58 protein-coding genes, 1 other RNA gene, 1 pseudogene, 1 riboswitch and 1 other annotated feature (1 of these 62 cut by a window edge) are annotated in these 56,479 nt (G+C 48.3%); of the genes and pseudogenes, 23 read left to right on the forward strand and 37 right to left on the reverse strand.

What is annotated here, in order from left to right:
• The first annotated feature begins 376 nt into the window (after positions 1-376).
• The 5 genes from I2B62_RS10525 to I2B62_RS10545 all read left to right on the forward strand — a co-directional run bounded on the left by I2B62_RS10525 (position 377) and on the right by I2B62_RS10545 (position 4,895).
• A complete protein-coding gene (locus I2B62_RS10525; RefSeq protein WP_195268946.1) occupies positions 377-1,012 on the forward strand; it encodes a flavodoxin family protein in 636 nt (211 codons plus the stop codon).
• 122 nt (positions 1,013-1,134) lie between these two features.
• Complete coding sequence (gene rnr, locus I2B62_RS10530) at positions 1,135-3,288, forward strand: ribonuclease R (protein WP_195268962.1); 2,154 nt, start codon at positions 1,135-1,137, stop codon at positions 3,286-3,288.
• An 89-nt stretch (positions 3,289-3,377) separates the two neighbouring features.
• Complete coding sequence (gene smpB / locus I2B62_RS10535; protein WP_038350622.1) at positions 3,378-3,836, forward strand: SsrA-binding protein SmpB; 459 nt, start codon at positions 3,378-3,380, stop codon at positions 3,834-3,836.
• A 19-nt stretch (positions 3,837-3,855) separates the two neighbouring features.
• Positions 3,856-4,252: a transfer-messenger RNA gene (gene ssrA / locus I2B62_RS10540) on the forward strand.
• Positions 4,253-4,433: 181 nt separating this feature from the next.
• Positions 4,434-4,895, forward strand: a complete 462-nt coding sequence (locus I2B62_RS10545) for a hypothetical protein (protein ID WP_195268965.1) — start codon at positions 4,434-4,436, stop codon at positions 4,893-4,895.
• A gap of 71 nt (positions 4,896-4,966) precedes the next feature.
• On the opposite strand, the gene I2B62_RS10550 is transcribed toward I2B62_RS10545, so the two are convergent.
• The 11 genes from I2B62_RS10550 to I2B62_RS10600 all read right to left on the reverse strand — a co-directional run bounded on the left by I2B62_RS10550 (position 4,967) and on the right by I2B62_RS10600 (position 15,283).
• Complete coding sequence (locus tag I2B62_RS10550) at positions 4,967-5,503, reverse strand: EutP/PduV family microcompartment system protein (RefSeq protein ID WP_195268967.1); 537 nt, start codon at positions 5,501-5,503, stop codon at positions 4,967-4,969.
• 15 nt (positions 5,504-5,518) lie between these two features.
• Positions 5,519-5,899 (reverse strand): BMC domain-containing protein, encoded by a 381-nt coding sequence (locus I2B62_RS10555; protein WP_013381240.1) that lies wholly within the window; start codon positions 5,897-5,899, stop codon positions 5,519-5,521.
• Positions 5,900-6,060: 161 nt separating this feature from the next.
• Positions 6,061-6,840, reverse strand: a complete 780-nt coding sequence (gene lgt / locus I2B62_RS10560; protein ID WP_195268973.1) for a prolipoprotein diacylglyceryl transferase — start codon at positions 6,838-6,840, stop codon at positions 6,061-6,063.
• A 23-nt stretch (positions 6,841-6,863) separates the two neighbouring features.
• Positions 6,864-7,523 carry a phosphate propanoyltransferase gene (locus I2B62_RS10565; protein ID WP_195268975.1) on the reverse strand — a complete coding sequence of 220 codons (660 nt, stop codon included), beginning with the start codon at positions 7,521-7,523 and terminating at the stop codon, positions 6,864-6,866.
• Between the two features lie 132 nt (positions 7,524-7,655).
• Positions 7,656-9,359 (reverse strand): DNA repair protein RecN, encoded by a 1,704-nt coding sequence (gene recN, locus I2B62_RS10570; RefSeq protein ID WP_195268977.1) that lies wholly within the window; start codon positions 9,357-9,359, stop codon positions 7,656-7,658.
• A 50-nt stretch (positions 9,360-9,409) separates the two neighbouring features.
• Complete coding sequence (locus tag I2B62_RS10575; RefSeq protein WP_195268978.1) at positions 9,410-9,862, reverse strand: arginine repressor; 453 nt, start codon at positions 9,860-9,862, stop codon at positions 9,410-9,412.
• A gap of 5 nt (positions 9,863-9,867) precedes the next feature.
• Complete coding sequence (locus I2B62_RS10580) at positions 9,868-10,764, reverse strand: NAD(+)/NADH kinase (RefSeq protein ID WP_195268980.1); 897 nt, start codon at positions 10,762-10,764, stop codon at positions 9,868-9,870.
• Positions 10,754-11,605 carry a TlyA family RNA methyltransferase gene (locus I2B62_RS10585; RefSeq protein WP_195268982.1) on the reverse strand — a complete coding sequence of 284 codons (852 nt, stop codon included), beginning with the start codon at positions 11,603-11,605 and terminating at the stop codon, positions 10,754-10,756. Before I2B62_RS10585 ends, I2B62_RS10580 begins: the two co-directional genes overlap by 11 nt.
• A gap of 70 nt (positions 11,606-11,675) precedes the next feature.
• Positions 11,676-12,257: a hypothetical protein gene (locus I2B62_RS10590; RefSeq protein WP_195268984.1), complete on the reverse strand. Its 582-nt coding sequence runs from the start codon at positions 12,255-12,257 to the stop codon at positions 11,676-11,678.
• Between the two features lie 814 nt (positions 12,258-13,071).
• Positions 13,072-14,613, reverse strand: coding sequence for an MDR family MFS transporter (locus I2B62_RS10595; protein ID WP_195268986.1), 1,542 nt, complete (start codon positions 14,611-14,613; stop codon positions 13,072-13,074).
• A gap of 154 nt (positions 14,614-14,767) precedes the next feature.
• A complete protein-coding gene (locus tag I2B62_RS10600) occupies positions 14,768-15,283 on the reverse strand; it encodes a PadR family transcriptional regulator (protein WP_195268987.1) in 516 nt (171 codons plus the stop codon).
• Between the two features lie 174 nt (positions 15,284-15,457).
• Between I2B62_RS10600 and I2B62_RS10605 the strand changes: the two genes are divergently transcribed.
• A complete protein-coding gene (locus I2B62_RS10605) occupies positions 15,458-15,673 on the forward strand; it encodes a nucleic acid-binding protein (protein WP_195268988.1) in 216 nt (71 codons plus the stop codon).
• Between the two features lie 68 nt (positions 15,674-15,741).
• On the opposite strand, the gene I2B62_RS10610 is transcribed toward I2B62_RS10605, so the two are convergent.
• Positions 15,742-16,227, reverse strand: a complete 486-nt coding sequence (locus I2B62_RS10610; protein ID WP_347707814.1) for a helix-turn-helix transcriptional regulator — start codon at positions 16,225-16,227, stop codon at positions 15,742-15,744.
• Between the two features lie 214 nt (positions 16,228-16,441).
• Between I2B62_RS10610 and I2B62_RS10615 the strand changes: the two genes are divergently transcribed.
• A complete protein-coding gene (locus I2B62_RS10615) occupies positions 16,442-16,798 on the forward strand; it encodes a helix-turn-helix transcriptional regulator (RefSeq protein ID WP_195268989.1) in 357 nt (118 codons plus the stop codon).
• Positions 16,799-16,828: 30 nt separating this feature from the next.
• On the opposite strand, the gene I2B62_RS10620 is transcribed toward I2B62_RS10615, so the two are convergent.
• Positions 16,829-17,341 carry a GNAT family N-acetyltransferase gene (locus I2B62_RS10620; RefSeq protein ID WP_195268990.1) on the reverse strand — a complete coding sequence of 171 codons (513 nt, stop codon included), beginning with the start codon at positions 17,339-17,341 and terminating at the stop codon, positions 16,829-16,831.
• Positions 17,338-17,898 carry a GNAT family N-acetyltransferase gene (locus tag I2B62_RS10625; RefSeq protein ID WP_195268991.1) on the reverse strand — a complete coding sequence of 187 codons (561 nt, stop codon included), beginning with the start codon at positions 17,896-17,898 and terminating at the stop codon, positions 17,338-17,340. The genes I2B62_RS10620 and I2B62_RS10625 overlap by 4 nt, the downstream gene beginning before the upstream one ends.
• Positions 17,899-18,097: 199 nt before the next feature.
• Between I2B62_RS10625 and I2B62_RS10630 the strand changes: the two genes are divergently transcribed.
• Both I2B62_RS10630 and I2B62_RS10635 read left to right on the forward strand, forming a co-directional pair.
• Complete coding sequence (locus tag I2B62_RS10630) at positions 18,098-18,757, forward strand: TetR/AcrR family transcriptional regulator (protein ID WP_195268992.1); 660 nt, start codon at positions 18,098-18,100, stop codon at positions 18,755-18,757.
• A gap of 130 nt (positions 18,758-18,887) precedes the next feature.
• Entirely contained in the window at positions 18,888-20,144 is a 1,257-nt protein-coding gene (locus I2B62_RS10635; protein WP_195268994.1) for an MFS transporter, read from the forward strand.
• A gap of 60 nt (positions 20,145-20,204) precedes the next feature.
• Here the strand turns inward: I2B62_RS10635 and I2B62_RS10640 are convergent, their stop codons facing one another.
• The 4 genes from I2B62_RS10640 to I2B62_RS20655 all read right to left on the reverse strand — a co-directional run bounded on the left by I2B62_RS10640 (position 20,205) and on the right by I2B62_RS20655 (position 24,906).
• A complete protein-coding gene (locus I2B62_RS10640) occupies positions 20,205-21,071 on the reverse strand; it encodes a PhzF family phenazine biosynthesis protein (RefSeq protein ID WP_195268995.1) in 867 nt (288 codons plus the stop codon).
• A 19-nt stretch (positions 21,072-21,090) separates the two neighbouring features.
• On the reverse strand, positions 21,091-21,882 hold the full coding sequence (locus tag I2B62_RS10645) for a helix-turn-helix transcriptional regulator (RefSeq protein WP_195268997.1): 792 nt from the start codon (positions 21,880-21,882) through the stop codon (positions 21,091-21,093).
• A 192-nt stretch (positions 21,883-22,074) separates the two neighbouring features.
• Entirely contained in the window at positions 22,075-24,726 is a 2,652-nt protein-coding gene (mgtA, locus tag I2B62_RS10650; RefSeq protein WP_195268999.1) for a magnesium-translocating P-type ATPase, read from the reverse strand.
• A gap of 51 nt (positions 24,727-24,777) precedes the next feature.
• Entirely contained in the window at positions 24,778-24,906 is a 129-nt protein-coding gene (locus I2B62_RS20655) for a hypothetical protein (protein ID WP_279354787.1), read from the reverse strand.
• Between the two features lie 101 nt (positions 24,907-25,007).
• A riboswitch (M-box (ykoK) riboswitch) is annotated at positions 25,008-25,166 on the reverse strand.
• 215 nt (positions 25,167-25,381) lie between these two features.
• On the opposite strand from I2B62_RS20655, the pseudogene msrB reads away from it, so the two are divergent.
• The 3 genes and pseudogenes from msrB to I2B62_RS10665 form a co-directional block, all read left to right on the forward strand.
• A pseudogene (gene msrB / locus I2B62_RS10655) lies at positions 25,382-25,810 on the forward strand (peptide-methionine (R)-S-oxide reductase MsrB); the annotation flags it as partial.
• An 81-nt stretch (positions 25,811-25,891) separates the two neighbouring features.
• On the forward strand, positions 25,892-27,886 hold the full coding sequence (locus I2B62_RS10660) for an alpha-amylase family glycosyl hydrolase (protein ID WP_195269008.1): 1,995 nt from the start codon (positions 25,892-25,894) through the stop codon (positions 27,884-27,886).
• Positions 27,887-27,978: 92 nt separating this feature from the next.
• Complete coding sequence (locus tag I2B62_RS10665; RefSeq protein WP_195269010.1) at positions 27,979-28,224, forward strand: hypothetical protein; 246 nt, start codon at positions 27,979-27,981, stop codon at positions 28,222-28,224.
• Positions 28,225-28,233: 9 nt separating this feature from the next.
• Here I2B62_RS10665 and I2B62_RS10670 read toward each other — a convergent pair whose 3' ends face one another.
• The 5 genes from I2B62_RS10670 to I2B62_RS10690 form a co-directional block, all read right to left on the reverse strand.
• Positions 28,234-29,295, reverse strand: a complete 1,062-nt coding sequence (locus tag I2B62_RS10670; protein WP_207735996.1) for an alcohol dehydrogenase — start codon at positions 29,293-29,295, stop codon at positions 28,234-28,236.
• A gap of 12 nt (positions 29,296-29,307) precedes the next feature.
• A complete protein-coding gene (locus I2B62_RS10675; protein WP_195269012.1) occupies positions 29,308-29,925 on the reverse strand; it encodes a transglutaminase family protein in 618 nt (205 codons plus the stop codon).
• 77 nt (positions 29,926-30,002) lie between these two features.
• Positions 30,003-30,836: a DNA-formamidopyrimidine glycosylase family protein gene (locus I2B62_RS10680; protein ID WP_195269014.1), complete on the reverse strand. Its 834-nt coding sequence runs from the start codon at positions 30,834-30,836 to the stop codon at positions 30,003-30,005.
• 135 nt (positions 30,837-30,971) lie between these two features.
• Positions 30,972-31,883, reverse strand: coding sequence for a DUF2268 domain-containing protein (locus tag I2B62_RS10685; RefSeq protein ID WP_195269016.1), 912 nt, complete (start codon positions 31,881-31,883; stop codon positions 30,972-30,974).
• Positions 31,884-31,948: 65 nt separating this feature from the next.
• Complete coding sequence (locus tag I2B62_RS10690) at positions 31,949-32,455, reverse strand: YcxB family protein (protein ID WP_195269018.1); 507 nt, start codon at positions 32,453-32,455, stop codon at positions 31,949-31,951.
• 147 nt (positions 32,456-32,602) lie between these two features.
• Between I2B62_RS10690 and I2B62_RS10695 the strand changes: the two genes are divergently transcribed.
• Positions 32,603-33,097, forward strand: coding sequence for a hypothetical protein (locus I2B62_RS10695; RefSeq protein WP_195269019.1), 495 nt, complete (start codon positions 32,603-32,605; stop codon positions 33,095-33,097).
• 46 nt (positions 33,098-33,143) lie between these two features.
• On the opposite strand, the gene I2B62_RS10700 is transcribed toward I2B62_RS10695, so the two are convergent.
• From I2B62_RS10700 to I2B62_RS10730, 7 genes are all read right to left on the reverse strand, one after another.
• Entirely contained in the window at positions 33,144-33,941 is a 798-nt protein-coding gene (locus I2B62_RS10700; RefSeq protein ID WP_195269020.1) for an ABC transporter permease, read from the reverse strand.
• 87 nt (positions 33,942-34,028) lie between these two features.
• The gene (locus I2B62_RS10705; protein WP_195269022.1) at positions 34,029-34,823 is read right to left on the reverse strand and encodes an ABC transporter permease; all 795 of its coding nucleotides are present in this window, start codon (positions 34,821-34,823) and stop codon (positions 34,029-34,031) included.
• A complete protein-coding gene (locus I2B62_RS10710) occupies positions 34,816-35,739 on the reverse strand; it encodes an ABC transporter ATP-binding protein (protein ID WP_195269024.1) in 924 nt (307 codons plus the stop codon). The genes I2B62_RS10705 and I2B62_RS10710 overlap by 8 nt, the downstream gene beginning before the upstream one ends.
• 132 nt (positions 35,740-35,871) lie before the next feature.
• Entirely contained in the window at positions 35,872-36,798 is a 927-nt protein-coding gene (locus I2B62_RS10715) for a HAMP domain-containing sensor histidine kinase (protein ID WP_195269025.1), read from the reverse strand.
• 1 nt (position 36,799) lies between these two features.
• Positions 36,800-37,531, reverse strand: a complete 732-nt coding sequence (locus I2B62_RS10720; protein WP_243259492.1) for a response regulator transcription factor — start codon at positions 37,529-37,531, stop codon at positions 36,800-36,802.
• A gap of 72 nt (positions 37,532-37,603) precedes the next feature.
• Complete coding sequence (locus tag I2B62_RS10725) at positions 37,604-39,004, reverse strand: MATE family efflux transporter (RefSeq protein WP_243259494.1); 1,401 nt, start codon at positions 39,002-39,004, stop codon at positions 37,604-37,606.
• Between the two features lie 121 nt (positions 39,005-39,125).
• Positions 39,126-40,010 carry a radical SAM protein gene (locus I2B62_RS10730; protein ID WP_195269028.1) on the reverse strand — a complete coding sequence of 295 codons (885 nt, stop codon included), beginning with the start codon at positions 40,008-40,010 and terminating at the stop codon, positions 39,126-39,128.
• A gap of 132 nt (positions 40,011-40,142) precedes the next feature.
• Between I2B62_RS10730 and I2B62_RS10735 the strand changes: the two genes are divergently transcribed.
• The 4 genes from I2B62_RS10735 to I2B62_RS10750 all read left to right on the forward strand — a co-directional run bounded on the left by I2B62_RS10735 (position 40,143) and on the right by I2B62_RS10750 (position 45,062).
• Positions 40,143-40,832, forward strand: coding sequence for a response regulator transcription factor (locus tag I2B62_RS10735; protein ID WP_195269029.1), 690 nt, complete (start codon positions 40,143-40,145; stop codon positions 40,830-40,832).
• 1 nt (position 40,833) lies between these two features.
• Positions 40,834-41,763 (forward strand): HAMP domain-containing sensor histidine kinase, encoded by a 930-nt coding sequence (locus I2B62_RS10740; protein ID WP_195269030.1) that lies wholly within the window; start codon positions 40,834-40,836, stop codon positions 41,761-41,763.
• Positions 41,764-41,881: 118 nt separating this feature from the next.
• Entirely contained in the window at positions 41,882-42,562 is a 681-nt protein-coding gene (locus I2B62_RS10745; protein WP_195269031.1) for an ABC transporter ATP-binding protein, read from the forward strand.
• Positions 42,555-45,062 (forward strand): ABC transporter permease, encoded by a 2,508-nt coding sequence (locus tag I2B62_RS10750; RefSeq protein WP_195269032.1) that lies wholly within the window; start codon positions 42,555-42,557, stop codon positions 45,060-45,062. Before I2B62_RS10745 ends, I2B62_RS10750 begins: the two co-directional genes overlap by 8 nt.
• 29 nt (positions 45,063-45,091) lie before the next feature.
• Here the strand turns inward: I2B62_RS10750 and I2B62_RS10755 are convergent, their stop codons facing one another.
• The 4 genes from I2B62_RS10755 to I2B62_RS10770 all read right to left on the reverse strand — a co-directional run bounded on the left by I2B62_RS10755 (position 45,092) and on the right by I2B62_RS10770 (position 49,903).
• The gene (locus I2B62_RS10755; RefSeq protein WP_195269041.1) at positions 45,092-46,474 is read right to left on the reverse strand and encodes a DASS family sodium-coupled anion symporter; all 1,383 of its coding nucleotides are present in this window, start codon (positions 46,472-46,474) and stop codon (positions 45,092-45,094) included.
• A 105-nt stretch (positions 46,475-46,579) separates the two neighbouring features.
• Positions 46,580-47,206: a cobalamin-dependent protein gene (locus I2B62_RS10760; protein WP_195269047.1), complete on the reverse strand. Its 627-nt coding sequence runs from the start codon at positions 47,204-47,206 to the stop codon at positions 46,580-46,582.
• Between the two features lie 15 nt (positions 47,207-47,221).
• Positions 47,222-48,595, reverse strand: a complete 1,374-nt coding sequence (locus I2B62_RS10765; protein WP_195269048.1) for a uroporphyrinogen decarboxylase family protein — start codon at positions 48,593-48,595, stop codon at positions 47,222-47,224.
• Between the two features lie 33 nt (positions 48,596-48,628).
• Entirely contained in the window at positions 48,629-49,903 is a 1,275-nt protein-coding gene (locus I2B62_RS10770) for an MFS transporter (RefSeq protein WP_195269049.1), read from the reverse strand.
• 449 nt (positions 49,904-50,352) lie between these two features.
• Here I2B62_RS10770 and I2B62_RS10775 point away from each other — a divergent pair, with 449 nt between their 5' ends.
• Complete coding sequence (locus tag I2B62_RS10775; RefSeq protein ID WP_195269050.1) at positions 50,353-51,024, forward strand: TetR/AcrR family transcriptional regulator; 672 nt, start codon at positions 50,353-50,355, stop codon at positions 51,022-51,024.
• A gap of 46 nt (positions 51,025-51,070) precedes the next feature.
• On the opposite strand, the gene I2B62_RS10780 is transcribed toward I2B62_RS10775, so the two are convergent.
• On the reverse strand, positions 51,071-52,450 hold the full coding sequence (locus tag I2B62_RS10780; RefSeq protein ID WP_195269052.1) for a TrpB-like pyridoxal phosphate-dependent enzyme: 1,380 nt from the start codon (positions 52,448-52,450) through the stop codon (positions 51,071-51,073).
• Between the two features lie 60 nt (positions 52,451-52,510).
• Positions 52,511-52,764 (reverse strand) — a binding site (T-box leader).
• Between the two features lie 122 nt (positions 52,765-52,886).
• Between I2B62_RS10780 and I2B62_RS10785 the strand changes: the two genes are divergently transcribed.
• A complete protein-coding gene (locus I2B62_RS10785) occupies positions 52,887-53,225 on the forward strand; it encodes a cupin domain-containing protein (protein WP_195269053.1) in 339 nt (112 codons plus the stop codon).
• Positions 53,226-53,270: 45 nt separating this feature from the next.
• Here I2B62_RS10785 and I2B62_RS10790 read toward each other — a convergent pair whose 3' ends face one another.
• Positions 53,271-54,065, reverse strand: coding sequence for a MerR family transcriptional regulator (locus I2B62_RS10790; RefSeq protein WP_195269055.1), 795 nt, complete (start codon positions 54,063-54,065; stop codon positions 53,271-53,273).
• Positions 54,066-54,213: 148 nt separating this feature from the next.
• Between I2B62_RS10790 and I2B62_RS10795 the strand changes: the two genes are divergently transcribed.
• The 4 genes from I2B62_RS10795 to I2B62_RS10810 are packed head-to-tail and all read left to right on the forward strand — an operon-like array spanning position 54,214 to position 56,193.
• Positions 54,214-55,041: a helix-turn-helix transcriptional regulator gene (locus I2B62_RS10795; protein ID WP_195269057.1), complete on the forward strand. Its 828-nt coding sequence runs from the start codon at positions 54,214-54,216 to the stop codon at positions 55,039-55,041.
• A 31-nt stretch (positions 55,042-55,072) separates the two neighbouring features.
• Entirely contained in the window at positions 55,073-55,321 is a 249-nt protein-coding gene (locus I2B62_RS10800) for a helix-hairpin-helix domain-containing protein (RefSeq protein ID WP_195269059.1), read from the forward strand.
• 22 nt (positions 55,322-55,343) lie between these two features.
• Complete coding sequence (locus tag I2B62_RS10805; RefSeq protein WP_195269060.1) at positions 55,344-55,832, forward strand: VOC family protein; 489 nt, start codon at positions 55,344-55,346, stop codon at positions 55,830-55,832.
• Positions 55,825-56,193 (forward strand): MmcQ/YjbR family DNA-binding protein, encoded by a 369-nt coding sequence (locus I2B62_RS10810; protein WP_195269063.1) that lies wholly within the window; start codon positions 55,825-55,827, stop codon positions 56,191-56,193. The genes I2B62_RS10805 and I2B62_RS10810 overlap by 8 nt, the downstream gene beginning before the upstream one ends.
• Before the next feature lie 42 nt (positions 56,194-56,235).
• Here I2B62_RS10810 and I2B62_RS10815 read toward each other — a convergent pair whose 3' ends face one another.
• Positions 56,236-56,479: the 3' portion of a hypothetical protein gene (locus I2B62_RS10815; protein WP_195269065.1), read on the reverse strand. It continues 5 nt past the right edge of the window; 244 of the gene's 249 nt are visible here — the last part of the coding sequence; its start codon lies off the right edge, out of view; its stop codon occupies positions 56,236-56,238.

Genomic DNA, 56,479 nt, shown 5'->3' on the forward strand with positions numbered 1-56,479 from the left:
GCGTTTTTTATCCTTTGCTGATTTGCATCAGCTGGAATTTCAGGTTTTATGGTACTATTCTCTTTTCTATGACCCTTACAGCCTTTCGCTGTAATCGTTGTTCCCTCTCGCAAGAGAACTTCTATATTTTAGCATCTTGTTTTTTCTATGTCAAGCTCTTTTTGAACTTTTTTAAAAAACTTTTATGCTAAGTGGTGATTTCTCACTCACTTGCTGTCTCACTTGCGACAGCTTCATTATTATACGACGATGCTTTAGGAATGTCAATACCTTTTGTAAACTTTTTTCGCGTTTTTTTATCATTGTTTTTAAGCGGTTTCTCTGCTATATTGTTTCTTAAAGAATACCTAATATATAAGGGAGAGGGAGTATTGTTATGAAAGTTCTATCAGTTGTTGGTTCTCCTCGCAGGGACGGAAACACCGCCCAGGTCGTCGAGTACCTCACAAATAATCTGGAGGGTGGCGAGAAGGAGCTCGTTTATCTGAGCGACTATAAGCTGCACCCCTGTTTGGGCTGTATGCGCTGTGTCCATACAAACCGCTGTGTACAGGAGGACGGCTGGGACTCTATTCAGACCAGTCTCATGGAGGCTGATGTCCTGATTCTTGGGTTTCCCACCTACTACGCGTTTTCTCTGGGCTTTAACGCCATGACCCATGTTTTTCTGGAGCGCTGGTTTGCTCTGCGTCACCTGGGCGTAAAGCTTAAACTCAAAAAAATTGTCTGTGTGGTGTCCTCTGGCACCAGCCCTGAGGTCGCTCAGAACGGCCTGACTGACTTTTTCGTGAACTACCATCATCTGACAGCTCCGGAATTTCTAAATATTCAAACGCCCATCGCCTGTATGACCTGCGGTGTGGGCGACGTCTGTGAAATGAGCGGTCTGGCGTTGATGGCCCAGGACGGCATTATTTACACGCCAGATATGAAGCCCGATTTATCCAAGCAGCCCGAGGTTTTTGAAAAGGCCGCCCAGATCGCTGCGTCCATTTCTGCGTTAAAGGATTGACCCTCTAACCGCTGTTTTCTTCTGAGAGCAGCGGTTTATTTTATGTAATTGATTGAGTTTAAGACTTTACTCTGTTAGAATGAACCTATAAAGGTTATATATTATACAGAAAATGAGGCATTATGAAAACAAAAGACTTAAAAAAGATGGTGAAGTCCGTAATCGAAAGCTCCAGATACAGGCCGATGCGCTTTAAGGATCTGGCATACCTTTTGGATCTTCACAATAAAAAAGATAAACAGATGCTGAACAACCTGCTGATCGAGATGGTGCGGAAGGGCAAAATCGCCTGCGACCATCAGGAGCGCTATGTCAACATCAAAGACGAAAAAAGAATTACCGGAATCCTTCAGGGACACTCCAGAGGCTTTGGTTTTGTGACCCCGGACGATGAGAGCATAGATCAGGATATTTTTATTGCCCCTAGCTCCTTGAACGGCGCCCTGGACATGGACCGGGTGGAGGTGCGCCTCCTCACAGCTGCCAAAGACCGCCGGGCAGAGGGAGAAATTATCAAAGTGCTCGAACGTGGGCGCAACAAACTGGTGGGCCGTTTCGAGCAGCACAAAAATTTTGGTTTTGTCATCCCAGACAACGATAAGCTGAATAAAGATATCTTTATTCCCGAACGCTATATGTACGGTGCCCACACCAATGACAAGGTTGTTGTGAGCGTAACGGTCTGGCCAGACGGCGGCCAAAATCCTGAGGGCCGTATCGTGGAGGTTCTCGGAAGCGCTGACGACCCGAGGATTGACGTTCTGTCCATTTTCAGAGAATTTGACGTGCCCATGGAATTTTCCGAGGAGACTCTCCGGGACGCCAATATGCTGAGTGATACAATCACACCCGAAATGTTAAAAAACCGCGTTGACCTGAGAGGCGAGACGATCTTTACCATTGACGGTGACGACGCCAAGGATTTTGATGACGCCGTCTCTCTGAATATGAATGAAAAGGGCCATTATGTGCTGGGCGTTCACATCGCAGATGTCAGCCACTATATCACCGAGCGGGGCGCCATTGACCAGGAGGCCTACGAGCGCGGCACCAGCATTTATGCCATCGACCAGGTAATCCCGATGCTCCCCTTCAATCTTTCTAACAACGTATGCAGCCTCAAACCAGACGTGGATCGTCTGACCATGAGCTGTATCATGGAAATTGATGCCAAGGGCAATATCCTGAGCTACGATATTTTCAAATCTGTAATTCACTCGGCTGCCCGCATGACCTATCGCCAGGTAAACCGGCTGTTGGACGGTGTCCATGATGAGGGCACAGCAGCCCTCGAGCCATTTGAGAGCATCCTCTTTCAAATGGAGGAGTTGATGTCCATTCTTTATAATGAACGCCGGATTCAGCGGGGCGCGGTTGACTTTGATTTTCCAGAGCCCAAAATCACGCTGGACAAAAAGGGTTATCCCTGTGAGATTGTTGCCCTGGAACGCGGAATCTCCGAACGAATCATCGAGGAATTTATGCTGGCCGCCAACGAAACAGTCGCTGCCCATATCGAAAAAACCGGCCTGCCTTTTATCTTCCGCAACCATCCGGAGCCCGATCCCGAAAAACTTACAGCCTTCCGAACCTTTATCGGCCGCTTTGGCTTCATCCTTGGCGAGGCGGACACCCCAGTGACGGGGAAAGATTTTCAGAAACTACAAAAAGATATTGAAGATTCCTCCGAGGAAAATGTCATTACCCGTCTGATGCTGCGGACCATGCAGCAGGCCCTCTACGAAGGCAGCTGTAAGGGGCACTATGCCTTGGGCGCCAACTATTATACCCACTTCACCTCACCCATCCGCCGTTATCCTGATCTGGCTGTCCATCGAACCCTGTCCAGGGTCATGGACCACGCGCTCAACCCCAAGGAGATAAAATACCTGAAGGGCCATATTGATGAAATGGCTAAGCATTGCTCCGAACGGGAACGCCGGGCAGACGATATTGAGCGTGAGGTGGACAAGATTAAAATGGTCGAGTATATGTCAAGGCATATCGGCGAAACCTTCTCTGCCCAGATCAGCGGTGTGACCTCTTTTGGCTTTTTTGTCGAGCTGCCCAACACCATTGAGGGCCTGGTTCGTCTCCAGAGCCTTAAGGACGATTACTACTATTACGATGAGGAAATGCACCAGCAGGTAGGCGAACGCTTTGGCAAAATCTACAAACTGGGGCAGGACGTCACCGTCAAGCTTACTCACGCCGACATCAACAACCGACAGATTGATTTTGAAATTGCCCAGATTCCAAAGCAGGGACGTTCATAAGCCGTCCCTGTCCCAAAAATTTACTCCTTGATTAATCGCTTTGATTCTGGTATAATAAAATACTATCTGAAAGAAAGGAAATGGGTGCTATGGCCGATTCAGTCAAAGTCATTGCCAAGAACAAAAAAGCCCGGCACGATTACTTCATCGAAGAAACCTATGAATGTGGAATCGTCCTTGCCGGAACCGAGGTCAAATCCCTCCGCCAGGGCAAGGCCAGCCTGAAGGAAAGCCATGCCGACATCAAAGACGGCGAAGTTTATGTTTATCAAATGAACATTACCCCTTACGAGCACGGGAATATCTACAACAAAGACCCCATGCGCCCGAGAAAGCTGCTCCTACATAAGCAGCAGATCCGCAAGCTTATTGGGCTTAAGCAGCGCGAGGGCTATACCCTGGTGCCTCTGTCCCTGTATTTTAAAAACGGACGGGTTAAGCTTGAGCTGGCACTGGCAAAGGGTAAAAAACTCTATGATAAACGGCACACCATCGCAGAGCGGGACGCTAACCGGCGTATCCAAAAAAATCTGCGTCACAGCGTTTAGCTTTCGGAGATACTAAAATGGGGACGTAAAGGTTTCGACGGGGATGTTGAAGCTTGAGTAGCGAGCCGATGCGCTGATCATCGTTAAAAGTGGCACTTAAATATAAACGCAAAAGAAAACAGAAGTTACGGTATGGCTTTAGCTGCTTAATTGCAGTCTAAACCCGTATTAAGACTTACCGCAGCATAATAATTGCTGCACGCTCCTCCATTTAACCTGTGATTTGGAGATCAGCGTTCATAACAGCAGGGAACCGTTTGAGGAAGTGTCTCGGTCCGCAAACGCATAAGAGGCTAGTTCTGCAGAACCTTTGTCATTGGAGATCCTGCAGGGCGAATGTTAATCAATGACTGCGCTCGGAGAAACTCCTGTGAATGCATTTTCGGACGTGGGTTCGACTCCCACCGTCTCCACCAAATTTATCACTGATTACCTGAATCAATATCTGACAGGCCCTGGATTTTTCCCGCCTGTTTTTTATTGCCGGAAGTTTCATCTTTTTATTTCCGCTTTATTTTTTCTTGTAATCATATCATTTTATGCTATAATAATATCGTTTGAATTTAAGAAATTATTGTTAATCAAGGGAAGGTAACCATGGGAAAATATTACGAAAAAAAAACACTCATTGAGCAATTACAAAAGAAAGCCGTTGAATTAGGGCGTATACCGGTTCCTGAGGATATGGTCGACCCGCCAGCGAAGGCCTATCTTAGCTTTTTCAAGAAATGGGAAAAAGCACTCAAAGCTGCTGGCGTTGGTACTTCAGACATTAATCCGGCGCTCGGCAGAAAGGAATCTCCTGTCGTTTCAAAACCTGTCGAAGCAGTTGCCAATGATCCTGAATCCATCGAAGAAACTGCTTCTCAGGGCCGCCGACGCTACTCCAAGAGTATCATCACCCAGATGCTTTTAGATGAGTTCAAACGCCTCGGCAAAAAGCCAACCCGTAAGGAAATAGATGCCAACAAAAATCTTCCGACTGTGTCCACCTGCCTCAACTATTTTGGCACGACCAGGATCGGTGACGTGTGGGATGAAATTTTAAAAGAGCTTTAAAAAGACGGCGTGCCCGATGAGCACGCCGTCTTTTTTATATAAAATCCCTCCTGGGTATATGCAGAAGTTTTTTAAATAAACTCAAAATCTTTCTGACCAAATTCCTGGATCTCGTATTTTGTGGATTTTACATTTCTTTCCTGCTCTGCCTCTGCTTGGTTTTCCCAAGGCAACACGTCTCCCGGCTCCTTCAAATATTCTAAAAGCTGCCAGATTCCTTCTCCAGTATAGGAACTTACCGGAAAGATCGGGTCTGCGCCGGTCAGCTTCAGCCATTCAATGGCCTGTTCCGTATTGGCGCAGGGATGGTCGATCTGAGTCACAATTCCAATTACCGGTCTGTTCGCCACAGGCGCCACATTGGGTGGATACAGAGAATAAGGCTCAGTTGCATTGATTAAAAGAGCCACTACATCAGCCTCATAGGAATAAAGAGCCAATGCCCTTGCCAGTGTATTGGTTTCAGCGTATTCGCCAGGTGTATCAATAATTACATCAAAATGATTAACATACTGCGTTTTTTCATATTGAATGGTATCTCCCTTTAACGCCTGACGCAACGTGGTTTTTCCGCATTCACTTCTGCCAACCAAAATCATCTTTTTCATAAAGTCGCCTTCATTCTATGTTGTTGTAATCTCGCAGATGGTAAAGCCCAATGTCCCCTGAAGGTAGCTTAAAATTGCGTTAACCGCTGATTTAACATCCGAAATACGGCCGGTAAAAATCAAAGTGCCACTGAAACGGTCAATAAAGCCCATATCAATCGGAGCAGTTTTGATGGCCATATCCCCAGCGATAACGGCTATTTCCGCAGGTGTCATGCTCAAAATACCAATCGCCGCCTTGTTATAGTCCACGCTTGGGTTTAAGCCCAGCTTCTGGTAAACGATCGGGTCTGGACCAGCGATTATATGTGCCAGTGTAACCTGTTTACCAGGTACGGTTTCCTGTATGATACGAAGCTTACCTTCGTTTGATCCCAGTATATTGTTCACATCCATTGAAGTCCCTCCTAAAAATCCCCATAACTTTTCATTCTTTTATTGTATTACTATGTATTGTAACATTTAATCTTTAAGCAAAACATGGAAATACTTGTTTGATAAAGCTATTTTTTGTATTTCAACCAAAAAACACCCCGTTTCAGGGGTGTTTTAAAGTCTTATTTGCCACCATTCAGATGCTCGCCGCCAAATTTTCTTCTCAGGAAAAGGATTCCGCCAAACCCAACGATCACAAGTGCCAGGCTGATAAGCTGGGCAACACGTATGTTCATAAACATCAGGCTGTCCGTCCGTAATCCCTCAATAAAGAAGCGACCTACGGAATACAGGCCAAGATATAAAAACAGCAGTTCGCCGTCGACTTTTTTAAATTTCTTTTCATAAAAGAACAGAAATCCAAAAACGAGCAAGTCCCAGATGGATTCATACAAAAAAGTGGGATGAACACGAATCATCCCCAGAATCGGGTCGTTCACCGTAATCGCCCAAGGCAGATCTGTTATGGTACCATGGGCCTCCTGGTTAAGGTAATTGCCCCAGCGGCCTATGGCTTGTCCCAGTGGCAGCGCTGGAATCACTGTGTCGGCCAGAACAAAAAAATTAATCTTCTTTACTCGACACAGTATTATTCCGACAATGATACCGGCAATAATACCGCCGTGTATAGCCAGACCACCAGAACGTGTCATAATGATCTCATTAAGATGCTGAGAATAGTAATCCCATTCAAAAATAACGTAATAAAGCCGCGCGCCCACAATGATGGACGGAACCAGAAACAGAAAAAAGTCCATGATGTCATCGCTCTTGATTCCGTATTTTTTGCCACGTCTGACCGCGATCATCATCCCGATGACCAAGGCCGCAGCAATGAGGATTCCGTACCATTTCACCTCAATATTGAAAATCGTAAACGCTGTAGGGTTCGGTGTTGGCATGGTTTTCCTCCAATTCTTTTAATTTATTCTTTTTCCGGCAGGTCTCCAACCATCGGAAGCGGGCTTCCGTCATCACAGATGGTCAGGTAATCAATCGTAGCGGTTTCCGGATCTACGATACAGGCCAGTTGCCCATTGCGGGCACCAGCTGCGTTGCCTTCTTCAATATCAATGTGCATTTCCATTTTATGTTTATCCCCAACACGTACCAGCACATTATTGAAAACCAGGCCTCGGGGTCCCTTCAGGCGGACAGATACAATATCGCCATCCTTTAGGTTGTAGTTTGCACCTTCCTCGGTGGATAAATGGATGTGCCTTTCAGCGACAATCATACCCTTTTCCTTAACTACTTTACCCTTCGGTCCGATAATGGTAAAGCCCGGTGTTCCCTCCAGGTCACCAGATAAACGGATCGGAACTTGATGAATCCCGAGTTTAACACCGTCTGCGATGTTTAATTCCAGCTGTGTTTCCGGGCGAACCGGACCTAAAACACGTACTCCTGCCAGTGTGTTCTTTGGTCCTACAATATCCACCTTTTCGACCGCTGCAAACTGTCCAGGCTGAACCAGAAATTTTTTCGGTGTCAGCTCGTAGCCTTCACCAAATAAAGCTTCTAAATCCTCCTGGGACAAATGAATGTGTTTGTTTGATAATCCCAATGGTACTCTGCGTTCCATAAATACTAATCTCCTTTTCATTAACCATTAATTTTTAAGTTTCTCTACCTTGCTTTATTCTACCTAAAAATTATTCACTTGTTAATGCACTATTTTGTTCATTTTGCGCATTTCACATTTTGAGGACTGCTACTATTTTGTCTTTTTTAGTTTTTTGGTCATTTCGAGCATTTCGGCAGCATGGTCAAGCGTCGTTTGAGTCACCTCTGCGCCGCTGAGCATCCGGGCCAGCTCGTTCTGGCGTTCCCGCTCTCCCAGCGGTCCAAAATTCACCTCAACGCTGTCATCATCCGATTTCTTCTCGACCAGAAAATGCTTATCTGCCATGGAGGCAATCTGCGGCAGATGGGTGATGCAAATAATCTGATGCGTCTTGCTGAGCTCAAAAACTTTCTCAGCTACCGCCTGAGCTGTGCGCCCGCTGATCCCTGTATCAATCTCGTCAAAAATCATGGTCTGAATTCGGTCGCGGTCACCAAAAATACTCTTGATACTGAGCATAATACGAGAAATTTCCCCGCCAGACGCAATCTTGCGCAGCGGCTTGGGTGGTACCCCAGGATTGACCGAGATCAAAAATTCTACCTGATCCTGCCCTTTTGGTGAAATGAGCTTTTTCTCCTGGGTGATCTGTACCTGCACCACTGTTTTTTCCATAGCCAGATCCTTCAGCTCACGTTCAAGCGCTTCCTTAAACACCTGACCAGAATTTTTCCGCATTTCGTGCAGTTCATTTGCCTGGCTTTCATAATCCCGTAATATTTTTTTATACTGCTTCTGAAATTTCTCGATCTGTTCATCCCGATTCATGAGGTCTGAAAGCCGTTCTTCCAAAAGCGCACCATATTCCAAAATTTCTCTGATCGAGCTTCCATATTTCCGCTTGAGTCCGGTGATTACCCCCAGACGTTTTTCAACCTCATCCAAATTGTCCATGTCAAAGTCAATACCGTCAATATAACTTCTTATTTCAAAGGACAAGTTTTCAAGCTCCTGATAGGCTGATTCTACCACAGCTTCGTAGGCCTTGAAACCAGTGTCAATTTCTGAAATATCTCGTATACGGTCTCCCAGCTCGGTCAGCAGCGCCAGAAGAGCGGTCTGGTAAGCATTTTCGTCTCCGTTCAAGACCTGATAGGCTTCATTTGCACTTCTGAAAAGCTGCTCGCTGTTGACGAGAATCTTTTTGTCACTCTCCAGACTTTCTTCCTCACCGTCGATCAGATTGGCTGCCCGGATCTCCTTGAGCTCATACAAGAACATTTCCTTCTGGCGTTCCATTTCCCGCTCGTCCTTTTCAAGACCGCGGATTTTCTGGCTGAGCTCCTTGAGTCTCGCGGCGTCGCCTGCCACCACACTCAGAAGCTCACTGGCCGGATCACCACCAAAATCATCTAAAAGATGGCGGTGGTTTTCCCGCTGAAACAACGACTGATGCTCGTGCTGCCCATGAATATCAATCAAATTATCGCCGATGGCTCGGAGCTGGGTCACGGTAATAATAATCCCATCTGCCCGGCACACGTTTTTCCCTTTTGTGTCAATCTCACGGGTCAATATGAGTCGCCCGTCCTCTGGCTCGATACCAAATTCGGTCAGCTTGGCAGCTACTGCCTGGTTTCCGTCAATGTCAAACAAACCCTGCACCACCATTTTATCCGCGCCATGGCGAATATTAGACTTATTGCCCCGCTGCCCTAAAAGCAGCGTAAGCGCGTCGATAACAATGGATTTACCGGCCCCGGTTTCACCTGTGATCACGTTGAGCCCCGGGTCCAGGTCAATATTCAAGGACTCAATCAGGGCATAATTTTTTATGACGATATTTAACAGCATAAAAACCTCTCCTGTGTTTTAATCTGGACCGCTATTCTTGCGGGCCGCCTTCAGGGCTTCATCAATTTTTTAAAACGGCTTACGATTTCGTTGACGTCATTCTGCTCCCGAACCGCAACAAAAATAGTGTCGTCGCCGGCGACGGTACCAACCACCTCATTCCACTCCATGGAATCAATAGCCAAGGCTGCTGCTTGAGCCATAGCGGGCAGCGTATGGATCACCACTAAAAAGGTTGCTGTATCTACCGTCAGAACGGATTCTCTAAAAACTGCGACCACCCGCTCATCATATATGGTGCCCATATCCTTTAAGGAAGAATAATACTGGCGGCCGTCCTGCCCCATAACCTTAATAAGCTTGAGCTCTTTAATATCCCTCGAAATTGTGGCCTGGGTCACCTTGTAACCACTCTGCTTTAAGTGCTCTGCCAGCTCCTCCTGGGTTTCAATCTGATTGTTTTCAATAATTTCAATAATTTTGGTCTGTCTTGCCACTTTCACGGCAGCTACCTCCTGTCTTTATTGCTGATATTGCTGAGCACATCATCAGAAAGCTTTTTCCTCAGACGGTCGTAAAAGTTCACATTATTGAGCCGGACCAGGTTCGCCGTATAGGGTGCTTTCTTCACCACCACTTCGTCCCTTGCGCTGAGAGGGATAATACTCTGTCCATCAAAACTCACAATAATATCCCGCTCCCGTTCATCAAAACGGATGGTGATATTTTCCTCTGCGGCAATCACATAGGCTCGGTCATGCAGCCGGTGCGGACAAATCGGGTTTACAATCATCACATCGGTCCCCGGCGCCACTACTGGTCCGCCTGCAGCCAGCGAATAGGCCGTCGAACCTGTAGGACTGGCGATGATGAGCCCGTCTGCTCTGAAAAAGTCAATCATGTTTTCCCCCGCTTTTCCCGCATAAGCCTTAATATCCATCATGCGAAACCCGGTATTTTTTACCAAAACGTCGTTGAGAGCCAGAAATGTCTCTTTCTCACCATTCTGCCTGTTAATGCAGGAAGACAGCATCATGCGCTTTTCGAGAAAAAACGCACCGTCACAGAGTGCCTCCAACAAATGCTCATAGTTAGAAGCTTCTCCTTCTGTCAAAAAACCTAATTTCCCAAGATTAATGCCAAAAAGAGGCATGTCATAAACGCAGGAGGCTCTGGCGACAGACAGCAGAGTACCGTCTCCGCCCAGCACTACAATGCAATCTGGCTTTCTGTAAAACTCGTCCTTGGGATAAACGTGCACCCCTGGGTCTCCGTCTGGCTCCATTTGATTATTGAGCAAAGCGACCTGTATTGCCCGCCCTCTCAGATAACGGATACACTTAGCGGCCATTTCCACACTGTCACTTTTATCACAGTTAAGATAGATGCCGACTTCATTCATCATTACTTTCCCCGTCCTTTTTGCTGTACGCGCTGTGGGCCAAATCGACCACCTGCTCAATTATTTTATTTCGGTTCTCGGGCTCTGCGACCGCATCCTCTGGCAGCTTCTCAACAAAGCAGAGAAATTCAATATTTCCCTTTGGCCCCTGTATCGGTGAATAATCCAGGCCTAAAACCCTGAAATGCTTCTCTGTGATCTGAGAAAGGGTTTTGTCCAGTACATCACGATGGGTCTTTTTATCCCGGACAACGCCGTTCTTACCCACCTTGTCACGTCCTGCCTCAAACTGAGGCTTTATAAGCCAGATGCCTTTTCCGCCGTCCTTTAAAAACAAACGAATCGTATCCAGAAGCTTGGTGATCGAAATAAAGGAAACATCCATGACTGTTCCATCCACAACTTCCGGGATTGCCTCCTTTTCAAGATTTCTGAAATTGGTCCGCTCCATGGATACCACCCGATCATCTCCCCGGAGCCGCCAGTCAAGCTGCCCATACCCCACATCGACCGAGTATACCTTCGCCGCCCCGTTTTGTAACAAGCAGTCTGTGAAACCACCGGTCGACGCACCAATATCAAGGAAAATACCATCCTGCACCGGAAAAGCAAAGACCTTAAGCCCTTTTTCAAGCTTCAGCCCGCCCCGGCTCACATAAGGGATAGGATTGCCCTTGACCTCGATGGCAGATGGGTTTAAATCCACAGCCAACTGATCTCCCGCTTTATCCTTGACCTGACCATTCACCATGACCAACCCGGCCATAATGGCTTTTTTAGCCTTCTCCCGGGAATCAAAAAAGCCATGATCAACGAGATATTTATCAAATCGTTCTTTTTTCATACGTTCTACTTTCTATTTATAAAGTATTGCCGGTCCTTCCGGCGAAATAAACTGGGCAAAGCCCGGGCTGTTATTCACAGCCCTTGAATAAAATCTTAACGGTCGCCACAGGTACCGAAAAGCCATGAATAATGGAAGTACTGTTCTTCATTGCCAGATCCTTCCCGAGGGCTTTGCCGCCAACCGTCAGGCATGCGATACAGCCGCTCATTATCAGGCTTAAAACAGCCGCATTAAAAAGCGGATAAAACAGCAGCAGCTGCGCAGCAATGCTGACGCCTGTGGCGCCACTGACAATCCCACAGATATCGCCGATGACATCGTTGCAGACATTGGACACCCTCGGGGCATTCTTGACCAGCGAAACTGCAGTCTTCGCACCCTTTAATTTCTTAGCGGCCATGGCGTTAAAGGGCTCAATATTAACTGCGGTCACAGCCACACCCACAATATCTGCCAGAATACCAAAGGCAATAATGGCAAATAAAATAAGAAAAGAAACCAAGAGACCCGTATGGGCTAAAAGCATATCCGAAATATACGTGACCAGCATGGTCGAAAAGAAAGTGCCAATGGACACTCCAATCACCCAGCGTCGATGCTTGCGCTCTTTTAATTCTTTTTTAGACAGATTTTTCTTGTTTGTTTTCATCAATTCTCCAGTTTAAACTAAAAAGAAAGGAATTATGCGACGCATAATTCCTTCACATTCATTCATAGGGTGGTAGCATAATGAGTAAACTTTGCGACATAGGTTCAGTAGGATTTCCCAAAACATGACTAAGACGTCGCCGTCAAAGCGGTTTCCCTTTACATGTAGTCTGCAGCGTCACCGGATGCAGGACTGAATTACCACTAAGTGTGCACTATAATCCCCACTATACCTCTTGCGAGCAGTCTAGGAGTTTTCCTCGACAACACCCATTGATCCTTAGCCTCTTTTGCAGATTAGGTTTCGAACGCAATATTTTATACTCTCCGGGCCCTGGAAATTATAAAACTGTCAGCCCATCCACCTAAGCCACTCAAGGCAGGCTACGCTGTTTCAGTACTCCATTCCACTACAGAATGAAACACATTCACAGGTTTTCCCTATCATTAGACAGGTCTCCACGGAAGCAGGGTCAGAAGCCCACATGCCATTGCAGGTTGCCCCATCTTCCTTAACCCCCAGTGAACACCCCCAACTGGGCGTCAAAAGCATTCACAAGGGACTTCATCGATATGCCCTTCGACGGATTTTTAGGCCCGCCCTGGTGATCAACAGTGCCGACTAGAATACTGCACCACCTGTATAAGATTATATCACCTTCCTTTCCTTATCACAAGTGAAAAACTGTATAAATATGTAAAGATTAAACAATATTTAAGCTGCTTTTCCCAAAAATCGTGAATATTAAGTGAATATGCCCGGGGCCGGCTGCGTTCTCATAAGTGCTTACTTCTTTTTCCCTGCTGCTGTTACTTTACTGCCTTGCTTTCCAGAGCAGCGGCGCTTCTTTCATAAAGCATGAAGCTACAATTCCCAGCGCAGCCACAGCGATACAAATCATAAAAACGTAGTCTACCGACAACGCAATAACCGCTTTGCCTTGTTCCAGCAGTCCGTTAAATCCATCGATAAGGGATGCTGGTATGCCTGAACGAATCTGACGGACTGCGTCAGCGTTGATGAGAATCTGAGGATTTTTAATCAATGCGCTGATCTGATCTGGAAGACTGCCTGAGCTCAGATTGGCCATTCCATTTGCCAGACTCTCATTCATGACCGCGCCGCAGAGCGAAGACCCCACTGTCCCTCCTATATTCCTGAAAAACAAGACCGATGAGGTCACCGTCCCAATCTGCGGAGGCGGGCAAGCGTTCTGAGCATTGACATTTGCGATAGGCATGCTCATACCAATGCCGAACCCCAGAATGGACATATAAATAACCACCAATGCGTAAGGCGTACCCGAACCAATACGCGAAAGCAGCAGTGTGCCCAGCAGAAGAATCGAAAAAGAAACGATGGACAGTTTTGGTGCTTTTCCGTATTTTGAGATCATTCTGCCAGTCAAATTGCTGGCAATCAACAGGGCTAACATCATGGGAATAGTGGTGATGCCCGTTGCCGTTGCCGAAATTCCTACCACACCCTGGGCATAGTAAGGGAGATAGACAATGGCTGCGAGCATGACAAATTGAGTTAGGAAAGCCGTCGCGAAAGAAAAACTAATGGCGCGATTTGTCAAAAAAGCAGGTGGTATAATCGGATTTGCCGCCTTTTTTTCATAAAAACCAAATCCAGTCAATACTATAACAGAGAACAGAAAACTCAGATTCATCGGGATTGAAAACCAACCGATTTCTTTACCTGCCAGGCTCAAAACCAGGAGTAGCGGTATCACGCCGACAGCCAATAATAGTATCCCGGGAAGATCAAGGCTGTTCCGGCTGCACTTAACACTTGGAAGCGCAATACCAATCAATACCGCTGCAACAATTCCAATAGGCAGGTTCATATAAAAAATCCACCGCCAACCCAGCTGATCCGCAAAAATCCCTCCGGCTAAAGGTCCTATAACACTGGCCAGTCCATACATAGAGGAAACCATTCCCATATATTTGCCGCGTTTTTGAGGCGGGAATACGTCCGCTACCACGGTAAATACACTGGCGGCAATTAAGCCCCCGCCAATACCCTGAAGCCCTCTGAATACAATGAGCTGAAGAATATCCTGGGAGATTCCGCAAAGCATTGAAAACAGACTGAATGCGATAATACCCCCCATGAACAGTGGCTTATGTCCGTAAATATCTGCTACGCCGCCGCACACCAGCGTAGCTATGGTTGAGCAGAGCATATAAGCCGTAAAAGGCCATGCGTAATATGACAGTCCTCCCAAATCTTCAATAATCGGCTTCATCGCCGTGCTGACAACCGTAGAGTCAAGAGCTGCCAATAAAATGCTGACCATCACACCGATCAAAATCAGTGTGGTTGATATTTTTTCTGTATTTTTCATTGAATTTATAACCTTTCTTCAATCTAATTAATACTAGTCTTAACGATACTATTCTGGCAAAAGAAAAGCCGAAGTCTCGGCAGGTTTATCTCTTTTATACTACTATCAAATATACTATGCATCTGAAAATAAACGGATAAGCGGGTAACGCCGATTATCCGTAATAGTTTGCTTTAAACTCTTTAATCCAGTCACAAAACAGCATGTACATTCTCCGGTTTAAATCAATAACTGAGGTTCCCTGGTACACCAGGGGCGCCTTGGCAACCGTCTCCAACCGGTGCGCTTTATCGGAAAAAGTTTGGTATAAACGGTCCAGCATGGCTTTCCCAGTCGCTTCATCAAGCTTTTCAATATTTGCGATAAAAGCCGTAAAAGGCAGATAGACCGTTTCAGGCTTATCTATGCATTTTTCCATCAATTCGAAAAAGTAGGCCTTTCCCTTTTCGTTTATGGTGTAAATGGTCTTTTGCGGCATTTCTCCTTCCTTCACGACCTCTCCGTCAATGTATCCCCGTGCACAGAGTGTCACAAGGTTACGGTAAATGGAAGGCGTACTGATTTTAGTCCACCGTTTAATGTAGCGACTGTCCATCACCTTTTGCATTTCGTAAGCGTTCATGGGTTGTTCCATCAATACACCCAGAATCAATAAATTAACCGTCGACATATTTTCTCCTTCAGCAACTAGTATAGTTGAGACTAGTATCATTGTAGAACTTTTTTTCACAAATGTCAAGCGTCTTTTCAAATCGCTGCCTTTTACAAACATATTTAAATAGCTTCACCAATTTCATACAATATGTTATAATAAGACTATGAAATGTAATTGGAGGTGTATCAGATGCGAATTTGTCCACATTGTCAATACGAAATGAGTGAAAGCTTTGACATTAAAATTGGCAGCTCAGGAGACGGCTTAAAAGTTACAAAAGAGGGTATATTTGGCGAAACGATTGGAAAGCCAAAGGTTGCGGTCTGTCCAAAGTGTGGCGAAGTCTCAATTTATTTAGATGAATCTGATTTGGCCAGTATTGCACCTCAAAAAGCAGATTACTGACATAAAAAAAGCAAATAAAGACCCACGTTTCAGGCTCCTTATTTGCTTTTATTATCGTTTTACGCTGTCTACTTTTTCGTTTTATGACTCAGAAGAAAGATCAGAATCACTTCCTCAGCATAGCGGGTTATCTCGTTTGGGCATTGCGCCAGCATATTTAATAAATCGGATCCTCTGTCGCCAACCTCCTGTCCATACAAAATGGAATTAGCGGACATTTTAAGCACCTGAGAAAAGCGGTTCAGACTCTTAAGCGAAAATCCTTTTGTCCCCAATTCGATGTCTGTCAAAAATGTGGTGGAAACCCCTATCTTTCGGGCCAGATCTTCACGGCTCATTCTTAGAAGCATGCGCTGCTTCCGGATTCTCAAACCAATGGCTTTATGGTCAAGCTCTTTCATCTTGGGCTCCTTTCTTACCTTAGAAGCTGTCTCATTGGGATTCGAGGTCGCCTTCAGTTCTGTTACCACCGATAGAATTTCCTTTTGAAATTCAGGTGTGGCCTGACTTAAATGCTCGAGAATTTCCTCAACAACTGCATTTTCTTTACTCACTGGAATCTCCTCCATTCATCAGGTCTAAGTATATGTATTTTATATTCTTTTTCGTTTATTAAATTCATTTTATATTAATTTACGCTGAATGTCAACTAAGTATTTAAAACAGCGATAACGGTGGACTTAATATCTCCCAATTCCCTGATTGACAGGGGGTCTTAAGTATGGTAAATTTAAAAAACAAACAAATACGATAAAAGGGGGTTGACTATTGAGTATCGGAAAACGGTTGAAAGAAGCACGCAAAGCAAAAGGATTTTCTCAGGACAAACTGGCTGAAGCAATAGGCACCTCACGTACGGTTATTACAGATATTGAGCACGACAAAACAGAGCATCCTCGTGTCTCCTATGTTGATACCATCTGTAAAACGCTGGAAATCAGCAAAGACTGGCTGCTTCGGGAGGAAGGGCCAATGGCTTATCCGCTTCCCGAGTGGAACGCCAACGAAATTTTAACACAGATTCACGAAATTCTGATGGAACTGGGACCTGAAGAACAGGTCTATGTTCTGGACATGATAAAAACCTACGAAAAGCATCGGCTGGCTTTTAATAAAGAATCTTAAACGCTGGCCTCTCCCCAGGAGGGGAGTTTTTTATTTTCTTACAGCCGAATAAAGCAAATGAGGCATATTTATTCCGTAATAATATTTAATCATTTTTCCTTTCAATAGCATTCCATTCCGTTTCGCGACAGCCTCTGAAGCGCTGTTCGTGTCCCGAATGATCGAATAAACCTGCTCAGCCCCCAAAACCTCAAAGGCATATTTTTTACAGGCCACGGCTGCTTCGGTCGCATATCCTCTATGCCAAAAGGCCTTTTTAAGCAGATAGCCAATCTCCAAAACTTCGTTATTACCCACCTGTTGCCAGGTCAGACCACATTGTCCGATCATTTTTCCGCTTTCCTTAAGCACCACCGCCCACAATCCAAAACCATTTTCACGGTAGCGTCTTTTTTGATTCTCCAACCACTGTCTTACTTCCACCTCATCAAAAGCATGCTCATAAGCCTCCATTACGACAGGATCCTGAAGTATCTCACAGAGATCCTTAAAATCTTCATCGTCCATTTTCCTAAGCGCTAATCGCTCCGTTTCTAAAATCATCTTTTTTCCATCTCCTCATTTAACAAGATCATATGAATATGGTCTTCCCATCTGCCGTTAATCTTTAGATACCTGGGCGATAAACCCTCGTTTCTGAAATGAAGTTTTTCTGCCACCCGCAGAGACGCTTTATTTCTAGGGATGATGTTCGCTTCAATCCGGTGGAGCCCCAATGGGCCAAAGGCAAGCTCTATCCCCTTTCCCAAAGCTTCTGTCATAAGTCCCTGCCCTTGTCTTTTTTCATCCAGCCGATAGCCCAGAAAGCATGAGCAGAATGGCCCCATAACGATATTATTAAAAGAAAAGGTACCGATAATTTCGGTTTCATTTTCAGTCATCAACCAATACCTCAAGCCTTGTCCCTGTAAAAAAATTTCCAGATCCTTCTCCAGAGCTTTGCGTTGGTAAGCCTCCGTATAAAACGCCGAGTCGTGTACTGGGTCCCAGGTCTCCAAAAAGGCTGCGTTACGTATGAAATATTCGGTTACCAGCTCTGACAGCGCTGCCTCTGAACGCCTGAGCACTAACCTGTCCGTAAAAAGCTTTTTCTCAATCATGTGTGATCCTCCAATCCCTGAACAGGGCTATAATATTACCACCTTTTCGTGAAAAAGAAAAGCCCTTTTTGCCAATTTTCGCACTGTTTAAATCCACTGCCAATGACAAGGCTTAATTTTTGCATATCCACTTGACAATAAAAAAACACCGTGGTATTATTTATACATACCAACCGAATGTATCTAAAAGGAAGTACTTATGGCTAGAAACAAGCACCCCGAGGTAACGATTAACCGTATTCTGGATACCTCCTGGGAATTATTTATGGAAAAAGGCTACGAAGCCACTACCATTCAGGATATTGTCAACGCCCTTGGCGACCTGAGCAAGGGCGCGATCTATCACCATTTCAAAAGCAAAGAGGAAATTCTTGACGCTGTCACTGACAGATTTTATAAGGAACAAGGCCTTATGGATGTTCTGACTCAGAACCCGACGAATAAAACTGGGTTGGATCGCCTGCGGCAGTGTATGATTCTGTCACTGGAAAGCCCCTTTAACCACGCTGTTTATCATATGGTCCCCGACCTGCTAAAAAACGCGCGGATGCTGGTCATGCAGGTTAAAACTTCAATGGAGGACACCGCTCCTGCCATTCAGGTTTTGATCGAACAGGGCGTCGCGGACGGCTCAATCCATACCAAATACCCTAAGGAGCTGGCAGAAACTCTGATTTTGCTGTCAAACCTCTGGATTACCCCTGCTCTGTTTACCAAAACACGGGAAGAGTTTTATGAAAAAATCAAATTTCTGGATGTGCTTCTCTGTTCTCAGGGATTAGAGCTTATTAATGACGCTGTTCAAAAGGCCATTGACATATTTGCCGATGCGGTCTATTCAGAAAAACCAAATCACTGATCAACGCATACCCATTGCCTGGTTAATGCACTGGGTATGCGGCATTGATGCCGCTCCTTAAACGGAGCCATTTTTTAAAATTTATTACATACCGTCGGTCGGTATTAAATTTATTTTGGAGGTTATTCCCTTGAATACCAATACAAAACTTTTTAACCGGGATTTTACCCTGGTGGTTATCGGACAGATTATTTCGCTGTTCGGGAATGCAATTCTGCGCTTTGCCCTGCCGCTCTATTTACTTAACCTTACAGGCTCATCGGCTGTCTTTGGTTCTATCATGGCCATATCAATGATTCCGATGGCTCTACTGTCCCCCATTGGCGGCATTATCGCTGACCGGGTTAACCGCCGAAATATTATGGTCGTTTTGGATTTTATCACGGCCGGATTTGTCATTGTCTTCGGCCTTGTTTTTGTTCCGGATCACGCGGTTGTCCTAATTGGTGCGATGATGGTGCTGCTCTCCATTATTCAGTCTTTTTACAGCCCTTCGGTCCAGTCCAGTATTCCCTTGCTGTCTTCCCCAGAAAATCTTATTAAATCCAATGCGGTTGTCAATCAGGTACAGTCCCTTTCCTCACTTCTGGGCCCTGTTTTGGGTGGGATGCTTTACGGCTTTTTTGGCTTGACACCCATTATCTTTATTGGAGGTATGAGCTTTTTTCTTTCTGCTGTTATGGAAATTTTTATCCATATGCCCTTCAAAAAACGGCCAGTGGAAAGCTCTGTCCTCTCAATCGTCAAAGGCGATATGAAAGACAGTCTTCGTTTTATTCTGCACCGCCAGCCCGTTATTTTTAAAACCCTTCTGGTCGTCTGCGCCTTTAATCTTTTTATCACCTCAATGTTCATGATCGGTATGCCCACAGTCATCACCATCAATCTCGGCCTTTCCAGCCAATTATACGGGATCGCCCAGGGGATCATGATGGCCGGAGCGCTGCTCGGCGGTATTCTTGTCAGCCTTTTTTCCAATAAGCTGAGTCAGGACAGGGCGCATCTTATACTGGCCGGCTCTGCCCTCTGCGTGCTTCCAATGGGCCTGGTGCTTTTGCTCGGACTTCCGGCAATGGCCAGTTACGCAGTTATTACCTTTTTCGGCATGTCTCTTATGGCTCTGGCCTCCATTTTTACCGTTATGATGCTGTCCTATGTACAGATCATTACCCCGGAAAGCTTAATCGGAAAAGTGATGTCCTTTATCATGGCGATTTCGATCTGCTCACAGCCTATCGGCCAGGCACTGTACGGCTTCCTGTTTAAACTGTTCGGCACTGCCCCCTGGATCGTTATTTTTGGCACTGGCCTCATCGCCATTGTCATTACGCTGGCTTCGCGTAAGATCTTTCAGAGCATTGAACTGATACCGGCTGAAGAGGCCTGAAATACAAAAAGAGATGATGCGGCGTTTTGCCGCATCATCTCTTTTACGCTGTCACCAAAGCTAAACAAGAGCACCCTTAAGCACAATGACCGCAGCGCCACCTACCCGAATCCGTGGCTTTCCTGCTTTTTCCTCAAAAACAGTTTTGATGACAGAGGGCTTCCCCATGGCTTCTCCTTGAATAAAGGTATTGATTTTATTGGACTGGATAATGCCGTACTGCCGGAGGTACCATGTCAAAGCGCCATTGGAGGTACCGGTGGCCGACTCCTCGTCAATTCCACAGGCTGGGGCAAAGTTGCGGCACCGTGCCGTAAGATTCGGTGCCGTTTCCAGGCAGAAAAGATGAATGCCCGTTACAGCGCAGGCCCTGGATAGCCGCGAAACTTTCTGGACGTCTAAAACTGCTGCTTTCAGAGCCGCCTGATTTTTAACCGGCAGCATAATATCGCTGAGACCAGTATTTATAATCTGGGGCAGCAGACCTTCTGACGCGTCATTTGTGCCCAACGCCAGCGAGGCGTACAGGGCAGCGCTTTCTTCCGGTGTAAAAATCTTAATGGTTTTCGGTGCGGCCATTTCCATCCAGACGGCTTTTTCTGACACTTCAACCTCAAGGTTGCCTGCCATTGTTTGCGCCTGGCACCGCCCCGCTTCAATGACCTTTTCCTGATATAAAACGGTAAAGGCGGCAACTGTCGCGTGACCGCAGAGCGCTACCTCCTGCATAGGTGTAAAATACTTTATTTTAAAGGTATCCTGTTCCACCTTTTTTACAAAGGCTGTTTCTGAATAGCGCAGCTCTGCCGCCAGACGCCGCATAAAATCCCCTTTGGGAAAATCCTCCTGTCCCTCAAGAAGAACAACTCCCGCCTGATTGCCTGAAAACCTTTTTTCTGTAAATGAATCAACAATATACACTTTCATTTTTAACGCCTCCCGCTTACTATCCGCCATAGAGCATGATCAATAATGCCCGAAAAGAGGACCACATTTCTGGAAACTCCTGATCAATGGCCTGCGCCATCATCGCACGGTCCATGACTCTGCTGCTGCTGCTGAGATGCTGTTCGATAATCCGCACGCCGCTGGCGATATCTCCCGAGGCGATATGACCTCTGGCATAGCCCCCCACAGCTATGTGAGATGCGACCGCACAGCCGCCAGTGGCAAACATGCCCACGGCCAGCCCGCCGACTGCAAAAATACCAAAGGCAATGCCGCCGATCGCGATACCGCCCGCGGCTACACCACCACAGGCAAGCAGCACTCCCAGGGCTAATCCGCCAAGCGCCAGCAAACCAAAGCTCAACGCGCCTACAGAAAAGAGCCCTGCTGAAATTAAGCCTATGGAAATAAGTCCAGTCGCGATATTTCCAATGGCAATGATTCCCTTCGCTCGGAAATGGCCGCGGCTTCTTCCAAAATTCACATGCAGCAGGGGCAGTCCACCAATCTGGCGCTGGCTCCTGTATTCATAATGCCTGCTGTGGGGAGTTACAACCGTTTCTATCGTCTCCTTTGTTTCGGACATGCCCGGTTCCTCTCCTTTTATCAATTCGTCTAAGGAAACTCCAAACACATCGCTCAGAAGAACAAGGTTGTTGATGTCGGGATTTGACAATCCCGATTCCCATTTGGAAACGGCCTGTCTTGAAACGCCCATACGCTCCGCGAGCGCTTCCTGGGAAAGTCCTTTTTCCTTTCTGAGCTGAAACAGCTTTTCCTGAAATGTCATTTTTCCACCTCCGTTTCCTATTTTAGCAATCAGGTATTGATGCAGCCACCAACCCTTCTTTACATTTTGTCAACCAATGGTTGCGTCCCCTGTTTTTGTCTGTTTTCAGACATTTTATCATTTAATCTACCAGGATACAACCGGACGCAAAAGAACCCGTGCAGTGCCACTCACTTACACGGGTTCTCTCTTTTAAAGCAGCTCGCCATAGCGGCGGATAAAAAACTTTTTCAGTATGGTAACCAGGACCATATATGCCAGCACCGTAACAATGAGGAAAGGAAAATACATTCCCGGAAGCGGCACCATATCCAGAGCGGCGCCAATAAAGGTGAAGGGCAGAACAGTACCGACCGCAATCCCCAGAGTGGTCAGGCCCGTCAGCTGCCAGGAAGCGTGGCTCCCGATAAAAGGCAGCTTTGGTGAGCGGATCATATGAATGACCAGCGTTTGTGTCCAGAGCGATTCAACAAACCATCCCGCATGGAACAGCGCGATAAAACCAATCTGAGCGGTCTGGCCAAGGGTATGGAAGGCCCCGCCCAAAACAGCTGGACAGATATAAAAGAACAGCAGCAAATACGTGGTAATGTCAAATATCGAGCTTGCCGGCCCCATCCACAGCATAAATTTCACAATGGAGGAAGCGTCCCATTTTCTCGGCACCTTTAAGTATTCCGGGTCGACATTATCCCATGGAATAGCGGTACAGGAAATGTCATAAATCAGATTGAGCACCAACAGCTGCATAGGCAGCATGGGCAGCATGGGCAGAAATATGCTGGCCGCCAGAACCGAAAACATATTGCCAAAATTTGAGCTGGCAGTCATTTTAATATACTTGATGATGTTGGCATAGGTTTTACGGCCTTCTACCACGCCTTCTTCCAGAACCATCAAATCCTTTTCCAGCAGGATAATATCTGCGGATTCCCGCGCGATGTCCACAGCGGTATCGACCGAAATGCCGACATCTGCTGCTTTCATGGCTCCAGCGTCATTGATGCCATCCCCCAGGAATCCGGTAGTGTGGCCGTTGTTCCTCAAGGTTTCCACAATGCGTACCTTTTGCAATGGTGAGAGCTTTGCAAAAATGTTGATCTTTTCCACTGCTTCCGCCAGAGCGTCCTCGCCCATCTTTTCAATGTCTGAGCCAAGCAGAATCTTTTCGGACGGCATCCCCACCTGACGGCAGATAGCCTTTGTGACTACTTCATTATCTCCGGTCAGCACCTTGACCCCAACGCCATATTCTTTAAGAATTTTCAGAGCCGCCTCGGTGCTTTCCTTCGGCGGGTCCAGAAAAGCCAGGTAACCGATCAGCACCATGTCGGACTCATCCGCCACTGAAAACACCCCGACCGGCGCGGGATTTGTCTTTTGGGCGACGCCCAAAACCCGCATGCCCGAGTCATTATAACGCCGCACCTGATCGAGGATTTCATTTTGAACAGTCTCGGTAATGGGCTCAACCTTTCCTTTATACTCCGCGAAGCTGCACACACTCAGCATTTCCTCAATGGCACCTTTTGTGATCATCTGAGTTTTACCCGTCCGGTCTGCTACCACTACACTCATACGGCGGCGGTTGAAATCAAAGGGTATTTCATCCACTTTCCGGTATTCTTCTTTTAAAACAGCGGCGGTTTCAAGGTTTACATGATTAATGACCGCCTGATCCATTAAATTTTTAAGGCCAGTCTGGTGCCAGCTGTTCAAAAAAGCGTGGCGCATGACACGGTCATCCTCATTGCCGTGGATATCCAGCGGATATTCAAGAATCACCTTGTCCTGTGTGAGGGTACCTGTTTTATCGGTGCACAAAACATCCATGGCTCCAAAATTCTGAATAGCGCTCAAATTTTTGACGATGACCTTTTTCTTAGACATGGCCACCGCGCTTTTCGCCAGGTTTGCTGAAACAATCATCGGCAGCATTTCCGGTGTCAGACCAACAGCTACCGAGATCGCGAATAAAAAGGCTTCCGGCCAGTCGCCCTTTGTCAGTCCATTCGCAAAAAATACCAAGGGAACCATGACCAGCATAAAGCGGATCAAGACCCATGAGACAGAATTGACGCCTTTGTCAAAGCTCGTCGCCTGACGCTTTGGGCTCAGCTGACTGGCCAGCGAGCCAAAAATGGTGTCGTCGCCCACGGCCACTACCAGCGCTTTGGCGGATCCGCTGACAACATTCGTTCCCATAAAAGCCAGGTTATTGCAGGACAATGGATTATCCTCTGTGTTTTCGACCGGGTTTCCGTACTTTTCAACCGCTTCGCTCTCGCCCGTCAGGGAGGACTGGCTGATAAAGAGGTCACGGGCGTTCAGAATTCTCACATCGGCGGGAACCATGTCGCCAGCCGCCAGATAGACCGTATCTCCAACCACAATTTCATCCAGTGGTATCTCCGCTTTTCCAGCCGGGCTTCTGTCGACTGCGGCGGTTGTTTCAACCATTTCGCTCAGCCGTTCAGAGGCCCGGTCCGACTTCTGTTCCTGAAAAAAACGCAGCGAACCACTGATCAGCACCATAACGCCAACGATGATGACAAATACAGGATCTTTATCTCCCGGCGCGGCCATCATCACATCTGTAACAAAGGAAACCATCGCCAGCACGATCAGGATAACTGTAAAGGGATTTATAAAAGCTTCAAAAATTCGTTTGAGCACAGAATCGCTCTGGTGGCGGCTCAGTTTATTTTCGCCGTAGGCCTCGCGCATTTCAGCAGCTCTCTCATCGGTGTAGCTGCCGGCCCCATAAGCTTTAACCAGTGTTTTTTCTTCTGTAACGGCAGCTTCCAGCAGCCGTTCTTTTGCATTATTTAAAATCATTTTCATTGTCTTAACCTCCTGAATTTTTATTTAATCCGTTCTGTTAAGACACAAGCCTCAGTAAAGGCTGCCGCCAGAGATAAAAAGGGAGGTGGAAAAACAGATGTGTTTTTCCTGTCTGTCCTGTTCTTCTGGTGGCTCTTCCACCTTTTCAGGGCCTATGCCTTTCTCTCGTCCAACATCCATTTTTCCCACCTGCCTTTCAGCTTTAAATTTATTTCGGCACAATAAAAAACCTCTGCCAAAGCTCAAGCAATGACAGAGGAAAATATCAAAAAATTCGCCCTTTATCTATTCACCGTTCAAGCTTTAGCTTCACAGGGCGGTGAAATTACGTTAGTCAATGCCTTGAGTTCGACATAAACTGTTGACCATCTTGTAGTGTCTCCACTAGTTTGCGGCAGTAATCCATATCCCTGTGGTAGCCTCACCTACCGAAATATTTATTTCTTTGCCATTTTACTTCCTTCATTTCAATTTGTCAAGTCTCTTGCTGATTTCTTAAGTTTACAAACAGAAACCCTCACACCGACGCATCGGCTCTTTTATTTAAGTGTGCTTTCTGGTGAATTGGGTATAATCAAACCATTCCTATGAAGGAGGTTTTATTATGAAACAATATTCCCAAAAATCCGCTAAAATACCAGACTCCTATCAGAAGCCTGACGATCCATCCTTAAAAGCAGCGCTGTCGCCCGAGGCTTATGAGGTAACGCAGAACAGCATGACAGAACGTGCCTTTACCGGTGAGTACTGGGACCAGTTTGAGCCGGGAATTTATGTGGACATCACCACCGGCGAACCCCTTTTTTCGTCATCTGATAAATTTGACGCTGGCTGTGGCTGGCCGTCTTTTTCAAAGCCCATTGATCCGGACACGATCCGCGAGCACAGGGATACCAGCTATGGCATGAACCGCACCGAGGTACGCAGCCGAAGCGGCGACGCGCATCTGGGCCATGTTTTTGACGATGGTCCTGCCGCCCTGGGCGGTGAGCGCTATTGTATCAACAGCGCTGCGCTGCGGTTTATTCCCAAGGATCAGATGGAGGCAGAGGGCTATGGCTGGCTGCTCCCGATTTTACCATAATTTCAGTCGTTAATTCTTCTCCGAGTTGTTTTATTTTTTACTTAAAAGGGTATTTATAAAGCAAGTTAAGGAGTTGATTATATGTCTTCAGATAATTTTGAAATTTTAAAAACAGATCCCTATTTGAAACCTTATAAAGCGGCCATCGAATGGCGGATCAATCGTTTTAATATGAAAAGAAAGGCTCTTTTAGGTAACAAAAAGAGCCTTTCTGATTTTGCGGACGGCTACCGCTATTTTGGTTTTCACAAAGAGGCTGACGGATGGGTGTATCGTGAATGGGCTCCAAACGCCGAGGCAGTTTTTCTCATCGGCGATTTTAATGGATGGGACCGGGCCGCTACGCCTTTAAAATCTGTGGGCGACGGCTGCTGGGAGGTTTTTCTCCCCGGGAAAGAGACTCTGACCCATGGGGCACGGGTAAAGGTGCATATTAAAGCAAAGGGCCAGGCCTTTGACCGGGTGCCGCTTTACTGCCGCCGTGTCGTACAGGATACCCGTACTTTTGCCTTTGACGGACAGGTCTGGAGTCCCGGTCAGCCTTACGAATGGCATGACCAGGCGTTTCACCCCAACCAGTCGGTGCCGCCGCTTATTTATGAGGCCCACATTGGTATTGCCGGCGAAGCCCCCGAGGTCTCAACCTTCGGTGAATTTACGCAGAAGATGCTGCCGCGCATTGCAGCACTTGGTTATAACGCCGTTCAACTCATGGCTGTGATGGAGCATCCCTATTACGCCTCCTTTGGCTATCAGGTATCCAATTTTTTTGCGGTTTCCTCCCGTTTTGGCACTCCCGAGGATTTAAAGGCCCTCATCGACACCGCGCACGGTCTGGGCATTGCTGTGATTCTCGATTTGGTACACTCTCACGCCTCCCGCAATGTGCTGGACGGTATCGGAGAATTTGACGGAACGGATTACCAGTTTTTTCACGCTGGTCTGGAGGGCGACCATCCCGCCTGGGGCTCTAAGGTTTTTAATTACGATAAGCCCGAGGTGCTCCACTTTCTTTTATCCAATATAAAATTCTGGCTGGACGAATACCATTTTGACGGCTTCCGTTTTGACGGTGTAACCTCAATGCTGTATCATAATCATGGACTTGGCATAAACTTTAATGCGTATGACCAGTATTTTTCACCCAACACGGACATGTCCGGCCTTACCTATCTTCAGTTAGCCTCAACTCTCGCCAAAGAGCTAAAGCCTGACTGCTTTCTTATCGCTGAGGATATGAGCGGCATGCCCGGGATGGCCCTTCCTGTCTGCCAAGGTGGCCTTGGTTTTGACTACCGGCTGGGCATGGGCCTGCCCGATTTCTGGATTCACACCTTAAGGGATATGAGGGACGAGGACTGGGATTTGGGCGCGCTCTGGCACGAGCTTACCCAGCGCCGTCCGGGAGAAAAGGTTATTGGCTACGCAGAATCCCACGATCAGGCCATTGTTGGGGATAAAACCATTATGTTCTGGCTGGCTGACCGGGATATGTATGATGATATGAATGTCTTTAATCAGAATCCTGTCATTGAGCGGGCTATGTCGCTGCATAAAATGATCCGCCTGATCACCTGTACCTGCGCCGGCGAAGGCTATATGAACTTTATGGGCAATGAGTTCGGACATCCCGAGTGGATCGACCTGCCCCGTGAAGAAAATGGCTGGAGCTACCAGTATGCCCGCCGCCAGTGGCATCTGACAGAGGACAGTAATCTCCGGTACCACTATCTGCAGGATTTCGACAAGGCCATGATTCATTTTGTCAGGGAAACAAAGCTGCTGGAATGCCCGTCAAAACTGCTGCTCATTGATGTCTGGGCAAAGCTGCTGCTCTATACAAAGGGTCCTTATCTTTTTGCCTTTAACTTTCACCCCTCAAGGGATTTCAATGGTTTTATTCCAGTTCCCGATAACTCCGGTTATGAGCCTGTTCTCAACACAGAGGCCCGGCCGTTTGGTGGATGGATGGACACAGAGCCAGACCCGGTCGCCGCAAAAGCGGACTGCCCCGGGCGCCTTACCTCCCTTTATATTCCAAAACGTTCCGCTGTCGTTTACGCGCCGGCACATTGATTGGCTTGTATTTTATTCTCAGACGTGCTATAGTGACAGAGAGATGATGCGGCGAAACGCCGCATCATCTCTCTGTCATGAAAGGAGCCGTTATGAAGTCTAGTGCTGAAAATGAACTTAAAGAAAAAATACTGGCCGCTGTCAATCCCGCCCTCACGCTTGCGGGAGAAGGCGTCGATTTTATCCTCTATCCTGGCATGCACAAGGACAGCTATGCCCTGTTGCTGGAGGAGGACGGCGGCTGCGACTCGCTCAGCGCGCTGCAGAAGGGTACAGAACAGCTCATTGCCTCTGGCGCGATCGTCCTAACGCCCTATGGCATTCTTGAATACCTCTGACGCTCAAAATCAGCGCTGGTATGGCGTTACCGCCCACTTAACACAATGCTCCAGCTTGTTTTCAAACACGCGGTAGCCCTCTAATATGTCGTTGAGCGGCGCTTCGTGGGTTATGAGGAATTCTGTGTTAATCCGTCCGGCCTCTATGAGCTTCATGAGTCGTTCACAGTGGACAGCGTCCACGCCGCCGGTTTTAAAAATCAGATTTTTCCCATACATTTTCTCAAGAGGAAGCGTCTGCGCCTTTTCGTACATTGCCACCAGGGCCACGACAGCATTGGGGCGCGCGAGCCTCCACGCCAGCTCAAAGGTGTTTTCACCGCCGGCTGCCTCAATCACGCCGTCGGCGCCATATCCATCGGTCAAATCCGCAACCGCTTTCCAGGCATCCTCAATGGACGGATTGACGGTCGCGTCAGCTAATCCCTGGTCTGCTGCCAGTTTCAGACGCTCCTCCTGAATATCCAGCGCGATCACCTGGGCAGCGCCAAACAGGCGGGCGCAGCTCATGGCACAGAGGCCTACCGGTCCGGCTCCAATGACTGCAATGGTGTCTCCGGGCTTTATCTCACAGAGCTCTGCCCCAAAATAACCGCTGGACAGGATATCGCCCAGCAGCAGCGCCCCTTTATCCGATACGGAGTCTGGTATTTTTGTCAGGCCCATATCCGCAAAGGGTACCCTCACATATTCCGCCTGGCACCCGTCAATCCGGCAACCCAGCTCCCAGCCGCCTTTTTCGCAGTTATTGATAAACCCCTGGCGGCAGTACGCACATTCACCGCAGAAGGTGATACAGTTGGCGGAAACGCGTTCACCCTTTTGTCGTTTTTTAACGCCTGACCCCACTTCGACGATTTCACCCACAAACTCATGACCCAGGATCTTCTCCGGCACCGCTCTTGGAACCGCTCCGTGCATAATATGGAGATCGCTGGTGCAGATGGTTGAGAGTGTTACGCGGACGATAGCGTCTGTATCCTCTTTCAGTTTCGGAACCGGTACATCCATAAGCTCGATGGCGCCGTTCTCATGGCACACAAGCCCTTTCATCGTTTTTTCTGATTTCATATTGATCTCCTCCTATACATCTTCTGGCAGTCCGTGTAATATCATATCCAAAGCATCCTCATTGGTTTCCAGTGCCACTATTGTGGCCGGCAACGGATGCACATAAATCTGCGGATAGTCCCGCTCGCCGTACTCTGGCCGTATCGGGAAAGCGAGCTGCTCGCGCTCCGGATGTTCTTTGTTAAACTGGGCGTTCTTCCCGAAGGTATTTCCCCGCGCATCTAAGCGTATCCACTGCTTTTGGGGCTCGAGATACACACCATTCAGGCAGTGCAGGCAATGACCAGTGTCCGGTGTATCTCCAATGGTCAGGCGCTGATAGCAGAAGCCTGCCGGAATCCCTTTTTCTCTCAGCAGGGCTGCCAGCAGCATAGACTTCGCGTAGCAGATACCCTCACCGCTTTTTAGCACCTCAGAAGCGGTCCTTGTTACGCGATGGCTCTGGATATCCCAGGAATGATCAATGGCGTCCCGCACAAAGAGAAAGACCTTTTCGATATAATCCAGTTTGCTTTCAGAAAGCCTGTACAGGCTTTCCGACTTGTCCTTTATGGCCTGGTCGCTGTAATGAACACAGCGGCTTTCTTTTAAATAGTCTTCTGGATTTACGCTTTCCGGTATGCATTTCATTTTCCCCTCCGAAGTTTTATTTCTGTTTATTAAGAGCATTATAACATAAAAAAGACCGGATAAACCGGTCCTTCACATCATCTTTTTTTAATGGGCTGGCAGCTTGGGCAGTAGTAGACACTTCCGCCAAGGTAGGCTTCCTTGACAATGGAGCCGCCGCAGACCGGGCAGGGGGACTTGTAGGTGTTTTTGGATAAAATACCTTTATAGCCGCCCTTCATGCCAAAAATATCCTTTTCTGTGTCACGGCCACCCTGCACGGTCATCTGGTGCAGCGTGGCTTTAACGGCGTCAAATATCCGGGTAAGCTCCTCCCCTGTCAGGGCTTCCAGCTTTGTTCTGGGATTAACCCGGGCGTTAAAAAGAATATCCTGCAAACAGCCGTTGCCCAGCCCTGGAATCCGCTGTTCGGTCGCCAAAAGGGCCTTGGCGCTGGTATTAGGCTTAGCCGCCGACACAATACCGTCAAACCACTTCCGGTCAAATTCTCCGCTCAGGGGCGATGGCTTCTCTCTGGCGACCTGGTGATAATAGTTGTCATTTTCTCCCTCGGTATAAGCCCAGATCGCCCCGTACATGGCCACTGAAAAGGCCAGCATGCTTTCATCCTCAAAGGTCAGCAGCAGCTGGTGCTTTTTAGGCGGCTTTTCCTTTGCCTCCAGATAGCGTATATTGACGCCGTCGCCCAGCAAAAGCCGCTTATCCCCCAATACGAGCTCGACATAACCGCCGTAGGCTTCGGCCCTGTCTGCTTTCATCCCCGCCAACAGGTCGCGGCAGTCCTCGGGCTCTCCGTTAAAAAAGGCAAATTTATGCGGTGACGCGCCCGCGACCACCTGCTCTATCTGTTTTCCTCTAATGATCTCGTCCAATTGTCCGGCTATGGTATAGCTTTCTGGTAATTCCAGCATATCGCACCTCCTCTTTTTGGGTATTATACCCTATAAATACTGACAGGTTTTGTCATATTTTATTTTTTACTGATAAAACCACCCGCGCAAAAGAGCCAGAGCGTAAAGTCAATGAACCGCAACCGGATATCCCTTTCAATATCCCCAAAAATCGGAAAGCTCTGCCATGATTTCCGCGGTGGGCTTTAAGGTCGCTTCGATAATGGAGACTCCGGTTTTTTTAAGATAATGGCGAACCATGTGATAGCCGCAGGCATAGCCTGCGCAGTAGGGCATTCCCACCGGAAAGGAATGCTGTATTTCCGCAATCTCGTCACCATAAAGCCAGGGTGTAATGCCGTCAAAGCCTGTTACATCCAAGGCTTTGATAATCTTTGGCTTAATGATTTCTTCCAGAACTGCCGGGTCTGTCTTCGTCACCCACGGGCCTATGGTTTCCTCACCGTAGAGGGCGGCGGCAAAATTTTCGGCCAGTCCCTCGCTTACCATCATCTCGGCCAGAGTGATGTCCGGACGCCATTTCTGAAACTGGAAGCGGACATTGTGATTGCACTCGTGAGCCAGGGCTGCCGGCATTCTGGAAACCGTGGTTTCATCCGGTGCCAGCATCCCCAGAATATAGCCCGGTATACCGCCGTCTCCACAATATCCCTCGCTCAGCTGTGTAAAGGGGTTATCCGGATTTGCCAGAAGAAGGGTGAAAAAGTATTCCTGAACTGGCAGCTCGATACCGGCCTTTACAAAACAGTCCAATGATCTTTTAACAGCGGCCTCGCTGGCGGACCAGAGACTTTTTTCTTTAAGCCAGCGAACCGCCGCTTTCTGGCTGTGGTCCACCTTCTCCGGTGGAAAAACCCCCATCATCTCGGAGGCCATTACCACATCGTATCCACCTTTCCGGGCCGCCCGGATCGGAACATTAATACAGGCCCATTTGTATTCAAAGGGCTTCATCATCTCATAGCGGTAGAGGTCGTTTCGCTTTTCCACTGGGGCGTTCATCATTTTTTCATAAATTTCACCGGAATATACGGCATTAATTTTCATAAACATTCATCTCCTTTTGTGTCTTAACCACAGTTTAAGGGATGACGCCGCGTAAAGGTCAAGCTTTATTTAAAGGCCTGAGGACATTTTTTCATTAAAAAGCTTTTAAAATCAATGGCGCTGCCCATTGTAAAGCCGCTCTTGTCGAGAATATGCATCTTTTCGTCGGCCACGATCACAAAGGTATGGGGCGTCTCATAGATTTTTTGAACCTGTTTATAAAAAACAGGACGTTCCGCCTCAGCGGTTTGCCAGAGCATTTTATCCTTTGTGATGGTCCATTTAAAACCGCCGGCCGGAAAAATAGCCTTCTGCTCATTATAGGCTTTCTCCGCTGAAAAACGGTAGCCCTGAAAATAGACAAATACCAGCAGCGCACCCATCACAATAAAGATAACGCCGGCCGGCCAGGAGGTGTTCGACAGATAATAATAGGCGCAGACAAAACAAAAAGCGGCCATGAGCAGATAGAACCACCGCTTTTTTAACGCGTTTTTCTGGTACCATTTACCCTGGGCTTCCAGATAAATTTTTTTGCTGTAAATGGTGGTGTTTTCAAATAATGTTTTCATTTTGTTTCCTTTTGATTTTTTGATAATGGCTTTATTATACACCAAGTGCGCCGGAAATGGTAAATTTAATTTTTGTCTGGGCATTCCGTCCTAAATTCGTTATAATGGGTATAAGTTTTACATCATTACGATCAGAAAGGAAAGCTTATGGATAACAATCATACCATCAATCTGAACTCTGAATATTCAGCGGGTTTTCAGATTGAACTCCTGGATTTAGATATGGACCGGCTGGAGGACCCGATTCTGGTGATCGGCTCCGGCGCTGCCGGCAACCTCGTTTTCTTCTTAAACGCGCAGGGCCACCGCGCCTGCGGCATTGACCCCAGCGCGGAGAATACAGACGTTACACGCGCGTCGGATTTTTTACATGTGGATTACGGTAAGGACTACTGGGGCAGCATTCTCTCCCCTCTGGCTTTTATTAAGGAGATGTCCGCCGCTATGGCGGCAAAGGACGGCAGTGATCTGGAATGGGTGAAATGCTATAAATCCATTCTGACAGCGCTTAAGCAGGGCGGCTCCTTTATCTATGCCCCCTCCCTGCCTTATATTGAAGATATTCTGCCTGAAGAACAGTTTGAGATAACACGCAGCGATATTCGGGAAAACCTCTCCAGGACAAAAATTACCAGGAAATAGCAAAAGAGATGATGCGGCGAAACGCCGTATCATCTCTTTTTTATCTTTACCGTTTGTTTTTTCCTCCTGCAGGCGCAGCAGCGGTCCTTTTAGCCAGTGTGTACTTTCGCACGTGCTTGTCGGTTCTCAGAACCATCACAATGGACAAAAGCAGTGTCAGCGCCAGTACCATACAGCACAGGGGCAGGTTGTAGGTGAAGTCCGATGAAAAAGCGCCAGGGGCGATTCTGTACTGGATAAACGCAAAACCGGCGGTGAGCGGGTAAATATTTCCCAGCCCATGGCCCGCTACCAGGCCGCCGCAGACTCCGTAAAAGAAGGCAAAGCCTACACCCGCGACAAAGCTGCCAGGCCTCTTACTGGTAAAAACAATAATGGGCAGCACCGCGATGTACACACACAGGTTCATCACGACCATCTGCGCTAGCGACTGCACCGCCAGCCCTGCGGTAAATCCCTCTAATCCGGATATTTGGGCAAACAGCACGGTTGCCAGGAAGCTGCCGATCCCGGAAATCGCCGCCAGCGCCGCGACAACAAGCAGCTTGGCGGTTAAGAGCCTGTTGAAGGGGACTGGTATGGTCAGGATATTTTTAAGGGTATCATCCGTCCATTCCCGGGCGATAATATAGCCTGCCAGCAAGGTGAAAACCAGCGGATTGACCGCGTCAAAATTTGTCCAGATAACATTGTCTGAAAAATCTGAAAAATTATAAACCCCGCTGGTATCCATGGAAACAGTAAACCAGGACAGCAGCGGGCCGCAGACCATGGCGGCCAGCGCCACCCAGACAATGGAATAACGCTTGAGCTTCAAAATTTCTGTTTTGATCAGTTTAAGCATCTTTCTTCCTCCTCCCATTTTTAATACCGATAAACGTAAAGACTGCCGCTACACTTAAAATCCATTTTTGCTTTTTCACAACACACCTCAGCTTTCCCGTTTTCTGTAAATATACAGAATGCCCAGAATGGACAAAACCCCGATCAGTCCGATAATCCCGGCCGTCATTGGCAGGGATACCGCTGTTTTTTTAACCGCTTCCGCGGCCGCATCACCCTGAATGGCCAGATTCTGCCACCGCCAGATGAGCGGAACTGGCAGAATAGTGAGCAACGGATTGGTAAGGTTGCCGCTTGTAAAGCTGGTGCTTGCCACACCAAAACCTCCAACCGAATAAACCAGAGAGAGGAGAATTGAAAAGATATAGCTTCTGTTAAAAAAAACAATGGCGATAACCACTGGCAGCGTCCCGGCAGTGAGCAGCACCCCTGTCGTAACACTGATCCACAGCTTATAGCCCACCCCGTTGATCCCGCCGCCGATCAGGCCGCCCACCATGGAGGAGGCCATAAGGGCGACAGAGTAAAAAACACCCAAAACGAACAATGTGACAATCTTGGCAACAATAATCTGATTGGTGGAAAGGGGGATGGTTCTCAGGTTTTTAAGCGTGTCGTTATCCCTTTCCATATAAAAGAGCATAGCTGCCACGATCCCGATAATACAGGGCATGGAGATGAAATTTCCAAAGCCCACAATCATGCCAAAGAGGCCGTCGTACATTTCGGTGGGCGGCATGACTGTGTCAGCGTTTTGCCCGATACCAGTTTTCAGGACAATGGCCGTGAGCGGAATGGGCATGATACAGGCTGCCAAAATGATAAAAAGCACAAACTTCTTGCGCTTCAGCTTTAAAAACTCACAGCGCACCAGCTTAAGCAATGCCAACACCCCCTGTTACCCTCTTGAAGTAATCCTCCAGGGTATCCTTGCAGATATGGGCGTCGTCGACCATCAGCTCATTTTCCACAAAGCATTTGGTCAGCACGCCGACCCTCAGGCTTGTATCAAAGAGCCGCAGCGTATGCCCGTCGTCAATGCTGAAATCATTGGTTTTAAAGACCTTTTCCAGAATCCGCGCCGCTTTGGCTGTATCGGACAAAACAAAGCGGATATACATCTGGTTTTTATCCCTGAGCACAGACATGCTCTCCTCCTCCAAAAGCACGCCATTGTCGATAATGCCAACGTCGTCGGCCAGCAGCTCAATTTCTGACAGAATATGGCTGGATACCAGAATGGTCTTGCCCTTTTTCGCGAAGGTTTTAAGCAATTCCCTGATTTCTGCAATACCGATGGGGTCCAGGCCGTTGATGGGTTCATCCAGAATCAAAAGCTCTGGGTCGTGCATCACTGCCAGTGCGATGGCCAGACGCTGCTTCATGCCCAGAGAGTACTTTGAAAAAAGCTTTTTATCCCGGTAGGGCAGTCCCACAAGCTCCAGAGATTCTCTGACTGCGTCTTTTCCCGGGAGCCCCCGAAGGGTAGCGAAAATGCTCAGATTTTCTGTACCTGTCAGATTGGGGTAAAAGCCTGGCGACTCGATCAGGTTTCCGATTCTGGGATACAGGGCTCTGCCATCCTTAAACGGGTCTTTTCCAAAGATACGAACTGCTCCCTGCGTTGGTTCAGTCAGGCCCAGCAGCATACGCATGGTGGTGGTTTTTCCCGCACCGTTACGGCCGAGCAAGCCGTAGATTTTCCCACTGCGCACATGCAGATCAAGGGATGAGACGCTGATCTGGTCGCCGTAGACCTTGGTCAGGTTTTTGGTGGCGATAACATATTTTTCTTTCATGTTCACATCCTCCTCTGAGGTGCCGGGCCAATCCGTGACTGCGGCGGTACCGGTACCTTCTGTATTGATGTTCCTATCATACCATCTGTGTCCTGCCGCAACCTTGCCGTAACCTTGCTTTAACCTTGTCTTTTAACAGACCTGTCTGAAGTCCAGAAAAAAGCAGGTTTCCTTCCCTGCTTCGCTCGTCACACTGACGCTGCCATTCTGCAGCCAGACAAGCTGCTCCACAATGGACAGGCCCAGGCCGCTGCCCTTTCCCATGCGGGCGGAGTCACATTTATAAAGACGGTCAAAAACATGCGCCAGATCCTTCTCGGGGATCCCCTTTCCGTTATCCTTTATCCAGATTCCCACCCGGTCCTGTTTCTCCTCTATGCCCACTGAGATTTCGGAAGCACCGCTGTGGCTGACAATGTTCTGTATCAGATTATTTAAAATACGTTCATAGGCTGCTGAGTCCAGCAGGGCGGTGATTCGTTTTTCAGGAATGCAAAAAACATAATTGAGGGCGTTCTGTTCAAAAACCGGGAGCCAGTCGCTCAGAATGGTCTGTGTCACTCCTGTCACGTCCACCTCGCTTATTTCGAGCACCCGTTCATTGGAATTCAGCTTAAACCATTCAAAAAGATCGTCCACATACGTTTGGAGGCTATGAGCTTTTTCACGGGCTGTTTCGATGTATTCTTCCAGCTCCTGGCCCTCAACCAGACGGCTGTGGACTGCGTCCAGATAGCCAATAAGTGTAGTAAGGGGTGTCCGCACATCGTGGGAGAGGCTGGTCATCATCTGCCGGTTCGCCTCATCACGTCCATTGAGCTCTGCGATTGTGTCGCGGTAACCCTCCATAATGTCGTTAATTTTGTAAAAAAGGGGCGCCATTATATTATCCGGCGCTGCCAGCACGCGGCGGTTCAGATTGCCCTTTCGGATATCCTCCAGTGCCTCATTGATATCCCCCACGCTTTTGCGGGCCTGATACAGACGCCCTGTCAGCAGCAGCGCAAGGACTGTGACCACAGCCAGAAGCACAGCCAGACCTGTTTCGAGTCCACTCATTTTACACCTCCGCGTTAAAACGGTAGCCCACACCCTTGATGGTCTGGATATAGGCCGGCCTTTTGACGTCCGGCTCAATGAGCCTTCGGATTTTGCTGATATGCGCCATGATGTTACTGTCGTCGTACAGGTATTCCTCCTGCCAGACCTCCTCGTAAATCTGCTTTTTGGTCAGGGCGCGCCCCTTGTTTTTCGCCAGGTAGTACAGAATATCGAACGCCTTGGCCTGGAGCGTAACCTCTGCACCACGGACGGTGACCTTCCGCTTGTCCGGGTCGATTTCGAGGCCCTTAAAGCTCAGCCGCTGGCCGCTTTGCTCCCCGTTTCCGTTAAGCACCGTATAACGCCTGACCAGCGAGTGCACCCTGGCGCTGAACTCATTGATATCAAAGGGCTTTGTCAAGTAGTCGTCAGCCCCTAACCGCAGTCCGTAGACTTTGTCGATATTCTCGCCGCGGGCTGTCAGCATCAGTACCGGCACCGTGCTGGTCTCACGTATTTTCTTAAGCACCTCAAAGCCGTCCATTCCGGGCATCATGACATCCAGCACCACAAGGACAGCACCGCTTTCCTTCAGCTTTTCAAGGCCTTCACGCCCGTTCCGGGCGCAGTCCGCCGCGAAGCCGTCACAGGTGACACATTTTTCAAGTAACGCGCACAGCTCAGGATCATCGTCAATAATTATCACTCGATTCTGCATTTTCTTCCCCTTTGTCCATAATTGTCTTTTCATTCTAACACCTTCTTCTGAAAAAAAGAACAAAAAATAAAAAAAGGGCCTGAAGCTTCAGGCCACTGCTATTCATTATTCGATGGCGTCCTCTAAAGCAACGCTCTTTTTCCGCATGCGCCGCATTTCCCCTACCACCATGACCATGGCAACCGCGAAAGCCGCGAAATCGGCGATCGGCCCGGCGTACATAATGCCGTTGATGCCAAAGGCCATTGGCAGCAGCAAAATCAAGGGCAGCAGGAAAATGATCTGCCGTGTCATTGAAATAAAAATTCCCTTGGCCGGCTTACCGATGGCTGTAAAGAAGTTCCCGGTAACGGGCTGGACGCTGTTGACCAGTGTGCCGAACATAAAAATCCGGAAATAGCGCTCCGCAAATTCAAAATATGCCTCGCTGCCCGTGCCAAAGAGGCTGATGATCTGTCTTGGGAATATCTGAAAGCATAAAAAGGACACCACTGAAATTACCGATGCGCTGAGGATGGCCAGCTTATAGGTCTCCCGGACACGGTTGTACTGCTTTGCCCCATAGTTAAAGCCGATAATGGGCTGGCTGCCCTGCGCAATCCCAATGACGATGGATAAAAAGATCATGCCCACCTTGATGATAATGCCCGCGCAGGCCAGCGGGATTTCGCTTCCGTAGGGCGATCGGGCTCCGTAATAGGTCAGCACATTATTCATGGTAATCTGGACCGCCAGCATGGCCAGCTGGTTAAAGCAGGCGGAGGCGCCCAGGGCGGAAATCTCCTTCAAATTTGTCAGCCTGAGCCTGAAATCGGACCGGTGAAGCCGGATATTTTTAAAGCGCGTTGTGTACCAGAGCGCGCAGGCGCAGGAAATAATCTGTGAAAAGGTAGTGGCGATGGCGGCCCCGGCAATACCCATGCCAAACCCGAACATCAGCAGCGGGTCCAGAATGGTGTTGAGCACCGCTCCAGCTACCATAAACCCCATAGAATAGCGTGGGCTGCCGTCGGCCCGGATAATGTTGCTGGTCCCGTTGGCAAAAATCAAAAATGGGATGCCCACAGCGGTGATACGGGTATAGGTCATGGCATAGCCCAGAACGTCCTGTGTGGCTCCGAAAGCCAGCATCAGCGGCTGTAGAAACACCTCCACCACTACCGCGATGATCACGCCTGTGACAGCTAGAAAGCCCATGGCGTTGCCGACCACCTCCGAAGCCCCCTCGCGCCGGCCCGCACCCAGCTCCAGGCTGTACTTGGCCGCGCAGCCTGTGCCAAAGAGCAGCGCTGTCGCGACACACACGGTGGATAAGGGAAAGGCCACGTTAGTTGCCGCGTTGCCAAGCACGCCGACCCCCTGTCCGATAAAAATCTGATCGACAATATTGTAAAGCGCGCTGACCAGCATGGCGATAATGCATGGCACGGCGTACTTTCTGAGCAGGCTTCCGACTTTTTCATACCCCAATGGGTTGTTTTGCGTATCCTTTGCCGCTGTGTCCAACTGAATCCCCTCTTTTCTTTACTTCGCAGCTGCAATTTATTCTTTGCTTTCGCAATTATTTTATCTGATCGAGGGGGCTTTGTCAATATATGAAAGGGAGATGATGCGGCGTAACGCCGCATCATCTCAGAAAAGACAGCTGCTCACCGTGGTATTTTCCTTTGTAGGCTTCGACAATCTCCTGCATTTTACAGCGCAGGCCGGCCTTTGCGCAGGCTTCTTTAAAAACCGCGTACAGCGCGCGGGCCTCCGGCGCTCCACAGCCGTATGCGTTGCCGTACTGCCGCATGTATTTTTGACGGAGTCCTGGAAAATGCCGGTCCAGCTGGCTAAAATAGTAGTCCCTCTGAATATCCCTCAGGGTCACGCCAAAGCTGGGATAGATAAACCGCGCGCCGCTGGCAGCTCCCTGCTCCACAATCGAGCGGATATTCTCCACGCTGTCCCCGATGAAGGGCAGAACCGGCATCAGCAGAATACCAGTGTAGATACCCGCGTCCGAGAGGGCCTTAACCACCTCGAACCGCTCGCTGCTTGACGGGGCGCCAGGCTCGACAATACGGCTCAGCGCGTCGTCTGCCGCAGTGATTGTCACCTTGCAGATCACCGGGGAATGCACCTGAATGCGGGACAGCAGCCCGATGTCGCGCGTGATCAGGCTTCCCTTGGTCGCGATGGCCACCCCAAAGCCGTAATGGTCGATAAGCTTAAGGGCCTCCTGTGTCAGGTATTCGCCTTTTTCAAAGGGGTTGTAAGGGTCGCTCATGGCCCCGGTGCCCACCACGCCCTTCTGCTTTTTACTTTTGAGGTCCCGGGCGATGAGCCTCAGGGCATCCTGTTTTTTCTTCACCGTGTCGAATTCGGTATTCTGGTAGCATGCGCTTCGGCTGTCGCAGTAGATGCAGCCATGACAGCACCCTCTGTAAATATTCATGCTGTACTCTGTTCCGAACCAGGCGGTGCTCTTATTCCTGGTGACCAGTGTCTTAGCCGGTATTGTCTTCATTACGGTCTCCTTTTTTCTGCTTTTATTATATCAGAGATAACCTGACAAGTGGTGTCATATTTTGAAAACAGCGCTGCTTCTTGCATTTTATGGCTTTTCTGGTTATACTGAACTGCGTACAAGGAGGTACCTATGACTGATAAACCATCAAGAATACTCATCGTCGAGGATGACCGCGCTCTGAACCAGGGGCTTGTGCTGTCCTTAAAAAACGATTCCTATATGATGCTGCCGGTTTTTTCCCTTATGGAGGCCAGAGCGCAGCTTTTGAATCATACCTTTGACCTGATCGTCCTGGATGTGAACCTGCCTGACGGCAGCGGGCTGGAGCTGTGCCGGGAGATACGCCGCCACTCCGCGGTTCCCATTATTTTTCTGACTGCCAACGATATGGAGATGGACGAGGTGGTCGGTCTGGAAAGCGGCGGAGACGACTATATTACAAAGCCCTTTAGCCTGGCGGTTCTGCGGGCCCGTATCGCCGCGCTGCTGCGCCGCAGCCAGAACGCCGGCCTGGACTGTGTGAAAATTGACGCCTTTACCTTTGATTTTGACCAAATGGTCTTTTTGAAAGACGACGCTGAGATCACCCTGAGCAAAACAGAACAAAAGCTGCTGAGGCTGCTCATAAGCAACCGCGGCGCCACTGTGCCCAGGGAGCTTCTGCTGGAAAAGGTCTGGGGTGACAGTATGGACTTTGTGGACGAAAACGCCCTTTCCGTCACCATACGCCGCCTCCGGGGCAAACTTGAAGACAACGCCTCAAAGCCCGTGTATATTCAGACGGTTTATGGTCTCGGCTACACCTGGGCGGTGAAGTGAAATGAACGCCGCCGCACTCTGTCTCTCCATAACCGCGAGTCTGCTCGGCTTGTTTTTTATCATTTGCCAGCTGCGCCTGAAGCGGACGCTTACCCGCCTCGAGCAAATGCTGGACCAGGCCCTCGAGGGCACCTTTGAAGAAAATACCTTTGATGAAAGCCGCCTTTCGGCCCTTGAGACCAAGCTCCATCATTTCCTGTGCGCCTGCCACGCGCGCAGCAGCCGTACCGCCTCTGAGCGGGATCATATCCAGACTCTGATCGGCGATATCTCCCACCAGACCAAAACGCCCATTGCCAACCTGAGGCTTTACGCAGACCTGCTGGAGGAGCAGACCGACCTTTCGGAGGCCTCCCGTCCGCTGGCAGCGGAAATCACCCGGCAGAGCGCGAAGCTTGATTTTCTGATCCAGTCGCTGATCAAGGCCTCAAGGCTTGAAAACGGCATTGTCCAGGTTTCACCCCAGACCGCAGAAATTGGTAGGCTGGTGGAAAGCGCCGCGTGCGGGCTTTTTCAGAAGGGCCAGAACCGCTCTGTCGCTCTCACCCTGGAAATTCCACAGGGCCTGACCGCCTGTTTTGATCCTAAATGGACGGCCGAGGCTCTTTATAATATTCTGGACAACGCGCTCAAATACACCCCGGCGGGCGGCAAGGTCCGGGTCAGTGCCCAGGCCTACGAGTTATTCTGCCGGATTGATGTCTCCGATACCGGCCTTGGCATTTCGGAGGAGGAAATCCCCAAAATTTTCAGCCGCTTTTACCGCAGCGCCGCTGTCAGCCAGGAGGAGGGCGTCGGCATTGGGCTCTACCTGACCCGGGAGATCATTGCCCTGCAGGGCGGCTATATCCGGGTTTTCTCGGAACCGGGCAAGGGCTCCTGTTTCTCTGTTTTTCTGCCCCGCAGCTTCAACGCTGAAAACCGTGTCTGACCTTTTTAAATGAAATCTGTCATAACTGTAAGATTCTGGAAAGAAGCTGGAAAGAAGTTTTTGTTATAGTTTGTTTATGGCATTCTTACCAAATACAAACACGATTACGGAGGTCATCATGATCATTTTACAGACAAAACATCTGAAGAAATACTACGGTACAGGAGAAACCACAGTTAAGGCCCTTGACGGCGTATCCCTTGAGATCGAGGAGGGCTCCTTCTCGGCCATTGTGGGAACCTCGGGCAGTGGAAAGTCCACCCTTTTACATATGCTCGGCGGCCTGGACCGCCCCAGCTCCGGTGCTGTCATGGTGGACGGCAAAAACATCTTTGACTTAAAGGACGACGCCCTGACCATTTTCAGACGCCGCAAAATCGGATTTGTGTTCCAGAATTACAACCTGGTTCCGGTTCTCAACGTTTATGAAAACATCGTGCTGCCCATCGAGCTGGACGGCAATACTGTTGATAAAAAATACGTAAACAAAATCATTGAGATTCTCGGGCTTAAAAGTAAGCTGTACAGCCTGCCCAGCCAGCTGTCCGGCGGGCAGCAGCAGCGCGTGGCCATCGCCCGGGCGCTCGCCTCAAAGCCGGCCATTATCCTGGCCGACGAACCCACCGGTAATCTGGATTCCAAAACTAGTCTGGACGTTCTGGGGCTTTTAAAAATCACCAGCGAGCACTTCCATCAAACCATTGTCATGATTACGCACAACGAGGAAATTGCCCAGATGTCGGACCGGATCATTCATATTGAGGATGGACAGATCACAGGTGGTGGCCGCCATGCTTAAAGTTAAGAATAAAAAAGCCATCAACCGGATTGCCCTTAAGAGCTTTAAGGCCAATAGGCTGCGCAACCTTATCGCCATCGTGGCCATCTCCCTGACCACCATTTTGTTCACCACGCTTTTTACCATGGGGACCGGCGTGGTGGAAACCTTCCAGCAGCAGACTATCCGCCAGGCCGGCGGCGACGGCCATGCGGTTTTAAAATACCTGAGCGACGCACAGTTCGATAAAATCAAAAACCACCCTCTGATAAAGGCCATCAGCTATGACCGCCTGATGGCCGATTCAGTGGACAACCCCGAGCTGCTGAAGCGGCGCACCGAGCTGTGGTATAAGGACGACACAGGTCTGGAATTCGCCAATATCCACCTGACCGACGGGCACAAGCCCAAATCCGCCAACGAGATCATAGCCGACACCAAAACCCTCGACATGCTGGGCCTGCCCCACACGGTTGGCACGACCGTGCCCCTGACTTACACCATAGGCGGCCAGGTCTTTACCCGGGACTTTACCCTCTCTGGCTGCTGGGAAAGCGATCCGGTTTTCAATGTCGGGCAGATTTATGTCTCGCCGGCTTTTGTCTCTGAAAACGCCGAAGCGCTCAACCAGGCCGATCCCTCCTCTGGACAGATGGCCGGTGTGGTCAACGCCTATATCCTGTTTAACAACAGCTTCAATCTCGATGGCAAGCTGCACCAGGTCATCACGGAGAGCGGCTTTAACGACACAGACACTCACGCGCCTGACTACATTGCCTCAAACGTAAACTGGGCGTACCTGTCCTCAAATTTCTCTCTGAGCCCATCCACTATTCTGGCCGCTGCGGCTGCCGTGATTCTCATTGTTTTCACCGGATATCTGATTATTTACAATATTTTTCAGATATCTGTGATCCGGGACATCCGCTTTTACGGTCTTTTAAAAACCATTGGCACCACCGGACGGCAAATCCGGCATATTCTCAACCGCCAGGCCGTAATGCTCTCAGCCGTCGGTATTCCCATTGGGCTGGTCATCGGCTTTTTAACCGGAAAATCGCTGACGCCGGTTCTCTTATCGGCCACGAATTACAGCGCTGACAACGGTGTGTACGTGTCGCTGAACCCGCTGATTTTTATGGGAGCGGCCCTTTTCGCCATTGTGACGGTCTTTATCAGCACGCGCAAGCCGGGACGCGTTGCCGCCAGTGTGTCGCCCATCGAGGCGGTGCGCTACACCGAGGGCGGCCAGGAACGTAAAAAACAGAAAAAATCAACAGACGGCGGCAAGCTTTACCGCATGGCGCTCTCCAACCTTGGCCGCAGCCGCGGCAGAACACTCCTGGTGATCCTCTCCCTGTCGCTGAGCCTCGTCCTGCTGAACACGGTATTCACCCTGTCCCGGGGCCTGGATATGGAAAAATACGTGAGTCGCTGGGCCAACACAGATTTTGTCATCGCCCATGCCGATTACTTTAATTATGACTTTACCGGGCCCGAGAACGCGCTGTCCGAAAGCTTTATCCAGTCGGTGGAGGCTCAGCCCGGCTTTGAAGGAGGCGGCCGTGTGCTGGGTGGAAAAAGCCAGAACATTAAAATGGACGCCCCGTCCGGGCAGACGCTGTACAGCCAGAACGGTGAACAGGTCTTTGCCTCCGTCTACGGCCTGGATACTTTTGTGATGGACAAGCTCACCCTGGTGGAGGGAACCGCCGACGCTCAGAAGCTCGCCTCCGGCGGCTATATCATCGCTGCCTACGAATGCGACGATTACGGCGTTCCCTATCCTGATACTGCGCCCTTCAGCCTTGGCCAGTCCGTTACCCTGTACGATAAAAACGGTGTTTCGCATAACTATGAGGTGCTGGCAAAAGCCAAAGTTAACCTGAGCGTGGCATCGGACCGGAGCAGCTGGGGCTACAGCTTTTATCTGCCGTCCGAGGTGTACGCAGGCCTTGACCCAGACCAGCCTCTGATGGAGTATACCTTTGATGTGTCGGACAGCCAGGAGGGCGCGATGGAGACCTTTCTGAAGCGTTATACTGAAACGGAAGAGCCCACCATGGACTACGAATCCCGTGAGCTCATTATCAACGAATTTGAAAGTCTGCGTCAGATCGTTCTGATCGTCGGCGGTATCCTGACTGTGATCATCGGCCTCATTGGCGTTCTGAACTTTGTCAATTCCATTCTGACCAGCATCATCACCAGACGGCGCGAGTTCGCCATGCTCCAGAGCATTGGCATGACCGGAAAGCAGCTGACCAAAATGCTCTGCCTGGAAGGACTGTACTACGCCCTGGGCACCATGCTGTTCTCCCTGATCCTTGGCGTCCTGTTCTCTGCCGTTATCCTCCGGGGGGTTACCGCGTCGCTGTGGTTTTTCTCCTACCACTTTATCATTACGCCGCTGCTCATCACCTATCCCATCCTTTTGATCCTGTCCGCGCTGGTTCCGGTTATTTCCTACCGAGGCACGGTGAAGCAAAGTGTTGTCGAGCGGCTGCGTGAGGCTGAATAAGATGCACCGGCTAGCGCCGGGCATCTTTTTTATAGTATGACTTTACAAATAAAAGGAATCCACAGGGTCAAAACGAACGCGAGTACAATAAGTATCGGAATTCCCACTTTTCCAATATCAGACATCGCATAATAGCCTTTGGAGAAGGTCATCATCGGAACTGCTGACAGGGGTAAAATCATTGTCCAGCTTGAAAAGATGCACAAGGGTATAACAAGTACAGCTGCATTTATACCCAGCTCTGCTGCTACAATTGTAACTGGAAGCGTTGTTGAGGTAATAACTGCTGGCGCGTTGGGCAGAATAAGCTGCATAACATACATAAACGCTGCGAGCTGCAAAATTAAAATAAAGATGCTCGTATCTGATTCAATTTGGAACATTATTTCTGCAAACCATGCTGCGACACCATTCTTCAAAATCAAATTGCCAATACACAGTACACAGCCAACCATCAGAATCACATCCCAGCTAACCTCGTCTTTAAAGTCTCTCCAATTCAGAATATCTATTCCCGGCAAAAACATTACAGCTAACCCGCAAATCGCAATAACAGTTACATTTAAACCTGTAAACCAAGAGCTGAGTATCCATAAAACCACCATTGTAAAAACAAGCACAACGACCATCTTTTCTTTCAAAGCTGGTTTCTCAACCTGTTGAAGCTCAAGAATAAAATTTTCGATTTTTATTTTTTCAATAGATGCAGGTTTAAACACTTTAATGATCAAAACCCATGCTATGGGCAGCATAAGCAGAGCAATCGGCAAACAAATAAATATCCAGTCAACAAAGCGAATGGTAATATCAGAATACTCATTTAAAAGCTCTAATGCCAAAATATTATTTGAACTCCCAGCGGGTGTAATCACGCCGCCAATCATCCCAGCGATTGGCAAGGCTATCATAATTGCCCGGCCTGTATGTTTTTTTTCTTCTGCTGTATTGTACAGTTCTAAAAAATTAAGTGCTATTGTCATGAACATTACTGTAGCTGGGATATTCGACATAATTGAGGAAACCAATGCAGTAGCCAGCATAATTGCCAGAATAAACAGATTTATATTGCCTCCCATCTTTTTTAATAAAAAAAGTAAAATTCTTTTTGTTGTTGGTACCTTTGAGATGGCGGCAGAAATGCCGAAAGTTGCCAGCACAAAGAAAACCGTCGGATTTGGAAACGCAGTTAACGTCTCTTTTAGTGAAGAAATCCCCATCAAGAAGGGCAGTACCAGTAAAAAAATGCTGCTTATTCCAAGCGGAATAACCTCTGTAATCCAGAGTAGCACTGCCACGATCAATAAAACTAAAGTTTTAACGCCCAGCACTCCCAGACCCTCTGGAATTGGCACTAAAGGGTATAATATGAACACAGCCAAACAGAGAATTAATCCTATTACTCTTTTTCGCATGTCTATTCTCCATAATTTCAAAATTTTAAATAAAAAAGGCTTCAGACGATACCCAAAACCGCTGAAGCCTCTGAAAATTATTTAGAAGGGATTGCCATTATTCATTCAACTATAAACTTCATTGCAAAATTCAACTCCGGCCATTGCCTGTGTTGCGAACGCATCCGCACCAGTAAATTCCCTGACGGTTTCCGTACAGATTGTTCCCCCAATAATCACTTTGACGCGATCTCTCACGCCAGCTTCTTTTAGTGCATCAATAACATTCTTCATTTCGGGATAAGTCGTGTTAAGCAGCGCACTTAAGCCCAATACTTTTGTCTCTGTATCCTTTACTGCATCCACAAAATCATCGATGGACACATCAATTCCCAGATCAATAACTTCAAATCCAGAGCTTCTCAACAGGCTAATGACAATGTTTTTTCCAACATCATGAATATCGCCGTGAACAGTTCCTATTACTACTTTTCCTTTATTGCTCTGACCTTTTCCTGAGGCCTCTAATAAGGGGGTTAGCTTATTCATGATTGATTCCATTATTTCCACAGAGAACATCAGCTCGCCAAGATAGTAAGTCTCTTCTCCAAAAAGATCTCCCACCATTACAAGCCCTTCATTGGCTTCAGCCACAATATCTAATGGCAATTTACCTTCTGCAATTTCCTCATCGACAATCTGCAATGCTAATTCGTCTTCAAGATCTCTGATTGCTTCTGCTAATTTGCTCATAATTATTTATCCTCCTTATAATCTAATAATCCAGGAATAGGCCATACGTTCTAACTTATTCCAATTATTTTCTATCAATGCTTCATCACCGGTTATATTCCATCCGTGTTCATCTCTGTACTCTTTCCAAGGCGTAACGACATTTTTAATCGGAGGAATCGTGAGTTTTTTGTCCTGTTGATAGGCCTCTTCCGGCATTGGAGCTGGTCCATCACTATAGCGCCCATACTCATTTACCGCATCAATAAGCGCCTGGAAATTTTCAGGTTTGCAATCTTCTGGAATATGCCCACCCCCCTGTGGTATCCATCCGCCATCTTTTCCAATGGTTTCACAGAGCAGCTTAACCCTTTCTTTGATATCATCTGGCGTTCCTAAAATCATCATATCGGTTGGTATTCCTCCAGAGATACAGTTCTTATAGCCAAAAGCCTCTTTGGCCTTAAAAATATCCGCCTCATTATCAACGTCAAATAAGATTGTCCCTTTTGGAAAATCCGCTAGATGATCCCAATGCGGTTCCCAGTTACCTTCAAGGAATATCCTAAAAGTATATCCAGCATCAATCATGGTCATAATACCTTTATAGAAGGTAGGCCAGTAAAATTTATCAAATTGCTTCGGTGACATAAAGCATGGCTTATGTGTTGCGATAAAAATCGGCATCTGTTTTTTCGGGTCAACCAGAGCGGCACAATTATTCAAATTGATTTCCATTAATTTTTCACACGCGGCTACAATCTCATCCTGCTTTTTAAACATATCCCGCATAATTCCGCGAAGACCGCGATAATTGTCTGAAAGCATGTCGAAAGGCGCTGTTAGTTGGCTTTGAGTTGTCCCAGGAAAACCATATTCATATTTCAATTTCGCTGCCCGGTCTTTATTGATAGCTCCTGTAATTCCCTGTAAAAACCCAGATTTTAGAAAGGCCATATAGGAACGGATCGATCCTTTTTCTTTAAACTCTCCAAAAATTCTGGGAAAGTAGATCTCCATTTTATATTTAATTGGATCCTCAATGAACTGTTCATACTCATCCTCCTTCATCCAGTCGGATTCCACAAACTGTTGTAAGGAATTCGGATCGATTTCTCTTCCCGGTACGCGGTATAACTGGTAATCTAAAACATCCCAGGTTGGTGCATAGGCAATATTGCTTCTGAAAGTATCAATTTCAGGATATTTTTCAGCAAACTTAAATTCACAATCTGCCCACTTCTCCGGATCATACAGTATTTCCTGAAAATTATAGCCTGAGTTTTTTTCAGCATAATAGCAGGTGTTAAAAGCCAGTGGCACTCGGTCAACCGGCTGCATACGGATTGCCGCCATGTATCTCCCCAGTCTTCTGTTATAGGCAGCCTCTACTTCTTTTGACTTAAACATGAAATTTTCCTCCTTAATCTTAAATAGACATTTTTATTTTTTCTGAATTTCTTCACTTGTCTTTCCATAGGTTTCTTTCATACAAGCAGCTGAAACCGCAGCGACAAAATATGATCCCGCAATAACCATTAACACCGCGAAAAAGCTACCACCTGCAATATCAAGAATTAAGCCGAGTAAAGCCGGAAATAAGACAGATCCCAATTGGCATAGAGCATTATAAATCCCCATTACAGTTCCTGCAAAGGGACCCTTTGCTGTCTCGGTCGCCATTGTATTTACAGGATTCCCCAAACCAGATGAGAACAGTCCATAAAGCAGCATAATAACCCAGAGAATGGCTGTATCTTTGAATTGGGTCAGACAGACAACCGTAATACAAGTGATAACCCCACAAAGAATCGCTACTTTTTTACGTGATTTTAATAAATCTGACGCAACACCAGAAAGTGTTCCACTAAACAGTTTCATTGCTGAAGATGCCGCAAAAATGCCACCCGCAGCTGCCAGTGTAAAACCCTGTGTATCGACAAAGAACTTCATTATCCACGTCGTAAAGCCATTATTGGCACCAATGGCTAAAAACTGGGCAAGTGTGGCTAAAATCAGCGTCCGTGTCGTTAAAATCCGAACAGCTCCTTGGCGGTCTTTCTGTTTTTCCTCGGCTGTTTTCTGTTTGCCCGCTCCCGATGCTTTTGCTACGCCTCTTTCTTTTGCAAAGATAAAGAACAGAACAGCGATGACCAAAGCAATAATGCCACCGTAAGTAAAGGCCATCTGCCAGCCCTGGCCAGTTATAACATTTGGAAACACACCGGATGCAATCACATTCCCCAGCGCGGGGCCTGTCATAATGAACCCCATCGCCGTCGCTCTCCGTTTGTCATCAAACCAGCCTAAATTCATTTTTGCGCATCCTGAGAACAACGGTCCGCTTGCCATTCCTGCTAATACCCTTAATGTAAATAAAATAATGTAGCTTCTTGAAAAGGGAATGGCCAAAGTAAATACTGCTGTCAGTAGCGAAGACACCGCTAAGGATTTTCGTGGTCCAAATTTATCTACAAAGAATCCTGAGAAAAAATTCATTGCAACATAGCCAACATAGTACGCTGTTACTAAACCTCCTGCCTGAGTCATGGATATTCCCAAATCTGGAGCCGCTACCGGAATGGCAGTACTCCAAATATTTCTGGATATAAATGAAACAGCATAGGTACACAGGCAAAGCAACGCAACAACCCAACTATACCAACCAATTTTTTCCTGCTTGTTTTGGCCGTTTGAATTAATTTCTTGGTTTGTCATTTTTTTACCCCCTGTTATTCCTCCTCATAAAATGCGTTCAGGTAAGCAGCTACCTTTACCAGAACTTTTATTCAATCAGCACGTACCGCATGAATACTTCTTGACAGATATTACTCCATATTTTTGTAATCGTGTTCTTTTTTTACAGTATAGTCTTATTTCCCGTAAATGTCAAGTATTTACTGTTATTTATCGTATATTTTGTTTATATCTTAATTTTAATTGTATATAATGTTTTATATTTCAAAAAATAATCGTATTATTTAAAATTAATACATTATTTTTCCGTATTTTTATTAGATAAATACCACTATATTACAAATATGAATAAGCAAAAACGATTTATAAAAAATACTACTATTTATTTTCTTTTATTTTAGTACTTTTTATTTGCCATTATCTGTTATAATAATTCAAATAGGAAAAATATAGTAATTTAGGAGAAAACTATGGCAGGGCAAAAAAAAGGAGAAATCACCAAAGCAAAGATAATTGAAAGCTCAAAAAAATTATTTTATACAAAGGGATATAATAAAACACTTATGCAAAATATTGCAGATGAAGCAGAAATAGCACTGGGAACGCTTACTTATCATTATTCAAAAAAGGAATCAATCGCATCGACAATTCTATATCATTACATTACAAGCATCAACACCTACATTGATCTCCACTCAGAAGACAATCTCAACGCTTTCCAAACGCATTTTATCGCCAGTATTCCATACTACAAAAATTTGTTAGAAGACCCTCATTCTTCTCAGTTTTACTGTGAAGTTATAATCTCTGAATCATTATATTCAGGAGACGTCACAGAAGATCCCCTCGCGCTTTTTTTTAAGGGAATGAAAGCCCAGTGCCTACGGGACTACCGTATTCCAAAAATGGGTTATACGCTGGAACTGGCCTCTATTTTTGAAGTGGGCGGCAGAAACCGGTTAATCAAAAAATATGTTGAAGGTAAACTCCGAAACATTTCTATTGAGAATATCGCAAACTATTTAACATCGAATATGGGCAAATTGCTGCATATCCCAGAAAATGAAATTGCCGCCAGTCAGGATCTGGCTATACAATTTAATAACGAACATGACCTTTCACATATCCATGCCTTACTTTGACGTAAAAAAACTACCGTATCGAAATAACGGTAGTTTTTTCTTTTCCCTATTCCTGAATCCCAGGGATCTTCGGCAGGCTGTCGAAGCCTTTCTGGAGGTCCTCATCGGTTGGGATATAGTCGTTCATCCGGCCTTCGAGATAGGCGGAATACGCGGTCATATCAAAATAGCCGGTGCCGGTCAGGCCAAAGAGGATGGTTTTGGCCTCTCCGGTTTCCTTACAGCGCAGGGCTTCGTCCATGGCGGCTCGGATCGCGTGGGCCGATTCCGGCGCGGGCAGGATGGTTTCCTTCTTGGCAAAATAGACCGCCGCCTCGAACACGCGGGTCTGCTCCACAGAGGTGGCTTCCATATACCCGTCGTGGTACAGCTTGGACAGGATCGGGGACATTCCGTGGTAGCGCAGACCGCCCGCGTGGTTGGCGGAAGGGATAAAGCCGCTGCCCAGGGTGTACATTTTGGCCATTGGTGTGATCTTGCCTGTATCGCAGAAATCGTAGGCGTAACGGCCGCGGGTCAGCGACGGACAGGAGGCCGGCTCGACCGCGATGATTCTGGGGTCGGCCTTTCCGGTAAGCTTGTCCTGCATGAACGGGGCGATCAGGCCGCCGAGATTTGAGCCGCCGCCGGCGCAGCCAATGACAACATCAGGGTATTCTCCCAAGATTTCCATGGCCTTTTTGCTCTCAAGGCCAATGACGGACTGATGCAGCAGCACCTGATTGAGCACGGAGCCCAGCACATAGCGGCAGCCCTCGGTTTTGACCGCGGTTTCCACCGCTTCGGAGATGGCGCAGCCCAGACTTCCGGAGGTTCCTGGATTTTCGGCCAAAATTTTGCGGCCGATGTCTGTGGTCTCGCTGGGGCTTGGCACCACCTTTCCGTCAAAGACCTGCATAACGGCCTTTCTGAAGGGCTTCTGCTCGTAGGAGACCTTCACCATGTACACGGTCAGGGGGATGTCGAAATAGGAGCTTGCCTCTGAGAGCGCCGTGCCCCACTGTCCGGCTCCGGTCTCTGTCGTCAGGCTGGTGAGGCCCTGCTCCTTGGCGTAGTACACCTGAGCGATGGCGGAGTTCAGCTTGTGGCTGCCTGAGGTGTTGTTGCCCTCAAATTTGTAATAGATCTTCGCCGGGGTGTCCAGTGCCTTTTCCAGGTTATAGGCCCGGATCAGCGGCGACGGCCGGTAGATTCGGTACATTTCCTGAACGGGTTCTGGAATGTCGAAATAACGGGTTTCTCCGTCCATCTCCTGGTGCGCCAGCTTTTCACAAAAAACGGGATACAAATCGGACTCCGCCGCGGGCTGCATGGTGCCCGGGTTGATCAGGGGATCGGGCTGCTCCTTCATATCTGCCCGCAGATTATACCACTGTTTCGGCAGGTCCTCTTCACTCAAATAGAAACGGTAGGGTATTTTTGCCATTGTTTTTCTCCTTCTGCTGATAAATTTGCCCAAATAATCAAAAAAGACTTTTGCCCCCTGCTAAGGGACAAAAGCCTGTAACTTCTGCGATACCACCCAAATTGACGCGCTGTTTTACAGCACATCCACTCATTTTACATACTATCATATGCACCCCGCTGATAACGGATGGGGCTCCCGTCGGCGCCTACTCCCGGCTGGTTTCGGACCGCACTCCCGAGTCCATTCAGCCATTCCTGTGCTGCCGCTTTCCACCTGCCGCGGCTCTCTGGATACACCCGTTATGACTTACTTCTCTCGTTCGTCGTTTTGATTATTCTGGATTGGTGCTATTCTATAATAAAACAAAGCGCCTGTCAAGCTAAAATTGTGTTTATTTGCCCTCTGCCCTCTGATGGTTTATAATATAACCATTCCACCTGAAAGGAAATTGATTATGTTCACCATTCACGAAAACGAAAAAGAATACCGCCACGGCGACCACGGGCCTAAGTACCTGATGATGGGCCCAAAATCGAATTTTGGCATTGTTCAGCTGCTTCCCGGCAATGTGGTGCCGCCCCATTACCATGAAATCATGGAAGAAAATTTTTATATACTGGAGGGCACAGTCTCCATGACGGTGGACGGCACTGAACGCACCTTCCGCCACGGCGACTTCATCCATCTGGAGCCCGGCGAGATCCACCAGCTTGAGAATAAAACCGGATCGGTGGTCCGCTTTGTGGTCACCACCAGCCCCTTCATGGACCACGCGGACAAAGTAGAGGTATAACGTATAAGAGATGATACGGCAAAACGCCGCATCATCTCTTTTGGCTTACTGTACCTTTTCAACCGGAAACAAAATGCCGGTTTCCAGCTCCTCTTCACTTTTAACCGCATCCACGTCCTTCAGATAGCGTTCGACCGACGGGCCGGTCACCTTATATTCGGGGTGCTCCGCCAGCCATGAGCAAATCGCGTCGTAGGCGTTATGCAGGCCCTCAAAGGGGCCGGTGTGGGTGGTGGCGACACACAGGCGGGCCGGTATGACCTTGATGTCCGGGTCCTCTCCGCTTACCTCGACCTGAGCCTCGATATCCATGCTTTCGTAGTTGAACTCCTCTCCCAGGTAAACCTGCTGGGCCGCGCCGCAGCGCTTCAACCCCAGCGCGTCAACCTTTCGGTACAGCTCGTCAAACAGGTCTCCTGTCTCGCTGATATTAATTTTCCGGCGGATACCATAAACCCGCTGCGCTGGCGTTTCCATTACAATAACATGATACTGGTCCTTCAATAAATCACTTTTTTCCATTTTCATCATGGCGTCCTCCATATGGCGGAGTTTCTTCCTGAGGGCGTAAATTTCATCATACGCATCCAGACGCCGGCGGTGGAGCCGTGCGGCCAGCTCGTGCTCCGGCAGCTCAAGCAGACTGCCGATTTCGGACAAAGCAAAGCCATAGCTCTTTAACGTCTCAATCTGGGACAGGGTTTCCAGCTGCGCGGCCTCGTAGTAGCGGTAGCCATTTTCCCCGATGCTGCTTGGGCGCAGCAGGCCCATGGCGTCATAATACCGAAGCATGCGCGGTGAAACGCGCCCTAATTTTGAAAACTCTCCTATGGTGAACATCCTTACCTCCTGTGTCATTTATATTCTGAACCGGTTCATCTGTAGTGTATACCTTGACACGGTGATAAGGTCAAGGCCTTTTTTATTTTATCATCAAACTCTTAAGCAATTTCGGGTATAATGAACACACTACAACAGGAGGAACGCCATGAAGCAGCCTGAAAGACTGCCGGGATTACCGGTCCTGGCACACACACCGACCCATTTATACATCGCGCCCCACCCCTTATTAAGGCCTTACATCGCCCATTACACCTTTTGCGCCCAGGGGCCGCTTCCCGAAAGCCGTCTCCCTGAACAGCTGACCCTGATCCCGGACGCCAGCGGCTGCGTGGTCTTTTCCTGCGGCGGCAGTGATCTGTCCGGCTGTTTCTGGGGGCCTACCACTAAAACCGTCGTGGTTCTGGGAGACGCGGAAAAGATTCCGCTGCGTTTTTTTATCGAGTTTCTCCCCGGAGGCGCCAACCGGCTCCTGGGGCTGAACCTCAAGGATTTTACCGACCGCCGGGAGCCGCTTGAAAGCGTGCACCCCTGCCTCGACGCTGGGATAAGAAGGGCCTTTGAGCAATTGCCGGAAACCGCCCACCTGACCCGCACGCTGGATGCCCTGCTGCTGGAGAGCCTGGCCGGGTTTCCCGGAAACCCAAAGCCCCTGCCGCCCATTCTCGGGCAGCTCAGCGGTCTCGCCACAGTCCGGGCCGCCGCCGAAAAAATCGGGTATTCTGAGCGCCATCTCCAGCGTCTGGTCACAGAGGCCCTGGGCATGCGCTACAAGACCTTCACCCGTCTGACCCGGATCAACCTGGCCATGCAGCGCATGGAAAAGGACCCGGTGGCCTTCACCCGACTGGCCCAGTCCCTCGGCTATTATGACCAGGCCCATTTCAACCATGATTTTAAAGCGGTCTGCGGCGAGTCCCCCACAAAATATTACGCCCACATGTCGGATTTTTACAATGAACGCTATAAGTTTTAGTCTATAATGGCAGGACGAGGAGGTTGATCTGGTGAAAAGCGATTTACAAACCATCCCGGGGGTAGGCCCAAGTATGGAAAAGCAGCTGCTGGAGCTCGGCTACAGCAGCGTGGCTTCTTTAAAGGGGGCCGACCCTGAGGAAATGTATGCCCGGGAATGCCGGCAGCGGGGCGAGCAGCTGGACCGGTGCGCGCTCTATGTCTACCGGCTGGCGGTTTACTTTGCAGAAAACACCCAGTATGAGCCTGAAAAACTAAAGTGGTGGAACTGGAAGGACTGATTCCACTGGCAAAGGAGATCAAATGAAATACAACGCATTTATGCTTGTCGTATCGGATATGGAAAAATCCCGGGCTTTTTATGAAAAGCTGCTGGGGCTGAAGGTGGCCATGGATCTGGGCGTCAATGTCAGCTATGACTGTGGCGTCGCCCTCCAGACAAAGGAAACCTGGCTGGAATTCATCGACAGGCCGGAGGACGCCGTCTGTTTTGGCGGCAACGATACGGAGCTGTACTTTGAGGAGGAGGAGCTGGACAGCTTCCTCAAAATTCTGGAGCGCCAGGACGTGCCGCTGGTGCGGCCGCTGTTCACCCAGGCCTGGGGACAGCGGGTAGTCCGTTTTTATGACCCTGACCGCCACATCATCGAGGTGGGCGAGCCCCTCTCGCTGGTGATCAAGCGGTTTTTGTCCCAGGGCTTAAGCGTCGCCGAGACCGCGGGGCGCACCATGTGCCCGCTCCCCTATGTTCAGCTTCTGGCAAAGGAGCTGGAGGCGGAAAAGCATGGATAAATATCCCTGGATCGACGCCTGCTTTCTGGAGAAAAAAGGGGTTGAAAAGGCCTGGCAGGCCGAATGGGAGGCGATGAAGTACCTGCTTCACGGTAAGATGTTCGCCTTTATGGGCACGCACAAAACCGGCGATCCCATCCTTACGCTGAAGCTGCCGCCCGAGGAGGGCCTGGCCCTCCGGGCCGCCTACCCCGGCGCCATTATCCCCGGCTATTACATGAATAAGGTCCACTGGAACACGCTCTACCTTGAGCGTGACGTGCCCGAGGACACGGTCCGGAAAATGCTTGACAGCGCCTACGAGACGATTTTAAAAAGCCTGCCAAAAAAGGTGCAGCGTGAAATTGAAGAAGTGTCATAACGAAAAGGAGATGATGCGGCAAAACGCCGCATCATCTCCTTTTTAATCTTTGTGGTTAATCAGATAGTTTGCTTTATCCTCGTCCTTTTTATGGACATAAATATGATAGAGCGTATTGGCGGACAGCGAACCGTGAACGGTGCCGATGGCATTGCGGGCGCCATAGGCCGAATTGCCGCCCTCCAGCCGGGTATCGAACTTAATGCCGTTACATTTTAAGATGGTCTTAATCGTCATGGCTTTATTCATATCGTTTCCGATATAAACCTCGTGCCGGTTCCAGAAA

It is taken from the genome of Eubacterium sp. 1001713B170207_170306_E7 (assembly GCF_015547515.1).
In the GTDB taxonomy this organism is placed as follows: domain Bacteria; phylum Bacillota; class Clostridia; order Eubacteriales; family Eubacteriaceae; genus Eubacterium.

Coding starts and splice junctions, on each gene's coding strand:
- I2B62_RS10600 (WP_195268987.1), bottom strand. CDS start 15,283: ATGTCGACGGTTAATTTATTGATTCTGGGTGTATTGATGGAACAACCC.
- rnr (WP_195268962.1), top strand. CDS start 1,135: ATGAAAACAAAAGACTTAAAAAAGATGGTGAAGTCCGTAATCGAAAGC.
- I2B62_RS10745 (WP_195269031.1), top strand. CDS start 41,882: ATGATCATTTTACAGACAAAACATCTGAAGAAATACTACGGTACAGGA.
- I2B62_RS10660 (WP_195269008.1), top strand. CDS start 25,892: ATGTCTTCAGATAATTTTGAAATTTTAAAAACAGATCCCTATTTGAAA.
- I2B62_RS10690 (WP_195269018.1), bottom strand. CDS start 32,455: ATGAAAACATTATTTGAAAACACCACCATTTACAGCAAAAAAATTTAT.
- I2B62_RS10685 (WP_195269016.1), bottom strand. CDS start 31,883: ATGAAAATTAATGCCGTATATTCCGGTGAAATTTATGAAAAAATGATG.
- I2B62_RS10775 (WP_195269050.1), top strand. CDS start 50,353: ATGGCAGGGCAAAAAAAAGGAGAAATCACCAAAGCAAAGATAATTGAA.
- I2B62_RS10750 (WP_195269032.1), top strand. CDS start 42,555: ATGCTTAAAGTTAAGAATAAAAAAGCCATCAACCGGATTGCCCTTAAG.
- I2B62_RS10755 (WP_195269041.1), bottom strand. CDS start 46,474: ATGCGAAAAAGAGTAATAGGATTAATTCTCTGTTTGGCTGTGTTCATA.
- I2B62_RS20655 (WP_279354787.1), bottom strand. CDS start 24,906: ATGGATGTTGGACGAGAGAAAGGCATAGGCCCTGAAAAGGTGGAAGAG.
- I2B62_RS10555 (WP_013381240.1), bottom strand. CDS start 5,899: ATGGATGTGAACAATATACTGGGATCAAACGAAGGTAAGCTTCGTATC.
- I2B62_RS10730 (WP_195269028.1), bottom strand. CDS start 40,010: ATGAAGACAATACCGGCTAAGACACTGGTCACCAGGAATAAGAGCACC.
- I2B62_RS10595 (WP_195268986.1), bottom strand. CDS start 14,613: ATGAAAAATACAGAAAAAATATCAACCACACTGATTTTGATCGGTGTG.
- recN (WP_195268977.1), bottom strand. CDS start 9,359: ATGCTGTTAAATATCGTCATAAAAAATTATGCCCTGATTGAGTCCTTG.
- I2B62_RS10785 (WP_195269053.1), top strand. CDS start 52,887: ATGTTCACCATTCACGAAAACGAAAAAGAATACCGCCACGGCGACCAC.
- lgt (WP_195268973.1), bottom strand. CDS start 6,840: ATGCCAACACCGAACCCTACAGCGTTTACGATTTTCAATATTGAGGTG.
- I2B62_RS10795 (WP_195269057.1), top strand. CDS start 54,214: ATGAAGCAGCCTGAAAGACTGCCGGGATTACCGGTCCTGGCACACACA.
- I2B62_RS10625 (WP_195268991.1), bottom strand. CDS start 17,898: ATGATTGAGAAAAAGCTTTTTACGGACAGGTTAGTGCTCAGGCGTTCA.
- I2B62_RS10770 (WP_195269049.1), bottom strand. CDS start 49,903: ATGACAAACCAAGAAATTAATTCAAACGGCCAAAACAAGCAGGAAAAA.
- I2B62_RS10605 (WP_195268988.1), top strand. CDS start 15,458: ATGCGAATTTGTCCACATTGTCAATACGAAATGAGTGAAAGCTTTGAC.
- I2B62_RS10720 (WP_243259492.1), bottom strand. CDS start 37,531: ATGAAAAGACAATTATGGACAAAGGGGAAGAAAATGCAGAATCGAGTG.
- mgtA (WP_195268999.1), bottom strand. CDS start 24,726: ATGAAAATGATTTTAAATAATGCAAAAGAACGGCTGCTGGAAGCTGCC.
- I2B62_RS10765 (WP_195269048.1), bottom strand. CDS start 48,595: ATGTTTAAGTCAAAAGAAGTAGAGGCTGCCTATAACAGAAGACTGGGG.
- I2B62_RS10715 (WP_195269025.1), bottom strand. CDS start 36,798: ATGAGTGGACTCGAAACAGGTCTGGCTGTGCTTCTGGCTGTGGTCACA.
- I2B62_RS10665 (WP_195269010.1), top strand. CDS start 27,979: ATGAAGTCTAGTGCTGAAAATGAACTTAAAGAAAAAATACTGGCCGCT.
- I2B62_RS10675 (WP_195269012.1), bottom strand. CDS start 29,925: ATGAAATGCATACCGGAAAGCGTAAATCCAGAAGACTATTTAAAAGAA.
- I2B62_RS10590 (WP_195268984.1), bottom strand. CDS start 12,257: ATGAAAACAAACAAGAAAAATCTGTCTAAAAAAGAATTAAAAGAGCGC.
- I2B62_RS10525 (WP_195268946.1), top strand. CDS start 377: ATGAAAGTTCTATCAGTTGTTGGTTCTCCTCGCAGGGACGGAAACACC.
- I2B62_RS10550 (WP_195268967.1), bottom strand. CDS start 5,503: ATGAAAAAGATGATTTTGGTTGGCAGAAGTGAATGCGGAAAAACCACG.
- I2B62_RS10585 (WP_195268982.1), bottom strand. CDS start 11,605: ATGAAAAAAGAACGATTTGATAAATATCTCGTTGATCATGGCTTTTTT.
- I2B62_RS10565 (WP_195268975.1), bottom strand. CDS start 7,523: ATGGAACGCAGAGTACCATTGGGATTATCAAACAAACACATTCATTTG.
- I2B62_RS10740 (WP_195269030.1), top strand. CDS start 40,834: ATGAACGCCGCCGCACTCTGTCTCTCCATAACCGCGAGTCTGCTCGGC.
- I2B62_RS10645 (WP_195268997.1), bottom strand. CDS start 21,882: ATGACATTTCAGGAAAAGCTGTTTCAGCTCAGAAAGGAAAAAGGACTT.
- I2B62_RS10630 (WP_195268992.1), top strand. CDS start 18,098: ATGGCTAGAAACAAGCACCCCGAGGTAACGATTAACCGTATTCTGGAT.
- I2B62_RS10790 (WP_195269055.1), bottom strand. CDS start 54,065: ATGTTCACCATAGGAGAGTTTTCAAAATTAGGGCGCGTTTCACCGCGC.
- I2B62_RS10760 (WP_195269047.1), bottom strand. CDS start 47,206: ATGAGCAAATTAGCAGAAGCAATCAGAGATCTTGAAGACGAATTAGCA.
- I2B62_RS10680 (WP_195269014.1), bottom strand. CDS start 30,836: ATGCTGGAATTACCAGAAAGCTATACCATAGCCGGACAATTGGACGAG.
- I2B62_RS10735 (WP_195269029.1), top strand. CDS start 40,143: ATGACTGATAAACCATCAAGAATACTCATCGTCGAGGATGACCGCGCT.
- I2B62_RS10810 (WP_195269063.1), top strand. CDS start 55,825: ATGGATAAATATCCCTGGATCGACGCCTGCTTTCTGGAGAAAAAAGGG.
- I2B62_RS10700 (WP_195269020.1), bottom strand. CDS start 33,941: ATGCTTAAACTGATCAAAACAGAAATTTTGAAGCTCAAGCGTTATTCC.
- I2B62_RS10670 (WP_207735996.1), bottom strand. CDS start 29,295: ATGAAATCAGAAAAAACGATGAAAGGGCTTGTGTGCCATGAGAACGGC.
- smpB (WP_038350622.1), top strand. CDS start 3,378: ATGGCCGATTCAGTCAAAGTCATTGCCAAGAACAAAAAAGCCCGGCAC.
- I2B62_RS10710 (WP_195269024.1), bottom strand. CDS start 35,739: ATGAAAGAAAAATATGTTATCGCCACCAAAAACCTGACCAAGGTCTAC.
- I2B62_RS10580 (WP_195268980.1), bottom strand. CDS start 10,764: ATGATGAATGAAGTCGGCATCTATCTTAACTGTGATAAAAGTGACAGT.
- I2B62_RS10545 (WP_195268965.1), top strand. CDS start 4,434: ATGGGAAAATATTACGAAAAAAAAACACTCATTGAGCAATTACAAAAG.
- I2B62_RS10620 (WP_195268990.1), bottom strand. CDS start 17,341: ATGATTTTAGAAACGGAGCGATTAGCGCTTAGGAAAATGGACGATGAA.
- I2B62_RS10640 (WP_195268995.1), bottom strand. CDS start 21,071: ATGAAAGTGTATATTGTTGATTCATTTACAGAAAAAAGGTTTTCAGGC.
- I2B62_RS10780 (WP_195269052.1), bottom strand. CDS start 52,450: ATGGCAAAAATACCCTACCGTTTCTATTTGAGTGAAGAGGACCTGCCG.
- I2B62_RS10805 (WP_195269060.1), top strand. CDS start 55,344: ATGAAATACAACGCATTTATGCTTGTCGTATCGGATATGGAAAAATCC.
- I2B62_RS10695 (WP_195269019.1), top strand. CDS start 32,603: ATGGATAACAATCATACCATCAATCTGAACTCTGAATATTCAGCGGGT.